The sequence below is a fragment of the Mesorhizobium sp. B3-1-6 genome, from assembly GCF_006439555.1.
Lineage (GTDB): Bacteria > Pseudomonadota > Alphaproteobacteria > Rhizobiales > Rhizobiaceae > Mesorhizobium.
On sequence record NZ_VFTM01000007.1, the window covers coordinates 113,695 to 169,040 of the forward strand.

Sequence of the window (55,346 nt, forward strand, 5' to 3'; positions counted from 1 at the left end):
GCCGAGGGAATCTTGCGCAACGCAAAGTCGAGCGCCTGCTCGGTCAATTGCCAGAAATCGGCGTAAGCGCCCCCCATCAGCGTCCGCACCCAGGAATATTCGAGTTGCTTGGCGCGCCAGATTTCGGAGAGAAGCTGGCCGTCCGGCCCGATCTCGCCGGCATGCCGGCGCACAGCGGCGTGCACGTCGAACAACGTGCCATAGGCGTCGAAGACATAGGCCGCATGATGCATAACGAGAGTTTTGAGGCGAGGATGCGCCCCGTGCAAGCGCTGATTGCGCTTTTAATGCATGTCGCCCAAAAGTGTGTCGCGGTTTTGGGAAACCGACAGGCATCAAACAAAAGACTTACCGGGCGTTGCCCGATCCGTTTCGGGCGACGCTCTGTAAGTATGGCTGGCCTCAACGATTTTTGGCCATGTCGGTTGACGCCAACCGTCAAAGCATCGTCCTATGGCGGCCTGAAATCACTCATTTGGACGGCGAACATGACATTGGCGGCGGCGGCGCAAACAGCGACTTGGACCTATGTGGACGGCGACTGGTACGAGGGCAACGTCGCCATTCTCGGGCCGCGCAGCCACGCCATGTGGCTGGGCACCAGCGTCTTCGACGGCGGCCGCTGGTTCGAGGGCGTTGCGCCCGACCTCGAGCTTCATTCCGCCCGCGTCAACGCCTCGGCGACGGCGCTTGGCCTGAAACCCTCCATGACCGCCGAGGAGATCGTCGGCCTGACCTGGGATGGCCTGAAGAAATTCGACGGCAAGACGGCGGTCTATATCAGGCCGATGTATTGGGCCGAGCATGGCGGCTATATGGGCGTGCCGGCCGATCCGGCCTCGACCCGCTTCTGTCTTTGCCTCTACGAATCGCCGATGATCCCGCCATCCGGCTTTTCGGTCGGTGTCTCGCCGTTCCGGCGCCCGACCATCGAGACCATGCCGACCAACGCCAAGGCCGGCTGCCTTTACCCCAACAACGGTCGCGCCATCCTGGAGGCCAAGAACCGCGGCTTCGACAACGCGCTGGTGCTCGATATGCTGGGCAATGTCGCCGAGACCGGAACCTCCAACATCTTCCTGGTCAAGGATGGCCACGTGATGACGCCGGCCCCGAACGGCACGTTCCTCTCCGGCATCACCCGCTCGCGCACCATCAACCTGCTCGGCGACTACGGTTTCACGACCACCGAAAAGACGCTGTCGGTTCGCGATTTCCTTGAGGCCGACGAGATCTTCTCGACCGGCAACCACTCGAAAGTGGTGCCCATCACCCGCATCGAAAACCGCGACCTGCAGCCCGGACCGGTCGCCAAGAAGGCGCGCGAGCTCTATTGGGAATGGGCGCATTCGACGTCCGCCGCCTGAGCCGCCGGAGCGTTTCACCGTTTCCCCCAAACGGCGAACAGCTCCGCCTCGTCATTTTTGCGCAATTCCGGGCGGAAAACCGTTTCGCACTTTTCCCGGAATTGCTCTAAAAAGTCGCTCGGCGCTCCATTCTGGAGTTGCCCCAACCCATTCCAGACCTATCTTAGCTCGGTAATATCACCGGACTTTTTCCTCGAGGGAGTACCATCCATGGCTTTTGAGTTGCCCGCTTTGCCTTACGACTACGAGGCCCTGCAGCCTTACATGTCGAAGGAGACGCTGGAGTATCACCACGACAAGCACCACAAGGCCTATGTCGACAACGGCAACAAGCTGGCGGCCGAGGCCGGAATGGGCGACCTGTCGGTCGAAGAGGCCGTGAAGCAGTCCTTCGGCAAGAATGCCGGGCTCTTCAACAACGCGGCCCAGCATTACAACCACATCCATTTCTGGAAGTGGATGAAGAAGGGCGGCGGCGGCAACAAGCTGCCGGGCGCGCTGCAGAAGGCGGTCGACAGCGATCTCGGCGGCTACGACAAGTTCAAGGCGGATTTCATCGCCGCCGGCACCACCCAGTTCGGCTCCGGCTGGGCCTGGGTTTCGGTCAAGAACGGCAAGCTGGAAATCTCCAAGACCCCGAACGGCGAGAACCCGCTGGTCCATGGCGGCTCGCCGATCCTCGGCGTCGACGTGTGGGAGCACTCCTACTACATCGACTACCGCAACGCGCGGCCGAAATATCTCGAAGCCTTCGTCGACAGTCTGATCAACTGGGACCACGTCCTGGAGCTTTATGAAAAGGCCAAAGGCTAAAAGATTTTGATGAGAAGCCCCGGTTCGCCGGGGCTTTTCTTTTTCGGTAGAGAAATCCGGCAAAATCGTCACGGCGACGGGGAATAATCCCACCGCCACGCCCGTTAACGTCCAGAGCAATTCCAGGAGAAGTGTGGAACGATTTTCCGTCCGGAATTGCCCCAACCAGGAGATAGAGCATTTCACCTTGAACGGTGAAATGCCTCAGTCGCGTACCCTCTTCCTTCACCGTGGAGCCAATTGAATGAGAAAGCTTGTCATCGCCATCTCTTTGCTCGCCTTCGCCGGTTCGGCCGCTTATGCCGATCCGATCAAGGATCGCCAGGCCCTGATGAAGGAACGCGGCAAGCTCGCCGGGCAGATCTCGAAGGTCGTCAAGGGCGAGGAGCCTTTTGACGCCGCCGCGGTGCTGACGGCATTGCAGGCCCTGGAGGCCAATGCCGAGAAGTTCGACGCCGACAAGCTGTTCCCGGCCGGCTCCGACAAGGGCGACACCACGGCCGCGCCGAAGATCTGGGAAGACATGGCGGGCTTCAAGGCGGCCGGGGACAAGTTCCTGGCCGACGCCAAGGCCGCGGTCGCTTCCCCGCCGGCCGATGTCGACGCGCTGAAGGCGCAACTCAACACGCTGGGCGGCGATTGCGGCACCTGCCACCAGACCTACCGGATCAAGAAGAGCTGATCGCCTAAATGGCCTGGCTGAAGAAGCTTGTCGGCGCCGTCATCGTGCTTGGCGGCGCCGCGGCTGCCGCCGGCTGGGTCCTGTCGGCGCCGGCCAGGCTTGACGCCGCGACCGTCGCTGAGCTCGGCCCCGGCGACGCCGCCAAGGGCAAGCGCATCTTCTACGCGGGGGGCTGCACCTCCTGCCACGCCAAGCCGGGCGCCCAGGGCGACGCCCGTCTCGAACTCGTCGGCGGTCTGGAACTCAAGACGCCGTTCGGCACCTTCGTTCCGCCCAACATCTCGCAGGACCAGAAGGACGGCATCGGTGCCTGGAGCGAGGAGGACTTCGCCAACGCCATGCTGAAGGGCGTCTCGCCCTCGGGCGAGCATTTCTACCCGGCCTTTCCCTACGCCTCCTACGCGCGCATGAAGCCGGCCGACATCGCCGACCTCTACGCCTTCATGAAGACGCTGCCGGCGGTTGCCGGCAAGGCGCCCGATCACAGGCTTTCCTTCCCCTTCACCATCCGTCGCGGCATTGGCCTGTGGAAGCTTGTCTATCTCAGCCCCGAACCGGTGATCGTGCTGCCAGAGGGCACGCCGGACAAGGTGCTGGCCGGTCGCTACCTGGTCGAGGGACCCGGCCATTGCGGCGAATGCCACACGCCGCGCGATTTTGCCGGCGGCGTCAGGAAAGGCGAGTGGCTGGCAGGCGCCGTGGCGGCCGAAGGCTCGGGCGTCGTGCCCAACATCACGCCCGACGGGAAGAGCATCAAGGACTGGTCCGAGGCCGACATCGCCAATTACCTCGAGACCGGCTTCACGCCCGATTTCGATTCCGTCGGCGGCGCCATGGTCGATGTGCAGCGCAACATGGCGCAACTGACCGCCGACGACCGCGCGGCGATCGCCGCCTATCTCAAGGCCGTCCCGCCGCATCCCAACGGCTATCCGGCGCGCAAGCCGGCGAGCTAACCTTTACAGGTGGCGGTCGCCCAGAAAATCGAAGCCGCCTTCGAAGAAGTGGTTGTAGTTGCAGGTCAGTTCTTCGCCTGGCGCGATGTCGCGTAGCGCGTAGGTCTCCTCGGGCGAGGAGACGTCGCAGTTCGGGTCGTCGTCGTGGTTCATGTAGCGTGCGTCGTCAGCCTCGAAGACGATGAAGCTCGGATCGTGCCGGTCCGGATAGGAATAGCGGTCGAGATAGGATTTCACCGGGCCGATCTGGGCCTCGTAGGTGTCGACCGGGATGCGGCGGTCGAACCTTGGGTCGAGCTTCCAGACCAGCGTGCCCTTGGCGATGTGGCCCCTGGCGAAGACGCCGATGCCCTGAATGGCGGATTTGTCGAGATACGTGTCGACGAGGAGCATGAGGATCCTTGCGGGTGAATGGTCGCGGCCGGGAGAGGCTAGGTCGAAAAAGGGCGGCACTGGGTAGCGCGCGCCCTTGCCAATTGCGAGCGGAAAATCAGGTCTTGCCGGTCACTTTCAAGGCATAGGCGTAAATGTATGCGATCTCCTCCAGCCGCGAGAAGCGGCCCGACGCGCCGGCATGGCCGGACTCCATGTTGATCTTGAACAGCACCGGATTGCCGCCTGCCTTGCGGTCGCGCAGCCGCGCCACCCATTTCGCCGGCTCCCAATAGGTGACGCGCGGATCGGTCAGGCCCGCCAGCGCCAGGATCGGCGGGTAGTCGTGCGCCGCCACATTGTCGTAGGGCGAATAGGCCGCGATCGTAGCGTAGTCGGCGGCTGACGCGATCGGGTTGCCCCATTCCGGCCATTCCGGCGGCGTCAGCGGCAGGCTGGCGTCGAGCATGGTGGTGAGCACGTCGACGAACGGCACCTCGGCGACGATGCCGCCGAAATCCTCCGGCGCCATGTTGGCGATCGCCCCCATCAGCATGCCGCCGGCCGAGCCGCCCTGGGCGACGATGCGGTCGTGCTTTGTGTAACGCTCGGCGACGAGATGGCGGCCGCAGGCGATGAAATCGGTGAAGGTGTTCATCTTCTTCGCCCGCTTGCCGTCATCGTACCAGCCATAGCCCTTGTCCTTGCCGCCGCGCACATGCGCGATGGCATAGACGAAGCCGCGGTCGACCAGCGACAGGCAGTTGGTGTTGAAGGCCGAAGGAACGGTGATGCCGTAGGAGCCGTAGCCGTAAAGCAGGCAGGGCGCCGAACCGTCGAGCGGCGTGTCGCGATGGTAGAGCAGCGAGATCGGCACCAGCTCGCCATCGGCGGCGGGCGCCATCAGCCGGCGCGTGACATAGTGCTCTGGATCGTGGCCGGAGGGCACTTCCTGCGTCTTCAAGAGCACGCGCTCGCGGCTGCGCATATTGTAGTCGAACACCTGCGCCGGCGTCGTCATCGACGAATAGGTGAAACGCATCGTCTCCGTGTCGTACTCGTAGGAGCCGGACAGTCCGAGCGAGAAGGCCTCCTCGTCGAAGGAGATGAAATGCTCCTCGCCGCTGGCGCGCTCGCGCACCACGATGCGCGGCAGTCCGTCCTTGCGCTCGAGCCTGACCATATGATGCTTGAAGCCGAGCACCGAGAGGATCAGCCGGCCGGGCTCGTGCGGCACCAGTTCCTGCCAGTTGGCGCGCACCGGATTGTCGACCGGCGCGGTCATGATCTTGAAGTCCTTGGCGCCGTCGGCATTGGTGAGGATGAAGAAGACGTCGCCGCCTTCTTCCAGGTCGTATTGCAGGCCGGTCTCGCGCACCGCCACCAGCTTGGGCTCGGCCGCTGGATCATTGGCGGGCAGCAGGTGGTATTCCGAAGTCTCATGGTCGTTGATGCCGATCATGATCCAGTCATTGGCGCGCGTGCCGCCGACATCCATGAAGAAGCCTGGATCGGTCTCTTCGTAGATCAGCCGGTCATTCTCCGATTTGTCGCCGAGCGCGTGGAAGAACACTTTTGACGGGCGATGATTGTCGTCGAGACGGGTGTAGAAGAAGCCGCCATCGCCGGCATTCCACACCCCGCCGCCGCCCGTATCCGGGATATGGTCGGCAAGTTCTTTGCCGCTCGCAAGGTCGCGCACGCGCAGCGTGAAGAACTCCGAACCCTTGTCGTCGAAGGCCCACAGCAGCTTCCCGTGATCGGCCGAATGGTCGACGCCGCCGAGCCTGAAATAGGCCTTGCCCTCGGCTTCCTTATCGCCGTCGAGCAGGATCTCCTCGGCGCCGCCGCCGCACGGCGTGCGGAAATAGCGCGGCTGCTCGCCGCCCAGCCGGAAGGAAGAGCCATAAGCATAGGCCCCGTCCTTCATGGGCACCGTCGAGTCATCCTCCTTGATGCGCCCCTTCATCTCGGCAAACAGCTTGCCGCGCAGGTCCGCGGTGCCGGCCATCAGCGCCGCCTGATAGGCGTTCTCGGCATCGAGATGGGCGCGGATGCGGCCGTCGAGGAGGGAAGGGTCCCGGAACACGGCCTGCCAGTTGTCGGCCCGCATCCAGGCATAGTCGTCGCCGCGGGTGATGCCGTGATGCGTTTCGGAAACCGGGTGTTTCTCGGGCGTCGGCGGGTTGGCGGCCGGGAAGGCGGAAGTCAAGGCGGAAGCTCTGGTCATTACGTCTCGCTGCGGAATTTGCTTGAATGACGAATGAACACGCCGCTCAGCGGCGGTTCAAGGGGCGCGGTTCAAGGTGGTCTATAGAAGCTAAGTCGAAGGGGGAAAGATGAAATCCTGTGTTTCTACCGCAATGTCTGTCGCCATCCTCGCGGCAGGTCTGGCTTTTTCCAGTCAGTCTCATGCAACCGTCTTTGCCGCCTGGCAAGTGGCGGGCGTGCCGTTCGGCGACACGCTCAATGCACGAAAGTATCCGTCCAACGCATCGCAAAAACAGGCCGCCTATCCGAACGGCACCGTGCTGCAGATGACCGGCCGGTGCACCGGCGGCGTGAACCTGCTCGATATCGCCCGCCAGCCGCAATGGAAGCAGCGCCAGGCGATCCGCTATCGCTGGTGCGAGATATGGCACGACCCGGCGCAAAATGGCCATTTCGTCACCGGCTGGGTCTACGGCAAATATATCGCGCCTTACTAGGGGGTATCGTTCACCCAGGATCCGGATCGGCAGGGCGGCGTCCTTGCGCTTTGTTGCGCCGCAGGATTTGTCGCGCCGGTGCGACAGGCATCCAAGCATTGGCCAAGCATTGAACGCCGTGTCGAGCGGCGATCGGATGTCTAACACACGGATGACGTGACGTCACGGCATGCTGGTCTGACCAGAAAAATCTCGCGAAGTTACACGGCGCACGAATTTTTGAAGCTGAATCAGCAATATTTGATGAATATCGGTGAATATAAGTCAATATGCGAATTGACTTACTTGCAACGCGGCGTCATTAAGATAAGGCGATGCGAATCGCAGGCTTTCCTGCACGAAATTCGCGCGATGCCCGATCCCACAAAAAGGGCGCAGTTTTAGAAACAAACTCTCGTTGGGGCCTTAGCACTATGGAAATCGTCGAAACACCTTCGAAAAACGGTGATGCGCTGATCGAGCTGACCGCCGATGTCGTCGCCGCCTATGTCAGCAACAACCCGGTGCCGGTTGGGGAACTGCCGAACCTTATCGCCGACGTCCATGCCGCGTTGGGTCGCGTCGGTGGCTCGCCGGAGCAGCCGTCGGCCGAGAAGCAGAAGCCGGCTGTGAACCCGAAGCGCTCCGTCCATGACGACTACATCGTCTGTCTCGAGGACGGCAAGAAGTTCAAGTCGCTGAAGCGGCACCTGATGACCCACTACAATCTCACGCCGGAAGAGTACCGTGAGAAGTGGGGCCTGGATGCCAACTATCCGATGGTCGCCCCCAATTACGCGGCCGCCCGCTCGCAGCTCGCCAAGAAGATGGGTCTGGGCCGCAAGCGCAAGGGCCGTTGATTGGTCTCAGCTCGTCAAGCAGTTCGACGGCGCCCTTGCGGCGCCGTTTTGCTTTCTTGATGGGAGCGATATCGGCCGGATCAGGCCGTCTGCTTCAGCGCTGCTTCGGCGTCGCGCTTGATGCGCTTGACCATCGAACGCAGGCCGTTGGCGCGCTGCGGCGACAGATGCTCGTCGAGGCCGAGTTCCTTCAGGGTCGCTTCGGCGTCCGTGTTCTGGATTTCGCTTGCATGCCTGCCCGAAAACAGCGCCAGCATGATGGCGACGAGGCCGCGCACGATATGGGCATCCGAATCGCCCTGGAAGCTGATCACCGGATCGGCGCCCGCTCCTTGCTCGGTGGTGAGCCACACCTGGCTCACACAGCCAGGCACCTTGTTCGCGGCCGTGCGCTCCGCCTCGGGAAAGGCCGGCAGGCCCTCGCCGAGCTCGATCACATAGCGATAGCGGTCCTCCCACTCGTCGAGCAGGGAAAAGTCGTCGCGGATGGTCTGGATCGGGGTGGCCATTGCCCCGCATATAGTGACCCGGCCCGGCCGCGTCACGGAAAAAGAAAGACGCCGCGGGCGTCGAGAGGTCGGACGGGCCCGCGGCGTTAGAGTAATTCCAGGAAAAGTGCGTAGCGGTTAGGCTCGGCGACTTCGCCGTAGCCCTCCGTCCGGAATTGCGCCGAACCCAAAGAGAGAGCAATTCCAGGAAAAGTGCTAGCTGTTAGGCTCGGCGACTTCGCCGTAACCCTTCGCCCGGAATTGCGCCAAAACCAATCAGCCGAGCGAACGGCTGGAAAGAATTCAGTTCTTGGCGGTCAGCATCACCGGAATGTTGACCTTGGCGGGCAGCACGATGTCCTCGGCGACGCTGCCGGTGGTCGTGACGGAACCATCCGCGACCTTCGTCTCGGGCGCGCCTGCCTGCCCGGGCTGTTGCTGGTCGTCGATCATGGCCGCGGCGATCTTGGCCGTTTCCTTGGCGCGAACAGTGATGGTGTACATGGCCGATTTGCCGGTTTCGCAGACATCGGGCTTACGCTCGCACAGCCCGGCAATGTCGCCGACCGCCTCGCGCGCCGCAAACAGCGCCTGGATCGGTCCGACGCTCTGCTGGCCGTCTTCACCCGGGCCGACGCCGAGCGGCAGCGCCAGCAGCACCAGCGAAAACCAGAAAGCCATCCTGATCAGAAAGCCCATCTTACTTGCCTCTCATCCGCGATGGACGATGCATCCATCCGTGACGGATCATGCATCCATCGGCATGACCTCTTTATGGGCACGATAGTGGCACGGTCACGCAAAGGACGGCTTGCATCGAAGCCGCGAATTTTCCTCAAATTTTAGGCAAATTCGAAAGGAATTGGTTTTGAAACGGACTTGTCTCGAATCTCATCGACCACATTAACTTTACGATAACCATATATCATATTGTAATTACTCGATTTTATTCCCGACAGAGATTAGTCGTGTCAAGTTTCGGCTCGTTTTGGCACAGGCCTCGCGGCTAACCCGCCGTTTACCATGGCGGCAACTCGGCGTGCTTTACTGGGTCGGCATCACAATATTTGTCCTGGGGCGGGGCGCCGCCTTCGCCAGCCTTATCCATTCCTTAAACGCTGGATGCGAGTTTCAAGCCAATTGATGAGTCACCTGCCAGGCAGGCGTTTTTTACGACCGGGTACGCGTGCGTTGAGTCCGATTTCAGCCAGATACGTTCAATTGCCTGGCGCGGTTGCCGCCGGCTGCGAGCGCATGGTTCACCCGACCGTGACGGGTGAGGCGGAACGCCTGCGCCAGCGTCGCTTCATCGGCGTCATGCTCGCCGCGCCCTTCCTTGCCGCGGGTGCGGCGGTCACGCTCGTCACCGCGAGTCTCGGCGCGGCCGTCACGGTAGCGGCGATCTTTGCCGCTTTTGGCCTGTGCTGGTTCGCAGCGCTTCTGGTGGCCGCCACCGGCCACATGGCGCTTGCCGGCCGCATGGCGGTCGCGCTCGGCGGCCTCGCCCTTGCCGGCGCCGTCGCGGCGGCGGGCGGATTGGCCTCGCCGGCAGCACTCCTTGCCGTCGCATTGCCGGTCGAAACCTGGTGGGTCTCGGGGTCGCGGCGCGCTGCGCTGTGGGGCGCGCTGGCGGCGCTTGCCGCCATCGTGCTGCAGCCCTTTGCCGGGCAGGTCCTGCCGCTCGGCGAAATCGCCACCTGGCATTGGCTGCTGCCGCTCGCCTGGGCGCTGACGCTGGTGCCGCGGGCCGCCGCCATCGCCAACCCGGCCGGCTTGCGGCTGGCTGAGGCTGCCGGCGATCGTCTTGAGGACGTCATCGACGCTGTCGTGCTGCGCGTCGGTCGCCAGGGCGAAGTGCTTGACGCGTCCGCCCGGGCGCGTTCGACCCTCAAATTGGCGCCGGAGCTCCTGCTCGGCACCGGCCTTTTCGATCGCGTCCATCTTTCCGACCGCGTCGCCTATCTCACCGCTTTGGCCGACATGCGCGAGGGCGCGCCGAAGCGCCGGCTTGATCTGCGCATCCGCTTGCCGCGCGAGGGTTCCGGCGCGACCGACAATTTCCGCCCGTTCAGCCTCGATCTGCTGCGCGGCGAAGTCGACCGCGACGTCTTCACCCTGGTCCTGCGCGAAAACGACGACGTCGCGGCGCTTCGCGACGAGCTTGCGGAAGCCAGGGAGGCCGCTGCGGCCGCCGAAGTGGCCAAGGGCCGCTTCCTGGCGGTGGTCAGCCACGAGCTGCGCACGCCGCTCAACGCCATCATCGGCTTTTCCGACATGCTGCTGCATGAGATGTTCGGCGCCTTCAAGGATCCGCGCCAGAAGGAATATGTCGGCCTGGTCAGGGAGTCCGGCCAGCATCTCCTGTCCGTCGTCACCTCGATTCTCGATGTCTCGCGCATCGAGGCGGGCGCCTACGCGACCGAGCTGGAGCCGTTCCGCTTCGTCGAGGCCGTCGACATGTGCCGCTCGATGATGCGGCCGCTGGCCGACGCCAAGAGCATAGTTCTTGCCACGCAGATCGCCCCGGATGCGGGCGAGATCAATGCCGACCGCCGAGCGGTCCAGCAGATCCTGATCAATCTCGCTTCGAACGCCGTGAAGTTCACGCCCGATGGCGGCAGCGTGGTGATCGGCGCCAAGCGTGTCGGCTCGCACCTGCATTTCTGGGTGAGCGACACCGGCATCGGCATCGCCGAGGAGGACATGGCCAATCTCGGCAAGCCGTTCATGCAGATCCAGAACGACTACACGCGCCGTTTCGAGGGAACCGGGCTCGGCCTGTCGCTGGTCAAGGGCCTGGTGGCGCTGCACGAGGGCACCATGTCGATCGAGAGCGCGCCGGGTGAGGGCACCACGGTGACGATCGGCCTGCCGGTGAACGGGCCGAAGCGGCGTTCCGGTGCGCCATCCGGCGTGCTGGCCATGCCGGCGGCCAAGCCGAAGGGGGATGCAGATGGGGACAGCAATGGCTCGCTCCGCAAAACGGCCTAAGGTGATCGAACCAGAGCGCGGCGTCCTTGCCGAGGGCGCGGTTGCCGTCGGTCAGATGATCGCCAGCAATCCGGTCCTGGTCGGCGGCTCGACCGCTTTCCTGGTGACGCTGTTCTACGTCTCGGCCAACGCGCTCTGGTATCAGCCCTTTCCGCATACCGGCGCCTTCTTCGCCACCCGGACCATCGTGAATTTCCCGCACACCGTCTCCGACGAACCGGAAACCACCATCAACATCGTGCGCCAGGCGCCGGCGCAGCCGGTGGCCAAGCCGGATCCGGTCGTCCAGCAGGTGCAGGGCATTCTGAAGGACCTCAACTTCTACGACGGCACGGTCGATGGTCTCACCGGACCGGCCACGCGCAAGGCCATCCAGGCCTATCAGTTGAAAGTCGGGCTGCCCGGCTCGGGCGAGATCGACACGGCGCTGCTCGACCAGCTTGGCGCTCGCCAGATCACGGCGGCCATCCCGCACCCGGCGCCGCGGCCGGCCGACGCGGCAGCCGCGACGCCGTCGGCCAAGCCATCGGCAATTCCGGTCTCGGCCCCGGCCAGTGACCCTACATTGTCTCCCGACGCCCGCATCGTCAGGATCCAGGCCGGCCTGAAGGCTTTCGGCAATAGCGACATGCAGCTCGACGGCAAGGTTGGCGCCCGCACCAAGTCCGCGATCAAGGAATTCCAGGCGCTCTTCGGGCTGCCCGAAACCGGCGAGCCGGACGAGGCCGTCTACGTCAAGATGCGCGAGATCGGCCTGACGAACTGAGCGGCAGCGTCCGAAAGCTGTCTATTCAAGCCAATGGTCGGGGTCTCTCATCCCGTGAACAATGGCCACAGCCAGGATGCCGTAGTCCATTGGCTCGTAGATAACGATATATCGACCCTCCACGAGAATACGTGCCGTGGCGCTCAACTCTGGCCGGGCAAACCCCATATTGGGATGACTGCAGGCGAGCTCCAGTTTGTCGAAAATGCGCTCTACGAGGCCATCCGCCGCCCTTTCGCTGTCGGCCGCAATATGGCGCCAAATGTTCTTGAGGTCTTGTTCCGCGCGAGGTGTAAGTCGATAGCTAGCCACGTTCCGTGCGCTCGGCTTTCAGAGCGCGGAGAAAGGCCCGGCGATCGACGTCCTGACCTTCGCCACTCGCCATCCCTTCGTCGTAAGCCTGCTTCAACTGTGCGAGTTCGCGCACGCGAAGCTCCTCGCGGTGCTCCCACAGCCTGAGGGCCTCCCTGACGATTTCGCTGTTCGAGGCATAGTTGCCGCTCTCGACCGCATCCTGCAGACGGGCGGCCTGTTTCGGCGTAAGCGATATGGTGAGGGTGCGCATTGCTTGGCTTTTCATCGCTATTTATATAGCGGTCTTCACAAACTCTAACAAGATTTGTTAGATGCTTGAGTGGCATCCGGAAACCTCTCATGCGCGTGACCGCCGATCTCTGGGTCTCGGCCCTTGTGCGCCGCGTCTTCGGCGCCGGCGGCTTTGCCGCAATCGTCAAGCGCGGCGCGACCGAGGCCGGCGCTGTCTTCGTGCTTTCGCGAGGTCGGATGGGAGAGGTGGCCCTTTATGGGCCGGCGCCGCAGACGAGCTACGATTCGGCCAAGCCCGATGAGCGCTTCTTCGCCATGCTCGGTGCGAGCGACGATGGCTCGGCTTTCGATGCGCGGCTGGAGCGGGAGAAGAAATTCGATCCCGACATCTGGGTGGTCGAGATCGAGGGCGGGACCATTCCCGTCGAAGAGCTTCTTTCCGTGAAGGCGGATTAACCGCGTCAGGACGCCTTGAGGCCGGCGCTCGCCTCGTCGCTGTTCGAGGCTTCGCGGCTTTCGGTGTCTACCGCAGCGGCAGCATTGCCGCGGATCGCCCGTGAAAGAGTCTCGGCCTTCCAGGCGCGTACCTTGTCCAGCGCCGCCTCGCGATGCAGCAGCCGGTAGCGGTCGAGGAACAGGCGGATCGCCTGCGGATGCGGGAACTCGCCGGGATAGACCGCGACCGCGATCAGGAATGCCATGTCTTCGCTGAGATCGAGGGCCCGCAGCGCCGCAAGCAGCGCAGCATAGCTCGACTGCCCGGTCACCGAACGGGCCGTCGCGAAGTCGATATCCAGCGCGTCGGCAAGCGCGGTCTGGAAGAAGGCCGCGTTCCCCGTCAGCGCCGTCTCGCGCAGTTTCACATAGGCCGGCTGGCCGAGGAAGGTGTTGACGTCGGCGCTGTCACCGGTCGGGCGCATCATCGACCGCAGGCGGCGCCGCGCGTTCTCTGCTGCTTCGCCGTGCGCGGGGCGGTCGTCCGCCTTGGTCACGGGCTCCGGCTTCGGCGTGAGCTTCGTGACCGTTTCCGGCGGCCGCGTCTTGACCAGCGTCGGCCTTTCCAGCGCGCGGATCAGGTCGGCGATCGTCGGATTGAGCTCCTTGCGGCGCGCGATGGCGCGCGCGTGCGGCAGCCCGTGCCGGCCGATCAGCGCGATGAGGTCGATGTCGCTCAGCGCGTTGGAGCGGGTGAGCAGGGAGGCTGCGATCTCGACCGGCTCTTCGGCCAGCCGCCTGACCAGCGCGGCCGGCGCATATTCGCATTCGGAAAGGGCAGCGGCGACATAGCGGCGCGACTCGACAGAAACCTCGTCGAACAGCGGCAGCGTCAGGTCTTCGAGCTGGGCGATCTCGCGGCGCGACGGGCGCGTCAGCGAGCAAAACGCCGACACCGCGGCGCGGAACAGCCTTTCGGCCTTTCCAGCTTCGGTCCGGATAGCGATTTGCCTGAAATCCGAAGATGACACGGAGGATACGCCCGACACTCGACACACTCCCGAACCGCACGATCCGGCCGGGCCGGTTTCGCACCTTCAGGAAAACAAACATCAAATTAGCCGCGATCCGTTAGCGCTCCGTTAACCCTCTACGCCCCTTAATCAACTTTGGAGGCGTTGCGTTGTGCTCCGGGGAAACCGAGAGGGAATGCGCGAACCATGGGCATGGTCCTGTCTTTTGTGCCGCGAGCGGCACCTGTAAATCGAGCAAGTCACGACACCACGACGGCGGCGGCGGTCATCATATTCCCCGGCGTCCGTTATGAGTTGCATCCGCAGGTCGGTGAGGCACGGCCCGGCGAGAGCGGCCCCGACAGGCCGCGCTCCCCGCCACCTGCCAAGCCGCATCACTGATCGGGCGCCTTTCTCAGTAATCCTGCAATTCGCAGGCGCTCTGCTCGAGGAAGCGCGACACGATCGGCTTCCAGCTCTCGTCCGGCACGAAGGCGCGGACGACGAAGATGCCTTCATCGATCGGCGCCTCGACGAAGATCGCGCCCTGCAGATCCTCCGGAAGGTCGCGCCGCACGTCGATCATCTGCGCCGGCGTCAGCACGATGGCATCGAGTTTTTCGCCATTGGCGTTGTGATCGTTGAAGGAATAGATGTTGTGGCCGCTGCGGTCATAGACCGAGGCCGACCAGAACGGCACGTCGCCGGGCGCCTTGATCCTGACCAGCCCGTCCGTGAGATCGAATCGGCAGGCGGCGGCATAAAACAGCGGATCGACCGATTTCACCACCGGCGCGCCGCCGGCCTCGGCGTCGAGCCGCGTCATCTTGTAGAGGTCCGAAGCCATCGCCAGCCGCGACCAGGCATCGCGTTCGGAAAATTCCGGCACCAGGAACAGCACCACGATGTGCACGATGCCGGCGCCGAGCAGGCCGAGGATGAGGGCGTGCAGCAGGCTACGCATTGCAGCCCGCCTTCAGGATGCGCGGCAGCGTGACGTCCGAGAGGCCGGTGCTCGAGGCGATCGGCGTGTCGTAGAAGGTCAGCACGAAATACATCTTGCCGGAGCCGCCGGTCAGCAGCCAGTTGCCGGGAGCCGGGCGATTGCCGACGGAAATGACGACGGAATTGTCGGGCTGGCGCAGCACTTCGTAGGATTGCAGCGCCGACTGCCTCGGCTTGCCTGTGTCGATCACGCCAAGCGACTGGTCGGCGGCATAGAGCGTCCAGAAGCGGGCGGTGGGGTAACCGCCTTCGATCGTGTAGGCGCATTCGCGTTTCAGCGGCTCGCCCGCATCGTCGCGCTCGGCCACGAAGGCAAGTCCCTCGGCCTGGCCGAGCGCCAGCACGCCCTCGCGCGCCACGCGCGCCTTGGAATAAGGGTCGGCCGCCAGCGTCCCGACTTCGGGGAAGGCGGTCCATTGGCCGATGCGGATCGCGCCGACGCCGTCCTGCGCGTTGAGCGCATACCAGACGCTGTAGCCGCCAAGCCCGATGGCCATGGCAAGCGAAAGCAGCGTCAGGATGGCGTTCTTGAGCATGAGAGCCGCAAACAGAGGAGGTTGCCCGGGATATCGCGGCGCGGGGTGCCGTGGCAAGCCGGCTTCACGCGAGGGCCGTGCTAAAGCGCCGAAAGCGTCTCCGGCAGGGTGGGGGCGCCCAGCACGGGCGCGGCCTGGAACGCCTTGCTCATTTCCCTCAGCGTCTGGGTGGTGCGGCCGGAAAGCACCGGCGGGCGTTCGGCCTCGGCCTGCGCCGCCGCCGCGTCGGCTTCCTTCTTCGCCGCTTCCTCGGCCTTGGCCGCGACCTCCGGGTCGATCCACGGATGATCGATGCCCGGGATCGGCTTCAGGTCGATGTTCTGATGCGCGTAGACCATAAGCCGCTGCCAGACCATCGCCGGCAGCGAACCGCCGGTCATTTTATTGGTCGGCGTGAAGTCGTCATTGCCGAGCCAGACGGCGGCGGTGTAGTTGCCGGTGAAGCCGACGAACCAGGCATCGCGGTAGGATTGTGTCGTCCCGGTCTTGCCGGCAACGACAATGTTCGGAAGCTGGGCGCGTCTCGCGGTGCCTATAACCGGCACCGCCGCCAGCATGGTGTTCATGTATTTCAGCGCCTTTTCCGACAGCACCCGATGTGGTGGCGGCGCGTCCTTGGCCCAGTCATAGACCACGTCGCCGGTGCGGGTAACGAGCTGGGTGATGCCGTGACGCGAGCCGACGAAACCGTTCTGGGCAAAGACGCTGTAGCCGGTCGCCTGGTCCATCACCGTCATACCCGATGTGCCGAGCACCATGGTCTTGTGCGATTCCAGCGGCGATTCGACACCCATCGATTCGGCCATCGCCTTGATCGGACCGATGCCGAGGTAGTCCTTGGCGAGCCGCACCGGCACGGTGTTGATCGACTTGGCGATCGCCGTAAGCAGCGTGACGTTGCCGGCCGAGCCGCCATTGTAATTGTGCGGCGACCAACTGCCCCAGCTGATAGGGCCACCGGAAACCACCGAGTCCGGCGTGAAGCCATGTTCCATGGCGGTGGCATAGACATAGGGCTTGAAGGATGAACCGGTCTGACGCAGCGCCTTGGTGGCGCGGTTGAACTGGCTGGTGCCATAGTCGCGGCCACCGACGATGGCACGCACTGCGCCGTTGGTCTCGATCACCACCACCGCGCCTTCGGTGACGTTGTATTCCTTGCCGAACTGGCGAAGATGGAACTCGACCGACTCCTCGGCCGCCTTCTGGATGTTGGCGTCGAAAGTGGTGTGGGCGACCAGCGAGTGCTGGCCGGGCTTGGCGATCTTCTTCACCTCGTCGAAGGCCCAGTCGAGGAAATAATCCGGGCTCTTCTGCTCGCCGCGGTCGACGACGTCGGCCGGATGCAGCCGCGCCTGCAGCACCTGACCCTCGGTCATGAAACCGGCATCGACCAGGTTGGACAGCACCACATTGGCGCGGGCGCGGGCCGCCGGCAGGTTGATGTGTGGGGCGTATTTGGTCGGCGCCTTGAACAGCCCGGCCAGCATCGCCGCCTCGGCCAGGCTCAGGTCCTTGACGCTCTTGCCGAAATAGAAATCCGCCGCCGCCTCGATGCCGAACGTGCCGCCGCCCATATAGGCGCGATCGAGATAGAGTTGCAGGATCTCTTTCTTGGAAAGGTTCGCTTCCAGCCATAGCGACAGGAAGGCTTCCTTGATCTTGCGCTCGAGGGTGCGCTCGTTGGACAGGAACAGGTTCTTGGCGAGCTGCTGGGTGATGCTGGAGCCGCCCTGGACCACGGAATTGGCGCGCACATTCTCGAAGACCGCGCGCGACAGGCCCAGCACGTCGATGCCGTAATGGTCAAAGAAACGCCGGTCCTCTGTCGCCAGCACCGCCTTGATGACGATGTCCGGCATCTCGTCGACCGGCACGGAATCGCGCTGGATGATGCCGCGCTGGCCGATCTCGTTGCCGTAGCGATCGAGGAAGGTGACGGCGAAGTCGCCCTGATTGCGCCAGTCGCCGGTGGTGATGTCGAAGGCAGGCATGGCAAGCGCGAGCAGCACCACGAAGCCGCCGGCGCCCATGGTGAAACCTTCGCTCAGCACCTCGATGATGGCGCGGCGCCAGCCATGCACACGGAACCGCCGGGAAAAGATGGTCGCCGCTTCCCAGAATTCGCGGGCCTTGAAACCGATCTCGTAGAGCGAGGAATCGAGCCAGGCGTCCACAGCGAGCAGAGCCGAAGCGATACGACCTCTTCTCTTGCTTGGTTTCGAAGGACTTGCCATTCCAGACTTCCGCCCCAACGCACTTCGCCCGGAAACTGCATGGCAGTTTCGGGCGCCTCCCCCGCAAGACTAATCGACCATTTTAGCATCGCTCACAAGGGCAGCGAAGCAACAGCGCAAGCTTTGTTGATTGGTTGCGCCCTGGCCGTGGACGGCAGACTATATCACCGCGCCGCGATGAAGCGCATGAAATGCGCCACATCCGCCTCGGTCGGCTCCTGGCCGGTGAAGGAACGCAGATAGGCGGCGAGATGGCTGACGCGCGCCTCGACCGGTTCCTTGAGGTCGAGCACATAATAGCCGATCTGCATGTAATAGAGGACGCGGGCGCGGATGAAGGCGTCCTCGCCGTCATAGCCGTGCCGGCGGTACATGTCGCGGATGGCGCTGAGGCGCTCGTCGTCGGCCTGGTCGATCATGCGCCGCACGTCGGCCGCGCGCCTGGCCCATTCGCGAACGGCGAAATCGAGCCTGGGGTCGAACAGGCGCTCGTCGGCCCAGCATTCGAAGACGTTCATCACGCCCATGATGATGGTCTCCGCCGGCCGGCGGGCACGCTCGACGATCGCCGTGGTGTTGGTGTCGTGCCAATGCGCAAGCAACTGGTCGAGCAGGTCCTGCCGGCTGTTGAAATACCAGTAGAAGCTCGAGCGCGACACACCGAGCTTCTGGCCGAGCGTCAGCACGCGCACGCTCTCGATACCGTCTGAAATCAGCATATCGAGCGCCAGTTTGATCCAGTCGGAGCGCGTAACCTTGATGTTGCCGGGCGTCGGTTCGGCCTGGGGAGCGGTCATGATCATGGCCGCACAATAGGCATGGCGCGAAACGCAACGCAAGCTCTGGACAGAAGTGTCTAGACACATATGTCCAGAAGGTGTATTGGTGGGGCCTCCAACGAGAGGGAGAGGCTCGTGAAATCGCATTACCGGGCAGTGGTCATCGGGGGAGGCGTGGTCGGCGCCTCGGTGCTCTACCATCTCACGCGGTTTGGCTGGAGCGACGTCGCGCTGGTCGAGCGCGCCGAGCTGACGGCTGGCTCGACCTGGCATGCGGCCGCCGGCTTTCACGCGCTCAACGCCGATCCCAATGTCGCGGCGCTGCAGGACTACACGATCAAACTCTACCGCGAGATCGAGGCCGAGTCGGGCCAGAATGCCGGCCTGCACATGACCGGCGGCGTCAACATGGCGAGCGACCCGCAGCGCTGGGAATGGCTGAAATCGGCCTGGGCGGTGTTTCAGTCCGTCGGCATCGAGACGGCCCGACTGGTAACGCCCGAGGAGATCAAGGAGATCTGCCCGATCGTCGATGTCAGCGACGTGCTCGGCGGCCTTTATGATTCCAACGAGGGCCATCTCGATCCCTATGGCACCACGCACGCCTATGCCGGCGCCGCCAGGAAGCGCGGCGCCGACGTGATCCTGCGCAACCGCGTCATCGAGCTGAAACCGCGCGCCGATGGCGGCTGGGACGTGGTCACCGAAAAGGGCACGATCGTCACCGAGCATGTCGTCAATGCCGGCGGCCTGTGGGCCAAGCAGGTCGGGCTGATGGCCGGTGTCGACCTTCCGGTGACGCCGATGGAGCATCATTATTTCGTCACCGAGGACATTCCCGAAGTCGCAGCTCTCGACAAGGAGCTCGGCCTGGCCGTCGATCTCGACGGCTTCTCCTACCTGCGTCAGGAGCGCAAGGGCGTCCTGCTCGGCGTCTACGAGCAGAACCCGAAACACTGGAACATGGACGGCGCGCCCTGGGATTACGGCATCGAGCTGATCCCCGAGGACATCGACCGCATCAGCCCGGAGCTCTCCAAGGCCTATCAGCGCTTCCCCTGCCTGGCGAAGGCCGGCATCCGCAAATGGGTGAACGGCGCCTTCACCTTCACGCCGGACGGCAATCCGCTGGTCGGCCCGGTCAGGGGGCTGAAGAACTACTGGGTCGCCTGCGGCGTCATGGCCGGCTTCAGCCAGGGCGGCGGCGTCGGCAAGTCGCTGGCCGAGTGGATGATCTACGGCGAGCCGCAAGCCGACATCTTCGGCATGGACATCGCCCGCTACGGCGCCTTCGCCGCCAACCGCGAGTATCTGCGGCAAACCACGGGCCAGTTCTATGCCCGCCGCTTCGTCATGACCTTCCCCAACGAGCGCCTGCCTGCCGGCCGGCCGCTGAAGCGTCCGGGCGCCTATGACGGCATGAGCGCCGCCGGCGCCGAATGGACGGCATCCTGGGGCCTGGAGATCCCGGCCTATTTCGCGCCGATGGGATTCCGCGAGGAGACGACGCTGAAGCGCTCCAACGCTTTCGAGATCGTCGGCGACGAGGTGCTGCAGGTCCGCCGCGCCGCCGGCCTCGTCGATACGACGGCCTTCTCGCGCTATGCCGTGTCAGGCCCGGGCGCCGAGGCCTGGCTCGACCGGCTGCTCGCCTGCCGGCTGCCGAAGCCCGGCCGCGCGAAGCTGGCGCCGATGCTTGGGTCCGACGGCCGGCTGAAGGGAGATCTCACCGTGCTCAACTGGGGCGGCGGCGAATACTGGATCATGGGCTCCTACTATTTGCGCGAATTCCACATGCGCTGGTTCGAGGCGCACATCGCCGAAGGCGTCTCCATCGCCGACATCTCGGACGCCATGTCCGGCTTCCTCGTCACCGGTCCGAACGCACGCCGGATCGTCGAACGCACTACCCATCAGGACATCTCCGCCAAAACCCTGCCGTTCATGGCTTGCGGCGTGTTCGACATCGGCATGGCGCGGGCCCGGGTGGCGCGGCTGTCCATTGCCGGCGAGCTCGGCTTCGAGATCAACTGCCCGACCACCCTGCATTCGAGCCTGCGTGAGACGCTGCTTGCCGCCGGCGAGGACCTCGGCCTCGCCGAGATCGGCTATTACGCGCTGAATTCGCTCAGGCTGGAAAAGAGTTTCGGCATCTGGTCGCGCGAATTCACGCAAGGCTACACGCCCGGCCAGACCGGGCTCGACCGCTTCATCGCCTTCGACAAGGGCGATTTCATCGGCCGCCAGGCCGCGCTCAAGGAGCGCGAGGTGGGCGTCTCGCGACGGATCGTGACGCTGGAGGTCGACGCTGTCGACGCCGATGCCAGCGGCTTCGAGCCGGTCTGGTCCAAGGGCCGGCGCATCGGCTTCGTCACCTCCGGCGGCTACGGCTACACGCTCGGCAAGAGCGTCGCCCTGGCGTTGCTCGATGACGATTTCGCCGGGGAGGGCACCGAGCTTTCCGTACACATTGTCGGGGTCGAACGGCCGGCGCGCGTCATCGCGGGCTCGCCCTACGACGCTGAAGGCAAGGCGATGCGGCAATGAGGAGGAACCGCCATGATTGACGAGGCCGCACGTGATCTCAGGCGCGAGCGCCGGCGGGGACGCACCGGCGAGGCGGGCAGCGAATCCAGTCGCCATCCGAATTATCGGTCGCTGAAGAACCCCTTCCTGCCGCAGCCGATCTTTTCCGACGACCAGGTCGCCGCGATCCACGCTACCGCGCTGCGCGTGCTGGAGGAGCTCGGCATCAAGGTGCTGCTGCCCGAGGCCCGCGCCATCTACGCCAGGGCCGGCGCATTGGTCGACGAAGACAGCCAGATGGTCAGGATGAGCCGCGACATGGTCGAGGCAGCACTTGCCGCGGCGCCGCGCGCGATTCCCGCCCTTGGCGGCGACCGCTCGCGGGATCTGATGCTCGAGCTCGGCTCGATGACCTTCCTGGCCGGCTCCGGCGCCCCGAACGTCACCGATCTTGAGCGCGGCCGCCGGCCGGGCACGCTCCAGGCCTTCGAGGAATTCATCAAGTTGATCCAGCATTTCGACGTGCTGCATATGCTCGGCCCCTGCGTCGAGCCGCAGGACGTCGACACGCGCTTTCGCCACTATGCCACCGGCCGGGCGCAACTGACGCTGTCCGACAAGGTGCCCTTCGTCTTTGCCCGCGGCACGCCGCAGGTCGAGGACAGTTTCGAGATGATCCGGCTGGCGCGCGGCCTGTCCGAAGACGAGTTTGCCGGCAGCGCCCATAGCTACACGGTCATCAACACCAACTCGCCGCGACAACTCGACATCCCGATGGCGCAGGGCATCATCGACTTCGCCCGCGCCGGCCAGATATCGATCATCACGCCCTTTTGCCTGGCGGGCGCCATGGCGCCGATCACGGTCGCCGGCGCGCTGGCGCTGCAGCATGCCGAGGCGCTGGCGGGCCTGACGCTCGCCCAGATCGCGCGCCCAGGCGCGCCTGTGGTCTATGGTTCCTTCTCCTCCAATGTCGACATGAAGTCGGGCGCGCCGGCCTTCGGCACGCCGGAGCATGTCAAGGCCACGCTCGGCGCGGGCCAGCTTGCGCGTTTCACCGGCCTGCCATGGCGATCCGGCGGCGGCAGCGCCGCCAATATCTCCGACGCGCAGGCAGCGCACGAGACGCAGTTCGCGCTGTGGGGCTCGGTGCTGGCCGGCGCGACCGTCTGCATCCATGCCGCCGGCTGGCTGGAAGGCGGTTTGAGCGTTTCCCTCGAGAAGCTGATCACCGACATCGAGGCCTTGCAGACGGTCGCAGAGCTTTGCGCGAAGACGCCGGGCGACGAGGATGCGATCGGCTTCGAGGCCATCGCCGAAGTGCAGCCCGGCGGCCATTTCTTCTCGGCGGCGCATACCATGACGCGCTACCGCACCGCCTTCTATGAGCCGCTGGTGGCCGACTGGTCGAATTTCGGCAATTGGACGCAAGCCGGCGGCAAGACTGCCACGGAGCGCGCGACCGGCATCTGGAAGCGGATTCTTTCCGATTTCCAGCCGCCGGCCTCCGCTGCCGCCACCGCGGGCGTGCTCGACGAGTTCATTGCCAAGCGCACCGAGGAAGGCGGCGCGGCTCCGGTCTCATGATTTGACGAAAACGTAATAAATTCGAGACCTTCGCCCTTCACGCTATAGTCAAACCGATTCGCGATCTGGCATCGGATCGCGAGCGCGGCTACGTTGCCGGAATTGGCTGCGGCGCGGAGACATGTGTTGGCGATGGACGGTAGATGACGGCGCCTGGCGATCTGATGCAGGCCTTGTTCCTGAGGCTGAAGACCGATGCGTCGCTATCGGCGCTTCTCGGCGGCGCTGGCCTGCTCGAACAGGCGAACGACAAGGCCGCCTTTCCACACGTGACCTACGGCCGTACCAGTGCCTTCGATCTGGACACCGGCGCCGACAACGATGGCGACCAACTCATCACCTTGCACGTCTGGTCGAAAGCTCAAGGCGAGGCCGAGACACGCCTCATCATGGACAGCATCAAGGCGCGCCTCGATGGCGCAGCACTTTCCATCGGCTCGCGCGGCCAGACGCGCCTGTCGCTGGAATTCGCCGAGGCGCGCTATGACGAGGACCTTGCGGTCCATCATGGATTGCTGCGCTTCCACGCCTTGACGCAGGAAGGCGCCTGAGAGGCTGGCGGACCTCAGAGCTGCGCCTGGATGGCGGCCTTGTCGATGACCGACCAGACCTCGCGAATCCGTCGGTCGTGGAATTCGTAGAAGACGTTCTCGGCGAAGGAAACCCGCCTGCCGTGCACCGGCAGGCCGAACAGCACGCCCTTGGGCCGGCAGTCGAAATGCAGTCGCGCCGCCACGCGCGGCGGCTCCGAAATCAGGAGTTCGATGTTGAAGCGCAGGTCGGGAATGGCCTCGAAATCGCCTTCCAGCATACGGCGATAACCCGAAAGCCCGATCGTCTCGCCATTGTACTGCACCTCGTCGCCGACGAAGCGGCCGAGATTGTCCCACTCCTGGTCGTTCAGGTAGGCGATGTAGCCCCGATAGAGATCGGCAATATCCTCGCGCGTCATCGCGTGCTCCCATGGTCGTGCGGCGTTCCTACACCGGAGCAATTCCAGGAAAAGTGTGATCGGTTTTCCGTCCGGAATTGCGTTAAATTAGAGAGATAGGGCGGTTCGCCGTTTCCATGAAACGGTGAAACGCTAGGGCTGGATGGAGAATCCGCACCCGAAAAGCGTAGCGGGCCGACTGATTTTCCGGCAATGAATTTGCACCCGGGGCCTGAGGGAGCCCCTGGCGACTGCACTGGCGTCACAGGGTGCATTCATTTGTCTCGCGCAGGGGAATGGCGGGCATGGATTTTCGATTGTTCACCGTTCATTTCACGTTCAGCCCATATGCGTTAGAACCGTGATCATGACCAACCTTGGCTCCCATCTCCGCAAAGCAGTGCTGGCGCTTGCCGCAGCCGGCCTCTTTGCGTCGCAGACGACGGCAATGCCGGTCATCGACCCGTCGGTCGACCAGCCGGTCGTGCTTGCCGCCAACGATTGCTACGCCATCGGCCAGCAGGTCGCCGCGCAGAATGGCGGCACGCTGGCCAAGGCCTCGCAGGCGACGCGGGGCGGCCAGCAGGTCTGCGTCATCGTCGTGCTGGTCCCCGGCAAGGACGGACAGCGTCCGCGCCGCTCGGAAATCGTCGTCCCGATGGGCTGACCCTCTCGTTTCCCAGGCCGGGGAATCGGCCTATACGTCTACCCAGCAACAGGCTTCAACCCATGCGCGTGCTCGTCGTCGAGGATGACAAGGATCTCAACCGGCAGCTGGCCGACGCGCTGGTCGACGCCGGCTATGTGGTCGACCGCGCCTATGACGGCGAGGAGGGGCACTTCCTTGGCGACACCGAGCCTTACGATGCCGTGGTCCTCGATATCGGCCTGCCGCAGATGGACGGCATCAGCGTCGTCGAGCGCTGGCGCCGAGGCGACCGCAAGATGCCGGTGCTGATCCTGACCGCGCGCGACCGCTGGAGCGACAAGGTGGCCGGCATCGACGCCGGCGCCGACGACTATGTGACCAAACCCTTCCACATCGAGGAGGTGCTGGCGCGGGTGCGGGCGCTGATCCGCCGCGCGGCCGGCCATGCATCGTCCGAGCTCACTTGCGGGCCGCTGCGCCTGGACACAAAGGCGTCCAAGGCCGACGTCAAAGGCGTGCCGCTCAAACTCACCTCGCACGAGTTCCGGCTGCTCGCTTACCTGATGCATCATATGGGCGAGGTGGTGTCGCGCACCGAGCTGGTCGAGCATCTCTACGACCAGGATTTCGACCGCGATTCCAACACTATCGAGGTGTTTGTCGGCCGGCTTCGCAAGAAGATGGGCATCGATATGATCGAAACCGTGCGTGGCATGGGCTATCGCATGCGTGAGCCGGAGGCGTGACGCGGAACCGCTGAAGCCAACCATAGGCGCGGGGCTGTCGAAGCTGCGGCTCTGGCCGCGCTCGCTGACCTTCCGCGTCATCGCCTTTTCCACCATCTGGGCGATCCTGACGCTGGTCGTCATCTTCACCCTCATCACCACGCTTTACCGCCAGGCCAGCGAACGCGGCTTCGACAGCCTGCTTTCGGCGCATCTGTTCAACCTGATCGGTTCCGTCGGCATTTCCGACAACGGTGCGCTGACCGGCTCGCCCGACCTCGGCGATCTGCGCTTTTCCGAGCCGAATTCCGGCTGGTATTGGTCGGTCGAGCCTGCTTCCGAAGGCGTGCATGGCGAAATCCATTCCTCCTCGATGACGACTTCACTCTTGTCGCCGAGCGTCGCGGAAGTGCCCTTCAACTCGAACTTCCAGCGCAGCTATTCGATGGAGGGCATAAAGGGCGAGCAGCTCGAAGTTTTCGAGAGCGAGTTCGTGCTGGACGCGAAGAACCGCGCCGCCCGTTTCCGCGTCATGGGCAATCACAGCGAGCTCGAGCAGGAGATCGCCAGCTTCCAGCGCCGCCTGCTCACCTATCTGTCGCTGTTCGGCGTCGGCATGATCGCCATCAACGCCATCGCCATCCTCTTGGGTCTCCAGCCTTTGCGCCGGGTCCGCAATGCGCTGGCCATGGTGCGCGAAGGCACCGCCCAGCGGCTCGACGGCAGCTTCCCGGCCGAGATCGAGCCGCTCGCCAACGAGACCAATGCGTTGATCGAGAACAACCGGCGCATCGTCGAGCGCTCGCGCACCCAGGTCGGCAACCTTGCCCATTCGCTGAAGACGCCGCTCGCCGTGCTGATCAATGAGGGCCGGGCGCTTGGCGGCGCCAAGGGTCAGTTGATCGCCGAGCAGGCCGCCTCCATGCAGAAACAGGTCGACCACTATCTGCAGCGCGCCCGTGTCGCCGCGCAGCGCGACAGCGTCGTCTTCCGCACGCCGGTTTCGCCGCTGGTCGAGCGCATGGTGCGCGTGCTGCGGAAACTCAACCCGCAGTCCAGGCTGACGCTGTCGCTGCCGTCGGCGGAGATCGTCTTTGCCGGCGAGCGCGAGGATCTGGAGGAACTGCTCGGCAATCTGCTCGACAATGCGATGAAATGGGCTAAAGGCGCCGTCGCCGTGACGATCGCCACTATTTCGGGAAGCGGCAACCTGTTTGAAATCGTTATAGAGGATGACGGCCCGGGCATTCCCGAGGACAGTGCGCGGGAGGTGTTGAAGCGTGGCAAGAGACTCGATGAGACGAAGCCGGGAACAGGGCTCGGGCTCGCCATTGTCGCCGACCTCGTCAACGAGTATGGAGGCTCGCTGGCGCTGGAACGGTCCGGCATGGGCGGCTTGAGGGCGGTGGTGAGATTGCGGAGCCTTCAATGATGTTTTTTATCGATTTGCGAGCAAGGGCTGGCGGCCAAATTTCCGACAAATGTCAACACTATGGGCTCGATATCCTCCCCGATGACGCAGCCCCCAGCTCATCCTGCTCAAGAGAACCGGTTGTTGGCATGAAGATCCGCGTCGCGCTCGTTTCCGCCCTGCTCGCCGTTTCCGGCTGCACGACGCTCGGCAGGGGCGGTCCAACCTCCCCTGTCACGCCTGTTTCCACGCCGCCCGCCGGCGGCAAGGTCTCGACCGGCATCGTTTCGGCCATGAATGGCGGGCTTATCGGCGGATCGGTCGGCTCGGGCCTCAGCGATGCCGAAAAGCGCAAAGGCCTGGAAGCGGAATACAAGGCGCTGGAATACAACACCAGCGGCCAGAAAGTGACGTGGAAGAGCGACAACTCCTCGCATTATGGCGAGGTCGTCGCCGCCCAGCCCTACCGGGTCGGCTCGCAGGATTGCCGCCAGTACACCCACACCGTCTATACCAGCGGCGCGGGCGTCACCGCGCGCGGCACCGCCTGCCGCAACGCCGATGGCAGCTGGACGCCGCTGACCTGACGGCTTTGGAACGGAATTAGGCCTGCGGCCGACGGCGTCTGCCGTCAAAGCGTCGCACGATGGTCGTGTTGGCAGGGCAAGGCTCTGCCGCTATTGGAATAGGCATGCTGTTCTGGGTCATAGCCGCAATCCTCACGCTGGGCGCCAGCCTGGCGGTGCTGTTGCCGCTCACCGGCGGCATGAAGGGCGCGTCGCCGGCCGGCGATCATGATCTCGAAGTCTATCGCGACCAGCTTTCCGAGCTCGACCGCGACATGGCGCGCGGCCTGATCCAGCCGGGCGAGGCCGAGGAGGCGCGTGCCGAGATCGGCCGCCGCATCCTGCGTCTGGGCGCGGCTTTGCAGCCGGGCGCGGCGACGCCCAGGCCCGCGCGCGGCGCCAGATGGGTCGCCAGCGTGGCCGTGCTTGCGGTTCCCCTGTTGAGCTGGGGGCTCTACGGCATGCTCGGTTCTCCCGATCTGCCCTCGCAGCCGCTGGCCGAACGTCTGGCCAAGAACCCGGCCGATTCCTCGGTCGACGAACTGGTCGCCCGCGCCGAAGCCCATCTCGCCGCCAATCCGTCGGACGGCAAGGGCTGGGATGTGCTGGCGCCGATCTATCTTCGGCTGCAGCGCTTTCCTGACGCCGTGACCGCCTATCGCAACGCCATCCGCCTCGACGGCGACAGCGCCGTGCGCCAGTCGGGTCTCGGCGAGGCGATCGCCAATGCTGCCGGCGGCATCGTTTCGGCCGATGCCCAAAGCGCCTTCGAGGCAGCCCTGAAGTTCGATCCGGCCAACGCCAAGGCGAATTTTTACCTGGCGGTGGGCCTCGCCCAGGAAGGCAAGAAGGCCGAGGCCGTCACCGCCTGGCAAAAGATGCTCGGCCAGCTGGCGCCGGATTCGCCCTGGCGCAACGCCGTTCAGCAGGCGCTTGCCGAGGCGGGCGAGCCGGCTGTCGCCAAGGCCGCGCCGGCCAACGGCCCGGATGCGCAGCAGGTGGAAGCCGCGCAACAGATGTCGCCGCAGGACCGGCAGGCGATGATCGAGACCATGGTCGCCGGGTTGGACGACAAATTGAAGCAGAATCCGCGTGACGAGGAAGGATGGATGCGGCTCATCCGTTCCTATGTCGTGCTTGGCAAGGCCGACCAGGCGCGGGCCGCGCTCGGCCGCGCTGTCGCCGCCTTCGGGGCGGATAGTGAACAGGCCAGGAAATTCACCGCCTTCGCCGCCTCGCTCGGCGTAACGGCGACGGAGTAAGGCAATGACGCGCAAGCAGAAGCGATTGTCGGTGATCGTGGCGGGGCTGGCTTTCCTCGGCGCCGCTGCCGGCCTCACCTTCTATGCGCTTGGACAGAAGGCCTCCTATTTCTACATGCCGGCCGATCTCGCCACGGCGAGTTTGCCGCCCGGACAACGCATCCGGCTCGGCGGTCTCGTCGAGAAGGGCACCGTCGTGCGCGGCCAGGGCGCCACCGTCGTCTTCTCGGTCACCGACAAGCAGAAATCGGTCAAGGTCACCTATACCGGCATCCTGCCCGACCTGTTCCGCGAGGATCAGGGCGTGATAACCGAGGGCGCTTTCGGCCCGGATGGCGTGTTCGTCGCCGACAGCGTTTTGGCCAAGCATGACGAGCGTTACATGCCCAAGGAAGTCGCCGACGGTCTGAAGGCCAAGGGCGTCTGGCAAGAAAGCACAAATTGATGGTTGAGACCGGACATTTCGCGCTCGTGCTGGCCTTCGCTCTGTCGCTGGTGCAGATGCTGGTGCCGCTCGTCGGCGCCCGCACCGGTAATCAGCGCTTGATGGCGGTCGGCGGTCCGGTCACGGTCACCGGCTTCGCGTTGACCGCGCTGTCCTTCGCCGCACTTGCCAGCGCCTATGCCCGCTCCGACTTCTCGGTGGCGAGCGTGTGGGAGAACTCCCATTCGCTGCAGCCGATGATCTACAAGATCACCGGCACCTGGGGGAACCACGAAGGCTCGATGCTGCTGTGGGTGCTGATCCTGACCTTCTTCGGCGCGCTGGTCGCGGTCTTCGGCAACAACCTGCCGTCAACGCTCAAGGCCAATGTGCTGGCCGTGCAGGGCATGATCGGCGCTGCCTTCTTCCTGTTCATCCTGGCGACGTCCAACCCCTTCATCCGCCTCAACCCGGCGCCGATCGAGGGCCGCGACCTTAATCCGATCCTGCAGGATCTCGGCCTCGCTATCCATCCGCCGATGCTCTATCTCGGCTATGTCGGCTTCTCGATCTGCTTCTCTTTTTCGGTTGCCGCACTGATCGAGGGGCGCATCGACGCCTCCTGGGCACGCTGGGTGCGACCCTGGACACTGGTCGCTTGGATGTTCCTTACCGGCGGCATCGCCATGGGTTCCTACTGGGCCTATTACGAGCTCGGCTGGGGTGGCTTCTGGTTCTGGGATCCGGTCGAGAACGCCTCCTTCATGCCCTGGCTCGCCGGTACCGCGCTGCTTCATTCGGCGATCGTCATGGAGAAGCGTTCGGCACTGAAAATCTGGACGCTGCTGCTCGCCATCCTGACCTTCTCGCTGTCGCTGCTCGGCACTTTCCTGGTGCGTTCCGGCGTGCTGACCTCGGTGCACGCCTTCGCCACCGACCCGGCGCGCGGCGTCTTCATCCTGTGCATCCTGACGCTGTTCATCGGCGGCTCGCTGGCGCTGTTTGCGCTGCGCGCCTCACGGCTGACGGCGGGCGGCCTGTTCCATCCGATCTCGCGCGAAGGCGCGCTGGTGCTGAACAACCTCTTTCTCACCACCGCCACGGCGACGGTGCTGGTCGGCACGCTCTACCCGTTGGCGCTGGAGGCGCTCACCGGCGGCAAGATCTCGGTCGGCGCGCCGTTCTTCGACCTGACCTTCGGCCCGCTGATGCTGCCGCTGCTCGCGATCGTGCCGTTCGGCCCCTTGCTCGCCTGGAAGCGCGGCGACGTCATCGCCGCCTCGCAGCGGCTGATGGCCGCCTTTGCGCTCGCGATCGCCGCAATGCTGGTCACTGGCCTGTTCATCGACGGCGCCTCGGTGTTCGCGGCACTCGGCGTCGGCCTCGCCGTCTGGCTGGTCGCCGGCGCACTGACCGATCTTGCGGTCAAATCCGGTTTCGGCTCGGTGGCGCCGGGCATCATGCTGCGCCGCTTCGCCGGCCTGCCGCGCTCCGTCTTCGGCACGGCGCTGGCGCATCTCGGCCTCGGGCTGACCTTGCTCGGCATTGTCGGCACGCTCTGCTTCGGCACGGAGAAAATCCTCTCGATGCATCCCGGCGAGACGGTGGAGCTCTCCGGCCACACGCTGCGCTTCGAAGGGCTCTCTCCGCAGAAAGGTCCGAATTTCACCCAGGATCGCGGCCGCTTCCTGCTGGTAGGCGCCGACGGCAACGCCGATGGCGCAATCACCTCCGCGAAACGCTTCTATCCGGTGCGCCAGACGGTGACGACCGAGTCCGGCATCAGGACGATTGGGTTGAGCCAGCTTTATCTGTCGCTCGGCGACAAGAACAATGACGGCTCCGTCGTCGTGCGTCTTTGGTGGAAGCCGCTGGTGACGCTGATCTGGGGCGGCGGACTGGTGATGATGGCGGGCGCCGCCATGTCGCTGCTCGACCGTCGCCTGCGCGTCGGCGCGCCGGCCAAGCGGCGAAAGCCGGCCGCGGCCCTGGCGACCCCGACATGAAAGCGAGGTTTTCGCTCGTTCCGCTGGTCCTGTTGCTGGCGCTGTTTTTCGCCGGCGCGGCCCAGGCGGTGAAGCCGGATGAAGTGCTGCAGGACCCCGCATTGGAGGCGAGGGCGCGCGCGCTGTCGGAAGGCCTGCGTTGCATGGTCTGCCAGAACCAGTCGATCGACGAATCCGACGCCGATCTTGCCCGGGACCTGCGCGTCCTCGTGCGCCAGCGCCTCGTTGCCGGCGACACCGACCAGCAGGTGATGGACTATATCGTTTCGCGCTATGGCGAGTTCGTGCTGCTCAAGCCGCGCTTCAGCCTGCGCACCGCGCTTTTGTGGGGTACGCCGGTGCTTCTGCTTCTGGCCGGCGGTCTGTTCATTGTGCTCAGCGCACGCTCGCGCCGCCCGGCATCGGGTAGCACCCTGAGTGCCGAGGAACAGGCGGCGCTAGACAAGATGCTAAGCGATTAGCGCCATCGCTGACGTCGATAATTGGCCACGGCCGCTCGCGGGTCGTCATTCTATGGCGGAGCAAGGAGCGAAGCGACGCACGCAGACCATAGAAATCCATTCCGTGACTTTCCAAGCGCCGCGAACAGTGCAGAATTCTGCTCCGCTGCAACCTTCGGCGAAGGTAACGGCCTGGATTCCAGCGTCTCCGCGACGGAGCTTCGCCCTGCAATGACGAACTCGGCCAACATTACAAAACTTTCATGTACCGGAAATGGCGCCGTAATGTGCGGCTCTCTAATCCTCTTGCCTGAGGATGCTTCGCCTGAGCGCATCCCTTCGAAAGAGGAAACGAAATCCCATGAATATCGCCCCCAATTCATATTCCCGCACCCGAAAGCGCCTGATGGCCGCCGTCGCATCCCTGGCCGTCATCGGTGCGGTCGGCGCAGGCGCGCTTGCCACCGGCACCGCCCCCGTGCTGGCCGATGCCGTGCGCGTCGAAGCCCCGCAAGTGCCGAGTTTCGCCGATGTCGTCGAGCATGTCTCGCCGGCGGTCGTCAGCGTCAAGGTCAAGGCCAAGATCCAACCGACGGCCGACAACGGCTCGGACGATCAGGACGGTTTCGATAACCTGCCTGACAATCCGCAGCTGCGCCGCTTCTTCAAGGAATTTCGCGGCTTCGGCGACCAGGGTCAGGGCGGCCAGTTCGGCATGCGCCGCTTCAACCATCGCGACCATGGCAATGGCGAGCCGCGTCCGGTCGCTCAGGGCTCGGGCTTCTTCATCTCGGAAGACGGTTATCTCGTCACCAACAACCATGTGGTTTCGGAAGGCTCGGATTTCAGCGTCGTCACCAATGACGGTAAGGAGCTCGACGCCAAGCTGATCGGCACCGATCCGCGCACCGATCTCGCCGTGCTCAAGGTCGATGGCGGCGGCAACAAGTTCACCTATGTCGACTTTGCCGACGACTCCAAGGTTCGCATCGGTGACTGGGTGGTTGCGGTCGGCAATCCCTTCGGCCTCGGCGGCACCGTCACCGCGGGCATCGTCTCGGCTCGCGGCCGTGACATCGGCGCCGGCCCCTATGACGACTTCATCCAGATCGATGCTTCGGTCAATCGCGGCAATTCGGGCGGTCCGACCTTCAACCTCAACGGCCAGGTGATCGGCATCAACACCGCCATCTTCTCGCCGTCGGGCGGCAGCGTCGGCATTGCCTTCGACATCCCGGCCTCGACCGCCAAGCAGGTCGTCCAGGACCTGATGAAGAGCGGCTCCGTCCAGCGCGGCTGGCTCGGCGTCGAGATCCAGCCGGTCACCTCCGACATCGCGGAGTCGCTCGGCCTGAAGTCGGACAAGGGCGCGCTGGTCTCGAGTGCCCAGGATTCCGGTCCGGGCAAGAAGGCGGGCATCGCCGCCGGCGACGTCATCACCCAGGTCGACGGCAAGGATGTCGCTTCGCCGAAGGAGCTCGCCCGCATGATCGGCGCATTCGCACCGGGCAAATCGGTCGACGTCACCGTCTGGCGCAGCGGCAAGAACGAGACGGTCAAGGTCGATCTCGGCACGTTGCCGGCAAGCGACAAGCAGGCCTCGAACGACGACAACAACAAGCAGTCGGCGCCCGCCGCCAAGGCCGACACGCTGGCCGATCTCGGCCTGACCGTCACCAAGGCGGAAAACGGCAAGGGCCTCGTGGTCACCGACGTCGATCCTGACAGCGACGCGGCCGACCGTGGCATCCAGCCCGGCGACGTCATCACCTCGATCAATTCGAACGACGTGAACACCACCGACGACGTCTCCAAGGCCATGGCCGATGCAGCCAAGGCCGGCCGCAAGGCGGTGCTGATGCAGATCACCCGCGACGACTCGAACCGTTTTGTGGCGCTGCCGGTCGGCAAGGGCTGAGATTTCAGCGTTCAGATTTTCCCTGCGGCGGTATCAACACCCCCGAGCCGCCGCCGGGAAAACATGGGGCCGAGCACGTAAGTCAGTCACCGTGTTTCGCTCCTGGCGGCAGCGGGTTTCCCATCACCCGCTGCCGCTTATCGCATGTCGCCCAAAAGTGGGCACCGGTTTTGGGATCACGACATGCGGAACGAAATGCATGTCGCCCAAAAGTGGGCACCGGTTTTGGGATCACGACATGCGGAACGAAATGCATGTCGCCCAAAAGTGGTCGCCGGTTTTGGAAGAAGACATGCGACTAATGAAGGCAAGGCCCGAAGAATGACTGCCTCTCAAACTTCCGATGAAATCGCGTATAACGGTCCCATGAAGATTCTCGTCATGGAAGACGATCGCGAGGCGGCGGATTATTTGCAGAAAGCCTTCGCCGAGGCGGGCCACACCGCCCATGTCGCCGGCGACGGCGAGACCGGCTTCGCGCTCGCCGATGCCGGCGACTATGACGTGATGGTGGTCGACCGCCTGATGCCGCGCCGTGACGGCCTGTCGGTGATCGCAGCGCTTCGCTCGCGCGGCAACACCACGCCGGTGCTGATCCTTTCGGCGCTGGGCGAGGTCGACGACCGCGTCACGGGCTTGCGCGCCGGCGGCGACGATTATCTCACCAAGCCCTATGCCTTTTCCGAGTTGCTTGCCCGCGTCGAGGTGCTGAACCGCCGCGCCAGCGCGCGCGAATCCGAGACCGTCTACCGTGTCGGCGATCTCGAGCTCGACCGGCTGTCGCATTCGGTCAAGCGCGCCGGCCGCGAGATCACGCTGCAGCCGCGCGAGTTCCGCCTGCTCGAATATCTGATGCGCCATGCCGGGCAGGTGGTGACGCGCACCATGCTTCTGGAAAATGTCTGGGATTATCACTTCGATCCGCAGACCAATGTCATCGACGTCCACGTCTCGCGCCTGCGCGGCAAGATCGAAAAAGGCTTCGACAAGCCGATCCTGCACACGATCCGCGGCGCCGGCTACATGCTGAAGGGCGGGTGAAGCCACAGATGGCTCTCTCACTGCCGGCCATCATGAAGACCACGGCGGCCCGGCTTTCGGCGCTTTATCTTCTGCTTTTCGCGCTCTGCGCCGTGCTGCTCGTCTTCTACATGACGTCGCTGTCGGCGCGCATGCTGACCGCGCAGACGCAGGAGACCATCAACGACGAGGTGCTGGGCCTGGCCCGCGCCTATCAGCGCGGCGGTCTGCCGGTGCTGGTGCGCGTCGTCGAGGCCCGCTCGCGCCAGCCCGGCGCCAATCTTTACCTGATCGCTGACGCCAATGGCCAGATCCTGACCGGCAATGTGCAGAGTCTGGAGCCAGGGGTCATAGAGACCGAGGGCTGGACGACGGAACCGTTTTCCTACCAGCGCTTCGGCGAGGGCGAGCTCGATCGGCTGCGCAGCGGCGGTTCGGACCAGTCCACGCCTCCGGCCAACGACAGCAGCAACAGCCCCCAGTCCACAGGGGAAAAGGGCCACAACGCCATCGCGCTGGTGTTGAGACTGCCCAACCAGATGATCATGCTGGTCGGCCGCGACCTCGGCGAGCCCGAGCGCTTCCGCGCCGTCATCAGCCGCGCGCTGACCCTGGCGCTCGGTATGATGGGGCTTGGCGGCATCCTGATCTGGTTCTTTGTCGGGCGCGCCGCGCTGAAGCGCATCGACAGCGTCTCGGACGCCAGCCGCCGCATCATGGGCGGCGATTTGTCCGGACGGCTGCCGGTCACCGGCGCCGGCGACGAATTCGACCGCCTGTCGGCGAACCTCAATTCGATGCTGGCCAGGATCGCCATGCTGAACGAGGGGCTGAAGCAGGTCTCTGACAACATCGCCCATGATCTGAAGACGCCGCTGACCAGGCTGCGCAACCGCGCCGAGGCGACGCTCGCCGGCAGGCACAAGACGCAGGATTACCGTCAGGCGCTGGAAGGCACGATCGCGGAGTCCGACCAGCTCATCAAGACATTCAACGCCATCCTGATGATCTCGCGCCTGGAGGCTGGCTATTCCTCGGAACAGACCGGTCCCGTCGATCTCGCCGCGACGGTGAGCGACGTCGTCGAACTCTACGAGCCGGTGGCGGAAGAGGCGGGCGTCGCGCTGGAAGCAACCGTGCCCGAGGCCTTCACGATCAACGGCAACCGCGAACTGATCGGCCAGGCGCTGTCCAACATCGTCGACAACGCCATCAAATACTCGACCGACGCCGCCGAGACGCCGAAGGTGCGTGTGGCGCTGGAGCGCCTCGGCAACGAGATCAAGCTTGCCGTCGGCGACAACGGCCACGGCATTCCGGACGACGCCGATCGTGCCCGAGCCACCGAGCGGTTCGTGCGCCTGGAAAAGAGCCGCTCGCAGCCGGGCTCTGGCCTGGGCCTCAGCCTGGCCAAGGCAATCATGACTTTCCACAACGGAAGGCTTGATCTTTTGCCCGCCAATCCCGGATTGTCCGTGGTCATGAGTTTCCCATTGCGGGAGACGCATTGACGGCGCGGATAAATGGCGAAGAAGAAAATCGAATCCGAATTCCGGCTTAGCCCGACACTGGCGCTCCGCCCCCTGGACGCGAAACATGCCCGGCGCGAATTGTCGGAAATCGCCGACGCCGCCGAGGAGGAGGGGCATTCCCGACTCGCTGCGTTCCTGGCGGGCGAGGGGCCGCTGCAGGACCTGCTGGCGGCCGTCTTCGACCTCTCGCCCTTCCTGCGCGACGTGGCGCGCCGGCGGCCGGCGATCCTCGATACGCTGTTCGACCTGACGATCGAAGCGCGGCTCGATGCCATCGGCGAAGCGATCGGCGGCGCGGCCAAGGCGGAAGACGCCTCGGAAGCGAGCCTGATGATGGCGCTCAGGCAATGGAAGACCGAAGCGCATTTCCTGATCGCGCTGGCCGATCTTTCAGGCGAGGCGGAGACCTCCGTGACGGTGCGCCGGCTCAGCGATCTTGCCGACGCCTGCACATGCGCCGCCGTCGATTTCCTGCTGCTCGACGCGCATCGGCAAGGCAAGCTCAAGCTACCGCATCCGGCCGAGCCTGCCAGGGATTCAGGCTGGATCCTGCTCGGCATGGGCAAGCTCGGCGCGCATGAGCTGAACTTTTCCTCCGACATCGATCTCGTCGTCTTCTTCGAGCCGGAGGCGCCGGCCGTCATCGATCCGCTCGACGCGACCGAGCTGTTCTCCAGGCTTACCCGTCGTCTCGTGCGCATCCTGCAGGATCGCACCGAGCATGGCTATGTCTTCCGCACCGATCTGAGGCTGCGCCCCGATCCCGGCTCGACGCCGCTGGCAATCCCGGTCGAGGCAGCGCTTCGCTATTACGAGGCGCGCGGCCAGAACTGGGAGCGCGCCGCCATGATCAAGGCGCGGCCGGTTGCCGGCGATCTTGCTGCCGGCGCCGCCTTCCTCAGGGAATTGCAACCCTATGTCTGGCGCAAATACATGGACTATGCGGCGATCGCCGACGTCCATTCGATCAAGCGCCAGATCCATGCCCACAAGGGCCATGGCGAGATCGCGGTGAAGGGCCATAACGTCAAGCTTGGCCGCGGCGGCATCCGCGAGATCGAGTTCTTCGTCCAGACCCAGCAGCTCATCGCCGGCGGCCGCTTCCCGGAGCTGCGCGGCCGCGAGACCGTGCCGATGCTCGCAGCGCTTGCCGCGCGCGGCTGGATTACCGCCGACGCGCGCGATGCGCTCACCCGTCAGTACTGGTTCCTGCGCCGTGTCGAGCACGCCATCCAGATGGTCGCTGACGAGCAGACGCACGTCCTGCCGGAAGAAGACGAGGAGCTCAAACGCATCGCGCTGATGCTGGGATTTGCCGGCGAGGCGGAATTCACGCAGGCCTTCCGCGCCTCGCTGCAGCAGGTCGAGCGCCACTACGCGGCGCTGTTCGAGACAGCACCCGAGCTCTCGGCCGGCGTCGGCAATCTGGTCTTCACCGGCGATGTCGACGATCCCGATACGCTGCAGACGCTGCATGGCCTCGGCTTCCAGCGGCCGAGCGACATCTGCCGCGTCATCCGCGGCTGGCATTTCGGGCGCTACCGCGTCACCCAGTCGGCGGAGGCGCGCGAGAGGCTGACCGAACTGACCCCGGCGTTGCTCAAAGCCTTCGGCCAGACGCGTCGCGCCGACGAGGCGCTGATGCGCTTCGACGAGTTCCTCGCCGGCCTGCCGGCGGGCATCCAGCTTTTCTCGCTGTTGCAATCGAACCCGGCGCTCTTGAAGCTGATGGCGACCATCATGGGCGCGGCGCCGAGGCTGGCTGCCATCATCACCCGCCGCCCGCATGTCTTCGACGGCCTGCTCGACCCGGCCCTGCTTACCGAACTGCCGGACCGCGCCTATCTCTCGGCGCGGCTTGCCGCCTTCATCGAGGGCGATCGCGCCTATGAGGACGTGCTCGACCGCCTGCGCATCTTCGCCTCCGAGCAGAAATTCCTGATCGGCGTGCGCCTGCTTGCCGGCTCGATCGATCCCGCGCGCGCCGGCCGCGCCTTCTCCGATCTCGCCGATCTCACCATCGAGGCGGCGCTGAACGCGGTGATCGCCGAATTCGCGCTGCGCCACGGCAGGATCGCCGGCGGCAGGGTGGCCCTGCTCGGCATGGGCAAGCTCGGCAGCCGCGAACTCACGGCCGGTTCGGATGTCGATCTCATCCTGCTCTACGACCACGACGCGGATGCCGAGGACTCCGACGGCGAAAAGCCGCTGGCGCCTTCGCATTACTATACCCGCATGACGCAGCGCCTGATCGCCGCCGTCTCGGCGCCGACGGCCGAAGGCGTGCTCTATGAGTTGGACCTGCGCCTGCGCCCCTCGGGCAACAAGGGGCCGGTCGCCACCCATATCGATGCGTTCAAGAAATATCAGCGCCGGGATGCCTGGACCTGGGAGCACATGGCGCTGGCACGGGCCCGCGCCGTCGGCGGCGATGCCGAACTCTGCGCCGAGCTCGACGATGAGGTGGCGGCGGTGCTGGCGCAGCCGCGCAATGCCGCCAAGGTGAAAGCCGAGGCCTCGGAGATGCGGGCGCTGATCGAGAAGGAGAAGCCGCCGCGCGACCTCTGGGACATCAAGCTGATCCCGGGCGGGCTCATCGATCTCGAATTCATCGCCCAAGTCGCGGTCATCGCCGGCGCGATTGAGCCTGGCCGCCGGGTCACGGCGACCGCCGACATTTTGGCCCGGCTTTCTCCGGGTTTCGCCTCAGCCGATGTGCGTGAAGAGCTTGGCGAGGCCTATCGGCTCTATCTGGCGCTGACCCAGATGATCAGGCTTTGCCTCATCGGCGAGTTCCAGCGCGACGATGTCCCGCCTGGACTCTCGGATCTGCTTCTGGCGGTCACTGACCTGCCGGATTTCGGCGTCCTGGAAGCACATCTCAAAGAGACGTCGCGAAAGGTCAGGCAGGACTTCGACCATTTGCTGCGGGTTGCGGGAGGGTCCTGAGATCGCGGGGCTAATCGGTGCGTTGCACGCGGCGGAGATTGCGACGCGCATGTGCCTGCAGAAGCCGATCCCGCAGATGCGCGTAGAAGCGTGGCGGCAGCATGCCATAGTGGAAGCGGGAGGGACTGCTTCCTGGAATTGGTCTGAGATCGGGGCCTGGCCAAAGGAAATCGTTGGTTTCACTCACCACGACCCATGACGGCATATCGTCGAGCCCAAGGTAAGCCTTGAGAGGCGCAGGCATTTCGATGCCATCGGCAGGATCGGCCGGGAGGGAATGCGTGATCGGAACCACCGTCACGATTTCGCGCCCCTCCACAATCCGACGTGCGGCGACAATCGCACACGGGCGGTTCTTGCGGCTCTCTTCAACACCTCTCATATGTTCATCCAACCAAAGATAGGAATAGGAAATCACCAGGCCGGGAACGGGCTGCTTGGGCAGGCTCACGGTGCCCAGTCTTTGATCATTTCATCCAACTCATCGAACTGGGATGAGACTGAGCTTTCGGCGATGGCTTTCACCGTCTCGTCGTCCAGTTCCTCCACGGGTCTAGCAACCCGCCCTTTGACCAGCACTTCGAACATTGCCGCCGAGAGAAGCACCGTATGGGTCCGGCCATTTTTGGTAATCGCGACCGGCGCCCGCTGCGCTGCATCCTGAAAGCGGCCGACATTCTGTTGGAATTCAGTGGATGTTACGCGCATGGGAAAAGTCACCTCTTACCCAAAATAGATAAAATAGATAACTTTTTCAAGTTTGCCTCAGCCACCGCCGGTCGCCTCTGATCAGGCCGCTGCCTTCACCGTCGGCGGAGCCTTCTTCAGCGGAATGCGCACCGACACGATGGTGCCTGCACCCTCGGTCGAGCGGATCTTCAGCGCGCCGCCCTGCAATTCGGCCAGCGAGCGCGAGATGGCGAGCCCGAGCCCCGAGCCGGTGTGGTTCTTGGAGAACTGGTTCTGCACCTGCTCGAACGGCCGGCCGAGCTTGCTCAGCGCCTGCTTGGGGATGCCGCAGCCATTGTCCTCGATGGTGAGCAGCAGCGCCCCGGACGTGTTGCGCGCCCTGACCGTGATCTTGCCGCCCTGTCCAGTGAATTTCACCGCGTTGGAGAGCAGGTTGATGGCGATCTGCTTGATCGCGCGGCGGTCGGCATAGAGCCGCATCGCATCGGCGATGCGCGTCTCGACATTGATCGACTTTTCCGCCGCCTGCAGCGAGATCACCCGCACCGTTTCCTTGATCAGCGGGCAGAGATCGATCTCCTCGCGGTCGAGCGAGAACTGGCCGGCTTCGATCTTCGACATGTCGAGGATGTCGTTGATGACGCCGAGCAGGTATTTGCCGCTGCCGTTGATGTCGGTCGCATATTCCTCGTAGCGCTCGGAGCCGAGCGGCCCGAACAGGCCCTGCTGCATCAGCTCGGAGAAGCCGATGATGGCGTTGAGCGGCGTGCGCAATTCATGCGACATGTTGGCGAGGAATTCCGACTTGGCGCGATTGGCCGCCTCGGCGCGCTCGGTTTCCTTCATGTATTTGCGATTGAGCTCGACCAGTTCGCTGGCGCGTTCCTCCTCGGCGCGGCGGGCCAGGCTGAGATCGTGGATCGTCGCCATCAGCCGGCGCTCGCTGTCGACCAGCTTTTCCTGGTGCAACTTGATCTGCGTGATGTCGGAGCCCACGGAAACGACGCCGCCGTCGCGGGTCCTGAGCTCGTTGACCTGCAGCCAGCGGCCGTCGGCAAGCTGGCGCTCCAAGCTGACGCCGCCCTGCGGCCCGTTGGCATTGGCGAGCCTGCGCTCCGAGGCGAAGGCCAGCATGCGCTCCTCCAGCATATCGCGGGTCGCGCCCGGTACCACGTCGCGGTCCGACAGCCCATTGTCCTTCTGGAACTTCGAATTGCACATGATCAGCCGTTCGGCGGCATCCCACAGCACGAAGGATTCGTTGATGTTCTCGATCGCGGTCCTGAGCCGCATGTCGGCCGCTTCCGAGCGCAGCGCCAAGTGCCGCTGCTCGGTGACGTCGACGGCGATGCCGATCAGCTGGATCTCCGGCGCCTCCGGGTCGATCACCTGGGCGCGGGCTCGCATCCACACCCATTGTCCGTCGGCGTGGCGCATGCGGAAAACCTGGTCGATATGGTCGATCTCGCGTTCGATGATGCGGTTGGCGAGCTCGAACAGGTCGCCGTCCTCCGGGTGGATGATCTCGTCGACCTCGCCGAAGGAGAGCATCGTATCGCAAGGCTCATAGCCCAGCATGTCGTACATCGAGCGCGACCAGTACATCTTGCCGCGCACCATGTCCCAGTCCCACAACCCGCAGCGGCCGCGCACCAGCGCCATGTCGATGCGCTGATGCGCCTCAAGATAGATGCGGTCCGCCGCCTGGGCGCGCGCCGCCTGGCCGAAATAGGCGTAGAGGATGACGATCAGCACGCCCGCCGTCAGCACGAACAGCGTGACGTTGAGCGACATCGACTTGCGCCAGCTGTCGAACACCGCTTCCTGCGGCACCAGCACGGCCGCCGCGTGTTTGCGGTCGCCGCCGAGGCTGACGGCGGCGAACCAGTCCTGTCCCGAGATGCTGACATCCATCACGCCGGCGCGGTCGCCGAACATGAACAGCGGCTGGCCGCCCAGCACGAGGCTGTCGAGCGTGCGGCCTTGCCAGCCCGTCGACAGCGGCGAAACGGCGATGACCTTGAAGTTGGCGTCGGTGATGGCGAGCACATGGGCGCGGCTCATGGCGCCTTGGCGGCTGGTGTTTTCCAGAAGGCTTATGGCATTGGCGCCGGCCGCGCTGGGGTCCGCGGTGACGGCCTGCGCCATCTGTCCGGCGGCCAGCGCCAGCACCGCCTTGGCGTCGCGCTCGATCTCGTCATGCTCGTTCATGAGCGACAGGAAGCGCAGCGCGGCAATGACGATGAGAAAAACGACGATCAGCGCCGGGATCGACCGGCGCAGCAGCGGCTCGGCGGCCAGGAGCCGCTGATAAGTGGGTTCGGCGATCAGGCGCGTATTGCCGGCAAGTCCATCGCTCCTTGCCTTGCGATGCGCAAAAGCCTTCCCTCCGGGCGCGCCCCACGCGTCCGCCTTGGCCATAAATGGCACTCCCCGATCTGCCGTATGGATGATCCGGCTACGCCGCACGCCCGAATCGTCAGTAAAGAATCAAAGCTGATTCGCCTTGTCCAGTGGCGCGGACGAAAAAGATTAAAAGTTGATTGAAATTCGTCCGAACAGCCGATCTCCGGGTCCCACAAGGGGGGAGATGGCCGGCAGGCCAGAGGGGGCGCTGTCGCGCCAACCCCTCAACTGCTCAATTGCCGGCACTCGTCAGATCTGGCTTTCGGGCGAGAAGCAAACGTCGCGATCCTTCATGCCCCGCTCTGCCCTGCCGGCATCTCCCCCACGAGGACCCACCAGGGGGAGATCGCTAATTACGCCAGTGTCCGCTCCACGATATCGCGCAGATCCGCCGAAAGATTCTCGGTCTTCGCCATGTCGAGCAGCGCCTGCCTGGCCTTGGTCTGACGTCCAGGCTCCAGCGAGCGCCAGGACCTGAGCGCCGTCGCCAGCCGCGCGGCTACCTGCGGATTGCGCTTCTCCACCTCCAGTACCGTCTCGGCAAACAGGCGATAACCTTCGCCGTCGGGGCGGTGGAAGCCGGTCTGGTTGGCGCTGGAGAAGGTGCCGATCAGCGAACGCACCCGGTTCGGGTTGGCGATCGAGAAGGCTGGGTGCCGCATGAGATCACGCACTTTCTCGACGGTCTTTGCGCCCGGCACACCGGCCTGGATCTGGAACCATTTGTCGAGTACCAGCGCGTCGCCGCGATAGCGGGCCTCGAAGGCGGCCAGCGCCTCTTCGGCCTCGGCCGTGCCTGGATGGCGATGCGCCAGCACGGCGAGCGCTGCCGCACGGTCGGTCATGTTGGTGGCGGCGGTGAAGTGCCCTGCGGCGAGGCCCGCGCCGCCCGGCAGCAGCGAAAGATAGTCGAGCAGGATGTTGCGCAGCGCCCTGCGCCCGGCGCTCGCCGCGTCCGGGCTGAACGGACCCTTGTCGGCAAGGCTCTCATAGAGCGCCGGGAAGGCCTCGCGGTTTGCCTCGGCGATCATCCGCGCCATCGCCTCGCGCGCGGCAAAGATGGCGTCTGGGTCGATGCCCTTGCCGATGTCGCGGGCAATATCGGCTTCGCCGGGAAGCGACAGCGCGAGCGCCCGGTAGGCCGGCTCCAGCGACTCGTCGCCGGCGATCCTGCCGGCAAGCTCGGCAAGCCGCGCTGCAAACACCGGCTCCTTGCCGCCGAGGGTCTGGCGGAAGGCGGCGATCAGCGCATCGGTCAAGAGCGTGTTGAATGCCTGCCAGCGCGCGAAGGCGTCGCCGTCATGCGCCGCGAGGAAGAACTGGTCGTCGGCCTTCTGCTGCACCGAAAGCGTGATCGGCGCCGAGAAGCCGCGGTTGAGCGACACCGAAGGCCGTTGCGAAATACCCGAGAAGCGCACCGTGTGCCGACGTTTGCGGATATGGATGACACCGTCATCCACCATTGCGCCCTCGACGGCAGTCCAGGCGACGGGTTTGCCGTTGGCGCCGACCAGGCCGAAGGCCAGCGGGATATGCATCAGCCGCTTGCGGCTTTCCGACGGCGTCGGCGGCACCGACTGCTCGATCTCCAGGGTGAACTCCTTTGCCGCCGCATTGTGCGCGGAACTTACCGTCAGGTTCGGTGTGCCGGCCTGGTGATACCAAAGCGCGAATTGCGCGAGGTCTCTGCCGGAGACGTCCTCGAAGACTTTGAGGAAATCCTCGATGGTCGCCGCCTCGCCGTCATGCCGCTCGAAATAGAGGTCCATGCCGGCACGGAAGGTTTCCGGCCCAAGGATGGTGCGGATCATACGCACCACTTCCGAACCCTTCTCGTAGACGGTCGCGGTGTAGAAGTTGTTGATCTCGCGGTAGCGTCGCGGCCTGACCGGATGCGCCAGCGGCCCCTGGTCTTCCGGGAACTGGTGCGCGCGCAGCGTGCGCACCTCGGCGATGCGCTTAACCGACCGCGAGCGCTGGTCGGCGGAGAATTCGTGGTCGCGGTAAACCGTCAGCCCTTCCTTCAGGCAGAGCTGGAACCAGTCGCGGCAAGTGATTCTGTTGCCAGTCCAATTGTGGAAGTATTCATGCGCGATGATCGCCTCGATGTTGGCGAAGTCGGCATCGGTCGCGGTCTCCTCGTCGGCCAGCACATATTTGTCGTTGAAGACGTTGAGGCCCTTGTTCTCCATGGCGCCCATGTTGAAGTCGGAGACGGCGACGATATTGAAGACGTCGAGGTCGTATTCGCGGCCGAAGGCTTCCTCGTCCCATTTCATCGAGCGTTTCAGCGCGTCCATCGCATAGCCGGCAAGCTGCTCCTTGCCGGGCTCCACATAGATACCGAGCTCGACCTCCCGGCCGGACATGGTGGTGAAGCTGCCCGCCACCTTGCCGAGCGCGCCCGCCACCAGCGCGAAAAGGTAGGAGGGTTTGGGGAAGGGGTCGTGCCAGACCGCATAATGCCGGCCGCTGCCCAGCGTGCCACTCTCCACAGGATTGCCGTTCGAAAGCAGCAGCGGCGCCTCGTTGTGCGGCGCTTCGATGCGCACCGTGTAGACCGACAGGATATCGGGACGGTCGAGGAAATAGGTGATGCGGCGAAAGCCCTCGGCCTCGCATTGCGTGCAATAGACGTTGTTGGAGCGATAAAGGCCCATCAGCGCCTCGTTGCGCGAAGGCGCAATCTCCGTCTCCAGGCGCAACTCGAAACGCTGCGCCGCCGGCGGCTTCAGGATCGTCAGCCGGTCAGGCGTCGCCTCATAGTCGCTGGCCGGAAGCGCATGCCCGTCGACGGCAATGCCGAGCAACGTCAGCCCGTCGCCGTCGAGCACCAGCGGCGCCGAGGCGGCGACGCCCGCGCGCCGCTCGATCGTAAGCAGCGCGGTCACCTGGGTCGCGTCCGGCGACAGGCGGAAGTCGAGGCTGGTCCTCGGGATGAGATAGTCGCAGGGGCGATAGTCTTCGAGCTTGAAGACATGGCCGGTATCTGTGCGCATTCCTTAGGCTTTTCCTGTTGATTTCGGCCGGCCAGCCAGCTTGGCTGGTCCAAGAATTTTGAGGTGCGCGCTCTTTACACGAAACGGCCACTCGACAAAACTGCGGCATAGGTCGTGTTTCGCAATTCCGGACGGAAAACCGTTACACACTTTTCCTGGAATTGCTCTTGGCCTATTTCGCGGCTTCGTTTCCCGACTATCCTTACGAGGCAAGATGACCGTCGATCATGCCGTCGGCCACAACACGCTGCGCGGCATTACGCTGAAGATCGTCTCGGTGACGATCTTCGTCGGCATGCAGACCTGCATCAAGGCGGCCGGCGACGTGCCCGCGGGGCAGATCGTCTTCTTCCGCTCCTTCTTCGCCATCTTTCCGATCATCGCCTTCCTGGCCTTCAAGGGTGAATTGGCCACGGCATTCACGACGAGACGGCCGTTCAACCACGTCGCGCGCGGTGTGGTCGGCGTCGGCGCCATGGGGCTCGGCTTCTTCGCGCTGACCAGGCTGCCGCTGCCGGAAGCGATCACGCTGAACTACGCCCAGCCGCTGCTGGTCGTCGTGTTCTCCTCGATCTTCCTCGGCGAGACGATCCGCGTCTACCGCTGGAGCGCGGTCGCGGTCGGCCTTGCCGGCGTGCTGGTCATCTCCTGGCCCGAACTGACGCTGCTCAATTCCGATGAAGGCCTCGACGACCAGGAGGTGCTGGGCGTCATGGCCGCGCTGATCGCCGCCGCGATCTCGGCGGTCGCCATGCTTCTGGTGCGCAATCTCGTGCAGACGGAGAAGACGGCGACCATCGTGCTGTGGTTCTCCTCGACCGCTTCAGTGCTGTCGCTCTTCACGCTGCCCTTCGGCTGGCAGGCGCTGACGCCGATGCAGGCCGCGCTCCTCGTTGTCGCGGGCTTCTGCGGAGGGCTCGGCCAGATCCTGATGACGGCGGCCTACCGCCATGCCGAAGCCTCGGTCGTGGCGCCCTTCGAATACACCTCGATGATCCTCGGCGTCGTGGTCGGCTATTTCGTCTTCGGCGACGTGACCTCGCTGAACACCCTTGCGGGCGGCGTGATCGTGGTCGCCGCCGGTATCTTCATCATCTGGCGCGAGCGGCAACTGGGCCTGGAGCGCACGCGCATCAGGACGGTCACGCCGCCGCAGGGGTGAAGGCCTACGAAGCGGTCGCCGGCTCTTTTGCCAGCCGCGCCAGAACCGTTCGGGTCTGCTCGTCGGCCGGGAAAAAGGATTCGATCGCCAGTTCGGACAGCGTGACATCGAGCGGCGTACCGAACACGGTGATCGTGCTGATGAAGGAAAGCACGGCGTCGCCATGCGCAAGCCGCAGCGGATGCACGATGCCGCTCGGTTCGACCGGCGCCGGCCGGCTGCTCCTCAGGCCGGATGGATAGGTGCGCAATTCGCGCTCAAGCTCGATCAGCACCGGGTCGCCGGTGGCGTCGTTCTGGCGCTTCAGCCGCTCGATGAGATGCGCGCGCCACTCCGCCAGATTGACGATGCGCGGCGCCACGCCGCCCGGATGCAGGCTGAGCCTCAGCACATTGACCGGCGGCGCGAGAAGCGATGCTTCGGAGATGTCGGCGAGGAACGGAGCAATCGCGGTGTTTGCCGAAACGAGGTTCCAGTGCCGGTCCACCGCCAGCGCCGGGAAGGGTTCGTGGCCCTTGAGCACAGTCTCGACGGCGGCAAGCGCCGGTGCCAGTGTCGCATCGGTCAGCGGCTTTTCGCTGAAGCTCGGCGCGAAGCCGGCGGCAAGCAACAGTTGATTGCGTTGGCGCAGTGGAATCGACAGCTGCTCGGCCAGATGCAGCACCATGTCGCGCGAAGGCTGGGCCCGGCCGCTTTCGACGAAGGAGAGATGCCGCTGCGAGATATCGGCCTCCATGGCGAGGTCGAGCTGGCTCATGCGTCGCCGCGTGCGCCACTCGCGGATCAGGTTGCCGGCGGAAGCGTCGGATGTGGTCATAGGGTAGGACTAGGCTGTGGAGGGAGGGATTTCAATTACCTGGGAGGTTATTGGCTTCCCTTCTCCCACAAGGGGAGAAGGGGAAGATGTTCACGCCAACCCCCGCAACTTCGCCTTGACCTCGAGAAAATCCCGCCAGGCCAGCTTCTTGTGCGCCGGTGTCCTCAACAGATAGGCCGGATGCAGCGTCGGCATCGCCGGAATGGCTATGCCCGACGCCGTCGTGTGCACCCGCCAGTTGCCGCGCAGGCGCAGGATGCCCTCGGTCGTGTTGAGCAGCGTCTTGGCCGACGGACCGCCGAGATTGACCAGCACCTTGGGATTGACCAGTTCTATCTGCCTTTCGATGAACGGCCGGCAGATTTCAGTCTCGTGCGGTGTCGGCGTGCGGTTGCCCGGCGGCCGCCACGGAATGACGTTGGCGATATAGGCCGAGTTGCGGTCGAGGCCGATAGCGGCGAGCATACGGTCGAGCAGCCGGCCGGAGCGGCCGACAAAGGGCAGACCCTCGAGGTCCTCGTCTCGGCCCGGCGCCTCGCCGACCAACATAAGGTCGGCTTTCGGATTGCCGTCGGCGAAGACGAGGTTCTTGGCGGTGAATTTGAGATTACAGCCGTCGAAGCCGGCCATGTGCTGGCGCAGTTCCTCGAGCGTCGAGGCGCTTGCGGCCAGTTGCCGGGCAAGCAGCGCCTGCGCCTCGTCGGGAACGGTGGCGGCCGGCATGCGCGCCGGAGCGTCCGGAATATTGCGCGCGTCGAGGCCGGATGATGGCGTCGGTGGCTCTGGCGACTGGGGCCGCTCCGGGCCCCGCCCGGGTGCCGGGCGGCTCTCGGATTTGGGGTCGCGAGGCGGCGCGGCTGGCGTCCGCTCGGCAGCCCTGCGTTCGACCGACTTCGCAGCCGCTTCGGCAAACCGATTGACCGGCGCGTCTTCAAGCGCCTCGTCAACGCCGGCGCTGGCATAAAAGGCGAGCAGGTCGGCGATCTCGGCAGGTGTGCTGGGGGAGGCGGCAGTCATCGCGCCACCATCGTCCGCGCGGCGCCGATTTGCAAGGTTAAGCCACGCTCGCCTGTATTGGAGCATGTCGAGATTCAGGTCAGGCCGAATCGAAAATGGTGGTTTCCGAGAACCGGCCTACGCCGGCCGTAGCCTTCATAGGGCGCAGACACTTATGAGGGCTTCGGCCGGCGAAGGCCGGAGCGGAGCGTACTTTTCATACGTGAGCACCGGAAGCGCAGGAAACTGCCATTTGCAGGCCGGCATCACCTGAATATCGATATGCTTTCACCCAGTCGGTATGCGCGGATCCTGCACGATGTAAAATGTCCAGCGCGGCGTGTAGTCGGTGATCAGGAAGTCGAAGGTCGCCGTCTTGAGCGGGTCGACCTTGCCGTTCTTGAACAGCAGCTGGTCATAGGGTTCGAACCGGCGGTCGAAATCGGCGAAATTGCTCGACCAGATGTTGTCGGGCGTCTTGTTGCGCTGGTCGAAGGAAAGGCCGTCGCCGAACACGCTTGGCTGGTCGAGGATTTCCTGCAGCTCGAACTGGAATTCCACCCAGGGCAGGGCGCTGTTGTTGAGCACGTCGATGCGCATATACATCACGCCGTTGGCGACCTGGCCTGCCTTGCCGAATGGCTCGATCGGCTTGGTCGCGCGGATCGTCAGCGTCACCGGCGTCGCCGTGTTCAGTTCCTCCCTGATGATCAGCGGGTCTTCCTTGGTGCCGATGCCGGAAGCACCCGTGATGCGGAAGCCGCCCAGTTCGTCGGAGAAGGAATAGGCGCCGGTGGCCCAGACCTTCACCGGATCGGCCTCCGCCGGCACGGACAAAAAGAGGAGTGGAAGAACCGCGCGCCAGGCCATGCCCGGCGTGAAGAGTAAGCGCTTCGATGGAAAGCCGGCTGGCTCTGGACTGCGCATGGTGCGAAGTATTGCCGATAACCAAGCCGTCGAACAATTAAAAACATGCGGACGCGGCCTGGCCTTCCATCCGATTGGCGCTGGCCTATGCTTGGCCATGGCCTGCGCGGCGACCGTTTCGTAGGCAAAACCGCGACTTTTTGTCGAAATCGGCGTTGTCACGTCAGCGCCGGTTTCGCGTCGCGAATTGATGCGCTATGCAGCGCGTGAGCCAGCACAATGCGAAAACATGGCGAGCCAGTGAGGGGCCGATGAGCGAAATCGAACGCGAGAGCATGGAATTCGACGTGGTGATCGTCGGTGCGGGTCCCGCCGGCCTTGCCGCCGCGATCCGTCTGAAGCAGCTCAATCCGGACCTTTCCGTCGTCGTCCTGGAGAAGGGCGGCGAGGTCGGCGCCCATATCCTGTCGGGTGCGGTCGTCGATCCGATCGGCATCGACCGCCTGCTGCCCGGCTGGCGCGAGGAGGGCGATCATCCGTTCAAGACGCCTGTGACCGCGGACCATTTCCTGGTGCTTGGCCCTGCCGGCTCGTTCCGCCTGCCCAACTTCCTGATGCCGCCGCTGATGAACAACCACGGCAATTACATCGTTTCGCTGGGCAATGTCTGCCGCTGGCTCGCCACCAAGGCCGAGGCGCTGGGCGTCGAGATCTATCCGGGCTTCGCCGCGGCAAGCCTCGTCTACAACGACGCCGGCGCCGTCACCGGCGTCATCACCGGCGACATGGGCGTCGAGAAGGACGGCACGCACGGCCCGGCTTACGCGCCGGGCATGGCGCTGATGGGCAAATACGTGCTGATCGGCGAGGGCGCGCGCGGCTCGCTCGCCAAGCAGCTTATCGCCAAATACCAGCTTGCCGACGGCCGCGAGCCGGGCAAGTTCGGCATCGGCCTCAAGGAGCTCTGGCAGGTCAAGCCCGAGAACCACAAGCCGGGTCTTGTGCAGCATTCCTTCGGCTGGCCGCTCGACATGAAGACCGGCGGCGGCTCCTTCCTCTACCATCTCGAGGACAACCAGGTGGCGGTCGGCTTCGTCGTCCACCTCAACTACAAGAACCCCTATCTCTCACCCTTCGAGGAGTTCCAGCGCTTCAAGACGCATCCGGCAATCGCCGGCACCTTCCAGGGCGCCAAGCGCATCGGCTATGGCGCGCGCGCCATCACCGAGGGCGGCTGGCAGTCCGTGCCGAAGCTGTCCTTCCCGGGCGGCGTGCTGATGGGCTGCGCTGCCGGCTTCGTCAACGTGCCGCGCATCAAGGGTTCGCACAACGCGGTGCTCTCGGGCATGCTGGCGGCCGAGCATGTGGCCGAGGCGATTGCCGGAGGTCGTGCCAATGACGAGCTCGCTTCCTATGAGGAAGCCTGGCGCGGCACCGATATCGGCAAGGACCTGAAGAAGGTCCGCAACGTCAAGCCGCTCTGGTCGCGCTTCGGCACCATTGTCGGCGTCGGCATCGGCGGTCTCGACATGTGGCTGAACACGCTGTTCGGCTTCTCGCCCTTCGGAACCATGAAGCATGGCAAGGCCGACTATGCGACGCTCGAGCCGGCCTCCAAGCATCAGAAAATCGCCTATCCGAAGCCGGATGGCGTGCTGACCTTCGACCGGCTCTCCTCGGTGTTTCTTTCCAACACCAACCACGAGGAGAACGAGCCGACCCATCTGATCGTCGCCGACATGGCGCTGCAGCAGCGTTCCGAGCACGATGTCTTCGCCGGTCCCTCGACCCGCTACTGCCCCGCCGGCGTCTATGAATGGGTGGACAAGGACGGCAACGCCGCCGCCGATCCGGCGGCAAAGGACGTGCGCTTTGTCATCAACGCGCAGAACTGCGTGCACTGCAAGACCTGCGACATCAAGGATCCGAACCAGAACATCAACTGGGTGCCGCCACAAGGCGGTGAAGGCCCCGTCTACCAGGGCATGTGAGCCGCGCCTAACCGCCAAGACCGTTGAAGCCGCGCGCCGAGTATGGTCTGCTTCGCTCCGAACAAGGAGGCGGACATGCGGCGCATCAGCCTGGCAATTTTAGCTGCTGCCGGCGTGCTTTTGTCCGGGGCCGCGTCAGCAGGCACCAAGCTGACCGTTCATGTGCGCAGCTATGACGTCGCCGGCAGGACCGGCGCGGAACTGATCGAGGCGATGGATGGCCTCGGGCCGAGGCACGGCCATGCCACGCGCGCCATCGCCGAGACCGGCTATACCATGCATTGGAACCTCGACGTGAAACGGGACAATGGCATCTGCCGGCTGCGTCAGGCCACCGGCACGATCGACCTGACCTACACCTTTCCGCGCCGCACGTCCCCGTCCGGTCCGGTCCTGCGCAGGCGCTGGGATCGCTTCATGGCCGGCGTGCGCCAGCACGAGCATACCCATGGCCGCATCGCCAAGCAGATGATGCGGGCGACCGAGACGGCGCTCGCCGGGCTCGAGCGGCAGGACAACTGGTTCTGCACCGGTCTTCGCTGGGACGCCAGGCGCCGCATCGACACGATCTATGCCGACTACGAGGCCAGGCAGAACGCCTTCGACGCGCGCGAGCACCGCGACGGCGGCCATGTCGAGCAACTGGTCGACGCGTTGATAGGGAAGAACTGAACTTCAGTCCGTTCGCGTATCAGGAGGGCGTCAGCTGCGCGGCCCGTCCGGTGCGCCATTCGCCGCCAGCGCCGACTTGTGCTCGTCCTCGGGCGCGTTGCTGTCGGACCGCAGGGTGAATTCGACCAGCACAGGCAGATGGTCGGAGCCGGTGTCCTCCATTCGGACCGACGACAGGATCGTCACCCAGCCCTTGCTGAAAACCTGGTCGATCGGCAGGCCCGCATAGCGGCGCAGGACGTCGGGCAGCGTCCGGTGGATCCAGGTCGGACCGGCCGACGGCATCAGCGTCATGCCGCTGAGCCGCGCCACCCGCCGCACCGCCGCGCTCCACGGCACGGCGTTGCAGTCGCCGGCCATGATGGCGGTCTCGCCGAGCCTGGCCAGCGGTTCCGCCAGTTCGCCGATCTGCCAGTATTGCTCCTTCGGCCACGGCCAGCTGAGATGGATCGCGGCGACGTTGACCGGAATGCCGCCGAAATCGATCGTGGCGGTCGCCATCGCGCCGCGCGGCTCGCAACGCGGCGCGGTGCCGGCGGCGAAGGGACGGCGCGAAAGCAACGCGACGCCGAATATGCCGTTGGGATAGTCGCAAAGGATCCGATAGGGATAGGCGCTGGCAATATAGCCGATCTCCGTGGCCCACATCCCGGACACTTCGTCGAGCGTGATGACGTCCGGATTGGTCCGGCCGATCAGCGACAGCACCTTCTTAGGCGTCGGATTGTTGAAGCGCAGATTCATCTGCAGCAGGCTGTAGACGATCCTGTCGGCCGGCTTTGCGACCGCCTGCTGCGTCGACAATCTCGGCAGCGCGCTCGTCGTCGTGGCGAAGCAGGCGATGGCGAAGACCAGCGCGGCGACCGCCTGCAGCCGGTAGGGGCCGGCAAGCAGCGCCAGCGCGAGCAAGGCCGTCAGCACGCTCAGATGCATGCGGAAATGCGAGAAGGAATCGAAGGCCGGATGCAGCGCGCCGAAGAATCCAGCCAGCAGCGCGGCCGAGCATGCCATCATCGCCAGGAATGTCAGCTGAGCCATCATGCTCAAGCGCGCGCCGCCCGTCGTCATTTGCTCCAACCGCTCCGGCTATCCGTTCGGACCGCTTATCGGCCAAATTGCGGCCCGGGCAAGACGACGAATTGCCTCGCGGGTCAAAAGTTGGCGATTACTGGAACGCCGTTTCCGAAAAGCTTCTCAGCTTGCGCGAATGCAACCGCTCCATCGGCATCTCGGCCAGTTTCTCCATCGCCTTGATGCCGATGGTGAGATGCTGCGCCACCTGCCGCTTGTAGAACTCGGTCGCCATGCCGGGCAGCTTCAGCTCGCCATGCAGCGGCTTGTCGGAAACGCACAGCAACGTCCCGTAAGGCACGCGGAAGCGGAAGCCGTTGGCGGCGATGGTGGCCGATTCCATGTCGAGCGCGATGGCGCGCGACTGCGACAGGCGCTGCACCGGCCCGCGCTGGTCCCGCAGCTCCCAGTTGCGGTTGTCGATGGTGGCGACGGTGCCGGTGCGCATGATGCGCTTGAGGTCGTAGCCCGACAAACCGGTCACCTCGGCGACCGCTTCCTGCAGCGCCACCTGGATTTCGGCCAGGGGCGGGATCGGCACCCAGACCGGCAGGTCGTCATCCAGCACATGGTCCTCGCGCACATAGGCATGCGCCAGCACATAGTCGCCCAGCGCCTGCGTGTTGCGCAGGCCGGCGCAATGGCCGAGCATGACCCACGCATGCGGCCTCAGCACCGCGATATGGTCGGTGATGGTCTTGGCGTTGGATGGGCCGACGCCGATATTGACCATGGTGATGCCGCCATGGCCGGGCTTCTTCAGATGGTAGGCCGGCATCTGCGGCAGGCGCTGCGGCGGTGTGCCTTCCGATTCTGTTGCCCCGTTCCGGGTCACGACATTGCCGGGTTCGATGAATTCGACATAGCCGCTGTCGCCACTGGCCATCAGCTCGCGGGCCCGCGCCACGAATTCGTCGATGTAGAACTGGTAATTGGTGAACAGCACGAAATTCTGGAAATGCTGCGGGCTGGTCGCCGTGTAATGCGTCATGCGGTGCAGCGAATAATCGATGCGCTGCGCGGTGAACGGCGCCAGCGGCCGCGGCTCGCCGAACGCCACCTCGAACGTGCCGTTGGCGATCTGGTCGTCGGTGCCGTCGAGGTCCGGCACGTCGAACAGGTCGCGGATCGGCCGCTTGATGCGCTCGGCGGCCGCGCCGTCAACATAGGTGCCTTCCAGGAAGGCGAAATGCAGCGGGATTGGCGTGGTCGATTCCGACACCGTGACCGTCACGCCGTGATTGCGCATGATGAGCCTCAACTGCTCGATGAGATAATTCTCGAACAGTTGCGGCTGGGTGATCGTGGTGGCGAAATGCCCGGGCGTCGGCATATGGCCATAGGCCTGGCGCGAGTCGACCTGGCTGAACGAGGTCGTGGTGACGCCGATCTGCGGATAGAAGGCCCGGTAGCGCCTGCTCTCGTCGCCGCCCGCCGCCAGTGCGGCGAAGGAATCGCGTAGGAATTTGGTGTTGCGGTCGTAGAGCGTCTGCAGCGCCGCGACGGCCTTTTTTGCGTCGTGGAAACTCTGCTTGCCGAAAGGCTCCGGCATGACGACCGATTCGATGGCTTGGGGGTAGATTCGCTTTTCCATGGCTCAATATAGAGATTTGGAAGAGCGGTTGGGAGGGGTGAGCGGACAGGAACCGCGACCCAGCTGGAGATTTTTTGTTATCCATCCGATTCAAGGTGTGACGAGATTCAGGTCAGGCCCGAGTCGAGAAAGGTGGATTCCGAGAACCGGCCTACGCCGGCCGTAGCCTTCATAGGACGGAGACATTTATGAGGGCTTCGGCCGGCGAAGGCCGGAGCGGAGCCTACTTAAGATACGTGAGCACCGGAAGCGCAGGAAGCCGCCTTTCGCATGCCGGCCTCACCTGAATATCGACACACCTTATCCGCGCTGCAGGCTGATCAGCAGCACGAAGCCTACGCTGGTGTTCTTGTGCGGCGGTGCCTCGATCCTGTTGCCGGTGTCGGCGCGCATCATCGGCACGGCCAGCACTGGGGCGGCGAGCAGCATCAGGATGAGCGTCGCCCGTGGCAGCAGCCGAACGATCTTCATTGCATTATCGGCGATGCGGTTCATTTTGGTGGTCCCCGGTTTTCAGCTTGGTTCGATTTCCAGCTTGGTCGTTTCAGCGCTTGAATTGGTTCACGAAGCCGACAATGCAGGCACCGGCCGTTCCCACGAGCGAACAGGGTGGCCAGCCTCCGCCACCAGGATGGCGAAGAACATGCCGAACAGGCTCATCAGCAGGCAGACGAGGGTGAAGCGACGGGCAAGCATTTCTCTCTCCTTCAATGCGGGAGAAAATGCCTGACGGCCTCTGAACCGGTTCTGAGACCGGTATTCATCTGCGGTTCAAATTGATTGACGAGGTCTTGAACAGGTGCCGGTGGCGCAGCGCCGGTCCGGCGGAGCGCTGCCGCTCCAAAAGAAAGCGGGGCCGTTCGGCCCCGTTTCGGACGATCTGGAATCTGGCGATCAGAGCTTGTGCCAGGTCTGGCTCTTGCAGATCAGGCCGCCGAGCACGCAGCCGCTCATCTTGAGCGTCGTGCCCGTGAGCGTCGCCTTGCCGGAATAGGTCTTGTCGTTCGCCGGGTCGGTGATGTTGCCGGCATATTTGTTGTCGCCGGTCGCCTTCATCGAGCCGATCGTCTTGCCGGCATATTTGCCGGTCTTGAGCGTGATGGAGAACGAGCCGCCGCCGCCGATCGTCGCCGTCTCGCCGGATTGCGTCTTCCAACTGCCTTCGATCGGGTCGGCCCATGCGGCGCCCGCCATGATCAAGGTGGCCGCCAGGGCCAGGCTCATCTTTCGAAACATCTTGTCCTCCTCCCTATGGGGTTGCGGCGGGCTCCGGTCCGCCTTCCTGCCCCTTACGCAAAGGTGAAGCTAATCCAGCTCCCGCCAAAACAAAAGCGGTGCCGCCACGGAAGGTTGCAAGGATTTTCGCCGCGCGGATGACTGAAAATAAACGCGACCCGGAAAAACGCTTCGGTTTCCGTGGTTAGCGAAGTCTTGATTCCACTCGCGGCAATTTTCATCGAATTTGACGGAAAATGGCTGAAACGCTGGATTCCCATGCTTAATAGTTTTTCGCGTTTACCTCTTGTTTTAGCTTTGTTTTCCTCAAATTAAGCAAGCCATTTAACGACGGATTCAAGGCCAGCGGTCATCCTCGAAAGCATC

The 55,346-nt window shown here is 64.4% G+C and carries 52 protein-coding genes (1 of these 52 running past the window's edge); 27 read left to right on the plus strand and 25 right to left on the minus strand.

The features are described 5' to 3' along the window. Window positions 1-233: the 5' end (the start) of a haloacid dehalogenase type II gene (locus FJ414_RS08825; RefSeq protein WP_140643510.1), read on the minus strand. 433 nt of this gene lie to the left of the window's left edge; the window shows 233 of its 666 coding nt (coding positions 1-233); the start codon lies at window positions 231-233; the stop codon falls past the left edge of the window. A gap of 255 nt (window positions 234-488) precedes the next feature. Here FJ414_RS08825 and FJ414_RS08830 point away from each other — a divergent pair, with 255 nt between their 5' ends. The 4 genes from FJ414_RS08830 (at window position 489) to FJ414_RS08845 (ending at window position 3,818) form a co-directional block, all read left to right on the plus strand. Then, a complete protein-coding gene (locus FJ414_RS08830) occupies window positions 489-1,367 on the plus strand; it encodes a branched-chain amino acid aminotransferase (protein ID WP_140643512.1) in 879 nt (292 codons plus the stop codon). Between the two features lie 210 nt (window positions 1,368-1,577). Beyond that, on the plus strand, window positions 1,578-2,180 hold the full coding sequence (locus FJ414_RS08835) for a superoxide dismutase (RefSeq protein ID WP_140643514.1): 603 nt from the start codon (window positions 1,578-1,580) through the stop codon (window positions 2,178-2,180). 244 nt (window positions 2,181-2,424) lie between these two features. Next, window positions 2,425-2,862: a cytochrome c gene (locus tag FJ414_RS08840; protein WP_140643516.1), complete on the plus strand. Its 438-nt coding sequence runs from the start codon at window positions 2,425-2,427 to the stop codon at window positions 2,860-2,862. A gap of 8 nt (window positions 2,863-2,870) precedes the next feature. Then, entirely contained in the window at window positions 2,871-3,818 is a 948-nt protein-coding gene (locus FJ414_RS08845; protein WP_140643518.1) for a cytochrome c, read from the plus strand. Between the two features lie 3 nt (window positions 3,819-3,821). Here the strand turns inward: FJ414_RS08845 and FJ414_RS08850 are convergent, their stop codons facing one another. After that, window positions 3,822-4,211, minus strand: a complete 390-nt coding sequence (locus FJ414_RS08850) for an SET domain-containing protein-lysine N-methyltransferase (RefSeq protein WP_140643521.1) — start codon at window positions 4,209-4,211, stop codon at window positions 3,822-3,824. A gap of 97 nt (window positions 4,212-4,308) precedes the next feature. Continuing rightward, window positions 4,309-6,420 carry a S9 family peptidase gene (locus FJ414_RS08855; RefSeq protein ID WP_140643523.1) on the minus strand — a complete coding sequence of 704 codons (2,112 nt, stop codon included), beginning with the start codon at window positions 6,418-6,420 and terminating at the stop codon, window positions 4,309-4,311. A gap of 133 nt (window positions 6,421-6,553) precedes the next feature. Here FJ414_RS08855 and FJ414_RS08860 point away from each other — a divergent pair, with 133 nt between their 5' ends. Together FJ414_RS08860 and FJ414_RS08865 are read left to right on the plus strand one after the other, a co-directional pair. Then, entirely contained in the window at window positions 6,554-6,898 is a 345-nt protein-coding gene (locus tag FJ414_RS08860) for an SH3 domain-containing protein (RefSeq protein WP_181167099.1), read from the plus strand. Between the two features lie 413 nt (window positions 6,899-7,311). After that, window positions 7,312-7,737 carry a MucR family transcriptional regulator gene (locus FJ414_RS08865; RefSeq protein WP_027164827.1) on the plus strand — a complete coding sequence of 142 codons (426 nt, stop codon included), beginning with the start codon at window positions 7,312-7,314 and terminating at the stop codon, window positions 7,735-7,737. Between the two features lie 80 nt (window positions 7,738-7,817). On the opposite strand, the gene FJ414_RS08870 is transcribed toward FJ414_RS08865, so the two are convergent. Both FJ414_RS08870 and FJ414_RS08875 read right to left on the minus strand, forming a co-directional pair. Next, window positions 7,818-8,246, minus strand: a complete 429-nt coding sequence (locus FJ414_RS08870) for a SufE family protein (protein WP_140643527.1) — start codon at window positions 8,244-8,246, stop codon at window positions 7,818-7,820. Between the two features lie 282 nt (window positions 8,247-8,528). Then, window positions 8,529-8,924: a DUF5330 domain-containing protein gene (locus tag FJ414_RS08875; RefSeq protein ID WP_140643529.1), complete on the minus strand. Its 396-nt coding sequence runs from the start codon at window positions 8,922-8,924 to the stop codon at window positions 8,529-8,531. 555 nt (window positions 8,925-9,479) lie between these two features. Here FJ414_RS08875 and FJ414_RS08880 point away from each other — a divergent pair. After that, on the plus strand, window positions 9,480-11,216 hold the full coding sequence (locus tag FJ414_RS08880; protein ID WP_140643674.1) for a PAS domain-containing sensor histidine kinase: 1,737 nt from the start codon (window positions 9,480-9,482) through the stop codon (window positions 11,214-11,216). After that, window positions 11,191-11,982 (plus strand): peptidoglycan-binding domain-containing protein, encoded by a 792-nt coding sequence (locus tag FJ414_RS08885; protein ID WP_140643531.1) that lies wholly within the window; start codon window positions 11,191-11,193, stop codon window positions 11,980-11,982. The genes FJ414_RS08880 and FJ414_RS08885 overlap by 26 nt, the downstream gene beginning before the upstream one ends. 21 nt (window positions 11,983-12,003) lie before the next feature. Here FJ414_RS08885 and FJ414_RS08890 read toward each other — a convergent pair whose 3' ends face one another. Further along, the gene (locus FJ414_RS08890; protein WP_140643533.1) at window positions 12,004-12,294 is read right to left on the minus strand and encodes a type II toxin-antitoxin system RelE/ParE family toxin; all 291 of its coding nucleotides are present in this window, start codon (window positions 12,292-12,294) and stop codon (window positions 12,004-12,006) included. Next, window positions 12,287-12,547, minus strand: coding sequence for a type II toxin-antitoxin system ParD family antitoxin (locus FJ414_RS08895; RefSeq protein WP_181175226.1), 261 nt, complete (start codon window positions 12,545-12,547; stop codon window positions 12,287-12,289). Before FJ414_RS08895 ends, FJ414_RS08890 begins: the two co-directional genes overlap by 8 nt. A gap of 89 nt (window positions 12,548-12,636) precedes the next feature. Here FJ414_RS08895 and FJ414_RS08900 point away from each other — a divergent pair, with 89 nt between their 5' ends. Then, window positions 12,637-12,984: a DUF1491 family protein gene (locus tag FJ414_RS08900; RefSeq protein WP_140643537.1), complete on the plus strand. Its 348-nt coding sequence runs from the start codon at window positions 12,637-12,639 to the stop codon at window positions 12,982-12,984. Window positions 12,985-12,989: 5 nt separating this feature from the next. On the opposite strand, the gene FJ414_RS08905 is transcribed toward FJ414_RS08900, so the two are convergent. The 5 genes from FJ414_RS08905 to FJ414_RS08930 form a co-directional block, all read right to left on the minus strand. Beyond that, window positions 12,990-13,994 carry a DUF2336 domain-containing protein gene (locus FJ414_RS08905; RefSeq protein WP_140643676.1) on the minus strand — a complete coding sequence of 335 codons (1,005 nt, stop codon included), beginning with the start codon at window positions 13,992-13,994 and terminating at the stop codon, window positions 12,990-12,992. A gap of 397 nt (window positions 13,995-14,391) precedes the next feature. Then, window positions 14,392-14,940, minus strand: a complete 549-nt coding sequence (locus FJ414_RS08915) for a DUF1254 domain-containing protein (RefSeq protein WP_140643543.1) — start codon at window positions 14,938-14,940, stop codon at window positions 14,392-14,394. Beyond that, entirely contained in the window at window positions 14,933-15,517 is a 585-nt protein-coding gene (locus FJ414_RS08920; RefSeq protein WP_140643545.1) for a DUF1214 domain-containing protein, read from the minus strand. Before FJ414_RS08920 ends, FJ414_RS08915 begins: the two co-directional genes overlap by 8 nt. An 80-nt stretch (window positions 15,518-15,597) precedes the next feature. Then, window positions 15,598-17,754, minus strand: coding sequence for a penicillin-binding protein 1A (locus tag FJ414_RS08925; RefSeq protein ID WP_140643547.1), 2,157 nt, complete (start codon window positions 17,752-17,754; stop codon window positions 15,598-15,600). 164 nt (window positions 17,755-17,918) lie between these two features. Continuing rightward, the gene (locus tag FJ414_RS08930) at window positions 17,919-18,557 is read right to left on the minus strand and encodes a TetR/AcrR family transcriptional regulator (protein ID WP_140643549.1); all 639 of its coding nucleotides are present in this window, start codon (window positions 18,555-18,557) and stop codon (window positions 17,919-17,921) included. Window positions 18,558-18,668: 111 nt separating this feature from the next. Here FJ414_RS08930 and FJ414_RS08935 point away from each other — a divergent pair, with 111 nt between their 5' ends. The 3 genes from FJ414_RS08935 to FJ414_RS08945 all read left to right on the plus strand — a co-directional run bounded on the left by FJ414_RS08935 (window position 18,669) and on the right by FJ414_RS08945 (window position 23,197). Then, the gene (locus FJ414_RS08935; RefSeq protein WP_140643551.1) at window positions 18,669-21,080 is read left to right on the plus strand and encodes an FAD-dependent oxidoreductase; all 2,412 of its coding nucleotides are present in this window, start codon (window positions 18,669-18,671) and stop codon (window positions 21,078-21,080) included. Window positions 21,081-21,092: 12 nt separating this feature from the next. Next, window positions 21,093-22,646, plus strand: a complete 1,554-nt coding sequence (locus FJ414_RS08940; protein ID WP_140643553.1) for a trimethylamine methyltransferase family protein — start codon at window positions 21,093-21,095, stop codon at window positions 22,644-22,646. Window positions 22,647-22,789: 143 nt separating this feature from the next. Continuing rightward, the gene (locus FJ414_RS08945) at window positions 22,790-23,197 is read left to right on the plus strand and encodes a DUF3168 domain-containing protein (protein ID WP_140643555.1); all 408 of its coding nucleotides are present in this window, start codon (window positions 22,790-22,792) and stop codon (window positions 23,195-23,197) included. 14 nt (window positions 23,198-23,211) lie between these two features. On the opposite strand, the gene FJ414_RS08950 is transcribed toward FJ414_RS08945, so the two are convergent. After that, entirely contained in the window at window positions 23,212-23,598 is a 387-nt protein-coding gene (locus FJ414_RS08950) for an ester cyclase (RefSeq protein ID WP_140643557.1), read from the minus strand. Window positions 23,599-23,944: 346 nt separating this feature from the next. Between FJ414_RS08950 and FJ414_RS08955 the strand changes: the two genes are divergently transcribed. From FJ414_RS08955 to FJ414_RS09010, 12 genes are all read left to right on the plus strand, one after another. Next, window positions 23,945-24,244 (plus strand): hypothetical protein, encoded by a 300-nt coding sequence (locus FJ414_RS08955; protein WP_140643559.1) that lies wholly within the window; start codon window positions 23,945-23,947, stop codon window positions 24,242-24,244. A 62-nt stretch (window positions 24,245-24,306) separates the two neighbouring features. Beyond that, window positions 24,307-24,972, plus strand: a complete 666-nt coding sequence (locus tag FJ414_RS08960) for a response regulator transcription factor (RefSeq protein WP_140643561.1) — start codon at window positions 24,307-24,309, stop codon at window positions 24,970-24,972. Continuing rightward, a complete protein-coding gene (locus FJ414_RS08965) occupies window positions 24,956-26,383 on the plus strand; it encodes an ATP-binding protein (protein ID WP_140643563.1) in 1,428 nt (475 codons plus the stop codon). Before FJ414_RS08960 ends, FJ414_RS08965 begins: the two co-directional genes overlap by 17 nt. Before the next feature lie 128 nt (window positions 26,384-26,511). Beyond that, window positions 26,512-26,949, plus strand: coding sequence for a hypothetical protein (locus FJ414_RS08970; protein ID WP_140643565.1), 438 nt, complete (start codon window positions 26,512-26,514; stop codon window positions 26,947-26,949). 104 nt (window positions 26,950-27,053) lie between these two features. After that, a complete protein-coding gene (gene ccmI, locus FJ414_RS08975; protein WP_140643567.1) occupies window positions 27,054-28,190 on the plus strand; it encodes a c-type cytochrome biogenesis protein CcmI in 1,137 nt (378 codons plus the stop codon). Window positions 28,191-28,194: 4 nt separating this feature from the next. Further along, window positions 28,195-28,635: a cytochrome c maturation protein CcmE gene (gene ccmE, locus FJ414_RS08980; RefSeq protein ID WP_140643569.1), complete on the plus strand. Its 441-nt coding sequence runs from the start codon at window positions 28,195-28,197 to the stop codon at window positions 28,633-28,635. Further along, on the plus strand, window positions 28,635-30,620 hold the full coding sequence (locus FJ414_RS08985; protein ID WP_140643571.1) for a heme lyase CcmF/NrfE family subunit: 1,986 nt from the start codon (window positions 28,635-28,637) through the stop codon (window positions 30,618-30,620). Before ccmE ends, FJ414_RS08985 begins: the two co-directional genes overlap by 1 nt. After that, on the plus strand, window positions 30,617-31,081 hold the full coding sequence (locus tag FJ414_RS08990) for a cytochrome c-type biogenesis protein (RefSeq protein ID WP_140643574.1): 465 nt from the start codon (window positions 30,617-30,619) through the stop codon (window positions 31,079-31,081). Before FJ414_RS08985 ends, FJ414_RS08990 begins: the two co-directional genes overlap by 4 nt. Before the next feature lie 340 nt (window positions 31,082-31,421). Beyond that, window positions 31,422-32,978, plus strand: a complete 1,557-nt coding sequence (locus FJ414_RS08995; protein WP_140643576.1) for a Do family serine endopeptidase — start codon at window positions 31,422-31,424, stop codon at window positions 32,976-32,978. A gap of 366 nt (window positions 32,979-33,344) precedes the next feature. Beyond that, complete coding sequence (locus FJ414_RS09000; RefSeq protein ID WP_040991372.1) at window positions 33,345-34,019, plus strand: response regulator transcription factor; 675 nt, start codon at window positions 33,345-33,347, stop codon at window positions 34,017-34,019. Between the two features lie 8 nt (window positions 34,020-34,027). Then, on the plus strand, window positions 34,028-35,509 hold the full coding sequence (locus FJ414_RS09005) for a HAMP domain-containing sensor histidine kinase (protein WP_140643578.1): 1,482 nt from the start codon (window positions 34,028-34,030) through the stop codon (window positions 35,507-35,509). A gap of 12 nt (window positions 35,510-35,521) precedes the next feature. After that, on the plus strand, window positions 35,522-38,479 hold the full coding sequence (locus tag FJ414_RS09010) for a bifunctional [glutamine synthetase] adenylyltransferase/[glutamine synthetase]-adenylyl-L-tyrosine phosphorylase (protein WP_140643580.1): 2,958 nt from the start codon (window positions 35,522-35,524) through the stop codon (window positions 38,477-38,479). A gap of 10 nt (window positions 38,480-38,489) precedes the next feature. On the opposite strand, the gene FJ414_RS09015 is transcribed toward FJ414_RS09010, so the two are convergent. The 4 genes from FJ414_RS09015 to pepN all read right to left on the minus strand — a co-directional run bounded on the left by FJ414_RS09015 (window position 38,490) and on the right by pepN (window position 44,574). After that, window positions 38,490-38,930 (minus strand): hypothetical protein, encoded by a 441-nt coding sequence (locus FJ414_RS09015; protein WP_140643582.1) that lies wholly within the window; start codon window positions 38,928-38,930, stop codon window positions 38,490-38,492. Beyond that, window positions 38,927-39,187 (minus strand): type II toxin-antitoxin system prevent-host-death family antitoxin, encoded by a 261-nt coding sequence (locus FJ414_RS09020; protein ID WP_140643585.1) that lies wholly within the window; start codon window positions 39,185-39,187, stop codon window positions 38,927-38,929. The genes FJ414_RS09015 and FJ414_RS09020 overlap by 4 nt, the downstream gene beginning before the upstream one ends. 81 nt (window positions 39,188-39,268) lie before the next feature. Continuing rightward, window positions 39,269-41,590, minus strand: coding sequence for a PAS domain-containing sensor histidine kinase (locus tag FJ414_RS09025; protein WP_140643588.1), 2,322 nt, complete (start codon window positions 41,588-41,590; stop codon window positions 39,269-39,271). Window positions 41,591-41,928: 338 nt separating this feature from the next. Beyond that, complete coding sequence (gene pepN, locus FJ414_RS09030; protein ID WP_140643591.1) at window positions 41,929-44,574, minus strand: aminopeptidase N; 2,646 nt, start codon at window positions 44,572-44,574, stop codon at window positions 41,929-41,931. Between the two features lie 214 nt (window positions 44,575-44,788). On the opposite strand from pepN, the gene FJ414_RS09035 reads away from it, so the two are divergent. Next, window positions 44,789-45,736, plus strand: coding sequence for a DMT family transporter (locus tag FJ414_RS09035; RefSeq protein ID WP_140643678.1), 948 nt, complete (start codon window positions 44,789-44,791; stop codon window positions 45,734-45,736). A gap of 4 nt (window positions 45,737-45,740) precedes the next feature. Here FJ414_RS09035 and FJ414_RS09040 read toward each other — a convergent pair whose 3' ends face one another. From FJ414_RS09040 to FJ414_RS09050, 3 genes are all read right to left on the minus strand, one after another. Continuing rightward, a complete protein-coding gene (locus FJ414_RS09040; RefSeq protein ID WP_140643593.1) occupies window positions 45,741-46,553 on the minus strand; it encodes a helix-turn-helix transcriptional regulator in 813 nt (270 codons plus the stop codon). Between the two features lie 90 nt (window positions 46,554-46,643). Continuing rightward, the gene (locus FJ414_RS09045; protein WP_140643595.1) at window positions 46,644-47,570 is read right to left on the minus strand and encodes a uracil-DNA glycosylase; all 927 of its coding nucleotides are present in this window, start codon (window positions 47,568-47,570) and stop codon (window positions 46,644-46,646) included. Window positions 47,571-47,837: 267 nt separating this feature from the next. Further along, on the minus strand, window positions 47,838-48,476 hold the full coding sequence (locus tag FJ414_RS09050; RefSeq protein ID WP_140643597.1) for a hypothetical protein: 639 nt from the start codon (window positions 48,474-48,476) through the stop codon (window positions 47,838-47,840). A gap of 251 nt (window positions 48,477-48,727) precedes the next feature. Between FJ414_RS09050 and FJ414_RS09055 the strand changes: the two genes are divergently transcribed. Together FJ414_RS09055 and FJ414_RS09060 are read left to right on the plus strand one after the other, a co-directional pair. Beyond that, window positions 48,728-50,407, plus strand: a complete 1,680-nt coding sequence (locus FJ414_RS09055; protein WP_140643599.1) for an electron transfer flavoprotein-ubiquinone oxidoreductase — start codon at window positions 48,728-48,730, stop codon at window positions 50,405-50,407. Window positions 50,408-50,482: 75 nt separating this feature from the next. Further along, a complete protein-coding gene (locus tag FJ414_RS09060; RefSeq protein WP_140643601.1) occupies window positions 50,483-51,079 on the plus strand; it encodes a DUF922 domain-containing protein in 597 nt (198 codons plus the stop codon). A 30-nt stretch (window positions 51,080-51,109) separates the two neighbouring features. On the opposite strand, the gene FJ414_RS09065 is transcribed toward FJ414_RS09060, so the two are convergent. From FJ414_RS09065 to FJ414_RS09080, 5 genes are all read right to left on the minus strand, one after another. Next, window positions 51,110-52,120, minus strand: coding sequence for an endonuclease/exonuclease/phosphatase family protein (locus FJ414_RS09065; protein WP_181181573.1), 1,011 nt, complete (start codon window positions 52,118-52,120; stop codon window positions 51,110-51,112). Between the two features lie 124 nt (window positions 52,121-52,244). Further along, window positions 52,245-53,702, minus strand: a complete 1,458-nt coding sequence (locus FJ414_RS09070) for an AMP nucleosidase (protein WP_226892259.1) — start codon at window positions 53,700-53,702, stop codon at window positions 52,245-52,247. A gap of 342 nt (window positions 53,703-54,044) precedes the next feature. Beyond that, window positions 54,045-54,239, minus strand: coding sequence for a hypothetical protein (locus FJ414_RS09075; protein WP_140643608.1), 195 nt, complete (start codon window positions 54,237-54,239; stop codon window positions 54,045-54,047). Window positions 54,240-54,305: 66 nt separating this feature from the next. Further along, window positions 54,306-54,440: a hypothetical protein gene (locus FJ414_RS31980; protein ID WP_281405795.1), complete on the minus strand. Its 135-nt coding sequence runs from the start codon at window positions 54,438-54,440 to the stop codon at window positions 54,306-54,308. Between the two features lie 198 nt (window positions 54,441-54,638). After that, window positions 54,639-54,980, minus strand: a complete 342-nt coding sequence (locus FJ414_RS09080) for a DUF2147 domain-containing protein (protein ID WP_140643610.1) — start codon at window positions 54,978-54,980, stop codon at window positions 54,639-54,641. Window positions 54,981-55,346: the final 366 nt, after the last annotated feature.

What these genes read in the sequence shown, in the direction of transcription:
- FJ414_RS08830 (WP_140643512.1), top strand. Translation starts at nt 489, where the DNA reads ATGACATTGGCGGCGGCGGCGCAAACAGCGACTTGGACCTATGTGGAC.
- FJ414_RS08835 (WP_140643514.1), top strand. Translation starts at nt 1,578, where the DNA reads ATGGCTTTTGAGTTGCCCGCTTTGCCTTACGACTACGAGGCCCTGCAG.
- FJ414_RS08840 (WP_140643516.1), top strand. Translation starts at nt 2,425, where the DNA reads ATGAGAAAGCTTGTCATCGCCATCTCTTTGCTCGCCTTCGCCGGTTCG.
- FJ414_RS08845 (WP_140643518.1), top strand. Translation starts at nt 2,871, where the DNA reads ATGGCCTGGCTGAAGAAGCTTGTCGGCGCCGTCATCGTGCTTGGCGGC.
- FJ414_RS08850 (WP_140643521.1), bottom strand. Translation starts at nt 4,211, where the DNA reads ATGCTCCTCGTCGACACGTATCTCGACAAATCCGCCATTCAGGGCATC.
- FJ414_RS08855 (WP_140643523.1), bottom strand. Translation starts at nt 6,420, where the DNA reads ATGACCAGAGCTTCCGCCTTGACTTCCGCCTTCCCGGCCGCCAACCCG.
- FJ414_RS08860 (WP_181167099.1), top strand. Translation starts at nt 6,554, where the DNA reads ATGTCTGTCGCCATCCTCGCGGCAGGTCTGGCTTTTTCCAGTCAGTCT.
- FJ414_RS08865 (WP_027164827.1), top strand. Translation starts at nt 7,312, where the DNA reads ATGGAAATCGTCGAAACACCTTCGAAAAACGGTGATGCGCTGATCGAG.
- FJ414_RS08870 (WP_140643527.1), bottom strand. Translation starts at nt 8,246, where the DNA reads ATGGCCACCCCGATCCAGACCATCCGCGACGACTTTTCCCTGCTCGAC.
- FJ414_RS08875 (WP_140643529.1), bottom strand. Translation starts at nt 8,924, where the DNA reads ATGGGCTTTCTGATCAGGATGGCTTTCTGGTTTTCGCTGGTGCTGCTG.
- FJ414_RS08880 (WP_140643674.1), top strand. Translation starts at nt 9,480, where the DNA reads ATGGTTCACCCGACCGTGACGGGTGAGGCGGAACGCCTGCGCCAGCGT.
- FJ414_RS08885 (WP_140643531.1), top strand. Translation starts at nt 11,191, where the DNA reads ATGGCTCGCTCCGCAAAACGGCCTAAGGTGATCGAACCAGAGCGCGGC.
- FJ414_RS08895 (WP_181175226.1), bottom strand. Translation starts at nt 12,547, where the DNA reads ATGCGCACCCTCACCATATCGCTTACGCCGAAACAGGCCGCCCGTCTG.
- FJ414_RS08900 (WP_140643537.1), top strand. Translation starts at nt 12,637, where the DNA reads ATGCGCGTGACCGCCGATCTCTGGGTCTCGGCCCTTGTGCGCCGCGTC.
- FJ414_RS08915 (WP_140643543.1), bottom strand. Translation starts at nt 14,940, where the DNA reads ATGCGTAGCCTGCTGCACGCCCTCATCCTCGGCCTGCTCGGCGCCGGC.
- FJ414_RS08920 (WP_140643545.1), bottom strand. Translation starts at nt 15,517, where the DNA reads ATGCTCAAGAACGCCATCCTGACGCTGCTTTCGCTTGCCATGGCCATC.
- FJ414_RS08925 (WP_140643547.1), bottom strand. Translation starts at nt 17,754, where the DNA reads ATGGCAAGTCCTTCGAAACCAAGCAAGAGAAGAGGTCGTATCGCTTCG.
- FJ414_RS08930 (WP_140643549.1), bottom strand. Translation starts at nt 18,557, where the DNA reads ATGATCATGACCGCTCCCCAGGCCGAACCGACGCCCGGCAACATCAAG.
- FJ414_RS08940 (WP_140643553.1), top strand. Translation starts at nt 21,093, where the DNA reads ATGATTGACGAGGCCGCACGTGATCTCAGGCGCGAGCGCCGGCGGGGA.
- FJ414_RS08945 (WP_140643555.1), top strand. Translation starts at nt 22,790, where the DNA reads ATGACGGCGCCTGGCGATCTGATGCAGGCCTTGTTCCTGAGGCTGAAG.
- FJ414_RS08950 (WP_140643557.1), bottom strand. Translation starts at nt 23,598, where the DNA reads ATGACGCGCGAGGATATTGCCGATCTCTATCGGGGCTACATCGCCTAC.
- FJ414_RS08955 (WP_140643559.1), top strand. Translation starts at nt 23,945, where the DNA reads ATGACCAACCTTGGCTCCCATCTCCGCAAAGCAGTGCTGGCGCTTGCC.
- FJ414_RS08960 (WP_140643561.1), top strand. Translation starts at nt 24,307, where the DNA reads ATGCGCGTGCTCGTCGTCGAGGATGACAAGGATCTCAACCGGCAGCTG.
- FJ414_RS08970 (WP_140643565.1), top strand. Translation starts at nt 26,512, where the DNA reads ATGAAGATCCGCGTCGCGCTCGTTTCCGCCCTGCTCGCCGTTTCCGGC.
- ccmI (WP_140643567.1), top strand. Translation starts at nt 27,054, where the DNA reads ATGCTGTTCTGGGTCATAGCCGCAATCCTCACGCTGGGCGCCAGCCTG.
- ccmE (WP_140643569.1), top strand. Translation starts at nt 28,195, where the DNA reads ATGACGCGCAAGCAGAAGCGATTGTCGGTGATCGTGGCGGGGCTGGCT.
- FJ414_RS08985 (WP_140643571.1), top strand. Translation starts at nt 28,635, where the DNA reads ATGGTTGAGACCGGACATTTCGCGCTCGTGCTGGCCTTCGCTCTGTCG.
- FJ414_RS08990 (WP_140643574.1), top strand. Translation starts at nt 30,617, where the DNA reads ATGAAAGCGAGGTTTTCGCTCGTTCCGCTGGTCCTGTTGCTGGCGCTG.
- FJ414_RS08995 (WP_140643576.1), top strand. Translation starts at nt 31,422, where the DNA reads ATGAATATCGCCCCCAATTCATATTCCCGCACCCGAAAGCGCCTGATG.
- FJ414_RS09000 (WP_040991372.1), top strand. Translation starts at nt 33,345, where the DNA reads ATGAAGATTCTCGTCATGGAAGACGATCGCGAGGCGGCGGATTATTTG.
- FJ414_RS09005 (WP_140643578.1), top strand. Translation starts at nt 34,028, where the DNA reads ATGGCTCTCTCACTGCCGGCCATCATGAAGACCACGGCGGCCCGGCTT.
- FJ414_RS09010 (WP_140643580.1), top strand. Translation starts at nt 35,522, where the DNA reads ATGGCGAAGAAGAAAATCGAATCCGAATTCCGGCTTAGCCCGACACTG.
- FJ414_RS09020 (WP_140643585.1), bottom strand. Translation starts at nt 39,187, where the DNA reads ATGCGCGTAACATCCACTGAATTCCAACAGAATGTCGGCCGCTTTCAG.
- FJ414_RS09025 (WP_140643588.1), bottom strand. Translation starts at nt 41,590, where the DNA reads ATGGCCAAGGCGGACGCGTGGGGCGCGCCCGGAGGGAAGGCTTTTGCG.
- pepN (WP_140643591.1), bottom strand. Translation starts at nt 44,574, where the DNA reads ATGCGCACAGATACCGGCCATGTCTTCAAGCTCGAAGACTATCGCCCC.
- FJ414_RS09035 (WP_140643678.1), top strand. Translation starts at nt 44,789, where the DNA reads ATGACCGTCGATCATGCCGTCGGCCACAACACGCTGCGCGGCATTACG.
- FJ414_RS09040 (WP_140643593.1), bottom strand. Translation starts at nt 46,553, where the DNA reads ATGACCACATCCGACGCTTCCGCCGGCAACCTGATCCGCGAGTGGCGC.
- FJ414_RS09045 (WP_140643595.1), bottom strand. Translation starts at nt 47,570, where the DNA reads ATGACTGCCGCCTCCCCCAGCACACCTGCCGAGATCGCCGACCTGCTC.
- FJ414_RS09050 (WP_140643597.1), bottom strand. Translation starts at nt 48,476, where the DNA reads ATGCGCAGTCCAGAGCCAGCCGGCTTTCCATCGAAGCGCTTACTCTTC.
- FJ414_RS09055 (WP_140643599.1), top strand. Translation starts at nt 48,728, where the DNA reads ATGAGCGAAATCGAACGCGAGAGCATGGAATTCGACGTGGTGATCGTC.
- FJ414_RS09060 (WP_140643601.1), top strand. Translation starts at nt 50,483, where the DNA reads ATGCGGCGCATCAGCCTGGCAATTTTAGCTGCTGCCGGCGTGCTTTTG.
- FJ414_RS09065 (WP_181181573.1), bottom strand. Translation starts at nt 52,120, where the DNA reads ATGATGGCTCAGCTGACATTCCTGGCGATGATGGCATGCTCGGCCGCG.
- FJ414_RS09070 (WP_226892259.1), bottom strand. Translation starts at nt 53,702, where the DNA reads ATGCCGGAGCCTTTCGGCAAGCAGAGTTTCCACGACGCAAAAAAGGCC.
- FJ414_RS09075 (WP_140643608.1), bottom strand. Translation starts at nt 54,239, where the DNA reads ATGAACCGCATCGCCGATAATGCAATGAAGATCGTTCGGCTGCTGCCA.
- FJ414_RS31980 (WP_281405795.1), bottom strand. Translation starts at nt 54,440, where the DNA reads ATGCTTGCCCGTCGCTTCACCCTCGTCTGCCTGCTGATGAGCCTGTTC.
- FJ414_RS09080 (WP_140643610.1), bottom strand. Translation starts at nt 54,980, where the DNA reads ATGTTTCGAAAGATGAGCCTGGCCCTGGCGGCCACCTTGATCATGGCG.